The sequence below is a fragment of the Actinocrispum wychmicini genome, assembly GCF_004345645.1.
Taxonomy (GTDB): domain Bacteria; phylum Actinomycetota; class Actinomycetes; order Mycobacteriales; family Pseudonocardiaceae; genus Kibdelosporangium; species Kibdelosporangium wychmicini.
This window is the reverse complement of the sequence record NZ_SLWS01000009.1, coordinates 286,594-344,264: the sequence shown is the minus strand read 5'-3', so window position 1 is coordinate 344,264 and position 57,671 is coordinate 286,594. Positions and strand designations below refer to the sequence as shown.

The window sequence follows — 57,671 nt, the reverse complement described above, 5'->3', positions numbered from 1 at the left end:
GACGTCGTTGGCGGGGCTGATGATGTTCGTGTGGCCGCTGCTTGTGCGCGTGGAACCGCAGAGCATGCAGCACGGACCGGACGCGCCGTTCATCTTCGTCGGCATACTCCCGTTGCTGATCGTGATCGTGCTCGCCGAACTGTCCGAAGGGGGCATGGACTCCAAAGCCCTGGCGATGCTCGGCGTGCTGTCCGCGGTCAACGCCGCGCTGCGGCCGCTCGGCGCGGGAACCGCGGGCATCGAGACAGTGTTCTTCATGCTCGTGCTGGCCGGGCGGGTGTTCGGTGCCGGGTTCGGGTTCGTCCTCGGGTGCACGTCGTTGTTCGCCTCCGCGCTGCTCACCGCGGGAGTCGGCCCCTGGTTGCCGTTCCAGATGCTGTGTTCGGCGTGGATCGGCATGGGCGCGGGCTTGTTGCCGCGCAAGGTGACCGGCAAGGCCGAGATCGCCATGCTCGTGGGGTACGGCATCGTTGTGGCCTACGTCTTCGGGTTCCTGATGAACCTGTGGTTCTGGCCGTTCATCGCCGGTGTCGAAGTCCCGTACTACAACGGCCACATCTCGTACGTCCCCGGCGCGTCGTTCCTGGACAACCTGCACCGCTTCGCGATCTTCACCCTGCTGACGTCCACCGCGGGCTGGGACACCGGCCGCGCCATCACCAACACCATCGCCATCCTCGTCCTCGGCCCGGCGATCCTCGCCACCCTCCGCCGCGCGGCCCGCAAAGCCTCCTATGGAACAGTTCCGCAGTTCTCGTCTGTTCAGGGGATCTCCGATACGCTGGCGACTGCTGGTGGTTCGCCGCATCCCCGGGTGCGGCGAGGCAAGAGGGAACCCGGTGTGAGTCCGGGACTGCCCCGCAGCGGTGAGTGGGAACGACCGCCGTCATGAAGCACTGGGCGTGAGCCTGGGAAGCGACGGCCAGTAGGTCCGGCTGTTCAGTCGGGTGCCCGCGAGTCCGAAGACCTGCCACCGGTGCACGGGCCGACCTCGGCCCGTGCCCGTCCGTAGCCTCTCGGGAGGGCAGGGCCGCTTCTCCGCGGGCTTTCCTGGGTGGCTCGGTGCTCGCGAGGAGAGAGCTGTGGTCGATTCATCCGCCCGAGGCATCGGGTCGACAGTGTTGGGCTACCCGCGGATCGGTCCGCGCCGGGAGCTCAAACGCGCGCTGGAACAGTACTGGTCGGGTGCGCTGGACGCGCCGGGCCTGCGGAAGGTGGCCCGGCAGCTGCGCCTGGACACTTGGTCCGACCTGGCCGGTCGCGGCCTGGATTCGGTGCCGTCGAACACGTTTTCGTACTATGACCAGGTTCTGGACACCGCCCTGCTGTTCGACGCGATCCCGCAGCGGTATCGCGACCTGGGGCTGACGGGTCTGGACACGTACTTCGCGATGGCGCGTGGCCACGCCGAGGTCGGCGCGCTGGAACTGACCAAGTGGTTCGACACGAACTACCACTACCTGGTTCCCGAAATCGGCGCGGACACCAAGTTCACGCTCGTCGGGGACAAGCCCATCGCCGAGTACCAGGAGGCGCGTTCGGCGGGTGTTGAGACCCGGCCGGTGCTGCTCGGTCCGGTGACGTTCCTGTTGCTCAGCAAGGGAGTCGACGGGTTCGTCCCACTGGATGCCCTGGACTCCCTTGTGGACTGTTACGCCTCGCTGCTCGGCCAGTTGGCGGCCGCGGGCGTGGCGTGGGTGCAGTTGGACGAACCGGCGTTCGTCGCTGACCGTTCCGACGCCGAGCTGGCCGCGTTGGGCCGTGTGTACTCCCGTCTGGCGGGCTTGTCACGGCGGCCTCAGCTGCTGGTGGCGGGGTATTTCGGTGAGTTCGGCCCGGCGTTGCCGGTGTTGGCGGAGACGGCCGTCGAAGGCATCGCGGTGGACCTGGTCGCCGGCGCCGGGGCGGTCTCGCAAATCCCGTTGATTCCAGGTCTGCGGTCGAAGACCTTGGTAGCCGGTGTGGTGGACGGCCGCAACATCTGGCGTACCGACCTTCGTACCGCCGCGTCGACGTGTGCGCGGCTGCGTGACGCGGTCGGCGACATCGCGGTGTCGACGTCGTGTTCGCTCCAGCACGTACCTTACGACCTGGCTGCGGAGACCTCATTGGACCCTTCGGTCGCGGCCAGGTTGGCGTTCGCGCGGCAGAAGGTCGACGAGGTGGTGTCGCTGGGCAAGGACGCGTCGATCGTGGCCCCCGAGGGCGTCGGTCGCGTGCGTCGTGATTTGGACGTCCGCGCGCGTATCGCAGCGCTGCGCCCCGAAGACCGCAGGCGTGTCGCGTATCCAGATCGAGCCGCCGCCCAAGCTGCCCGGCTGGGGTTGCCGCCGTTGGCCACGACGACAATCGGGTCGTTCCCACAGACGTCCGACATCCGCAAGGCACGTGCCGACCTACGAACCGGGCAGTTGGGCGAGGCGGACTACGAGGGGCGGATGCGTGCCGAGATCGAACGGGTGATCCGGCTCCAGGAGGATCTCGGCCTGGACGTGTTGGTGCACGGTGAACCCGAGCGCAACGACATGGTCCAGTACTTCGGCGAACTGCTCGCCGGCTTCGCGTTCACCGACAACGGATGGGTGCAGTCGTACGGCTCCCGATGCGTGCGCCCACCGATCCTGCACGGCGACGTGTCCCGGCCCGCGCCCATGACAGTGCCCTGGGCGACGTACGCCCAATCACTGACGTCCAGGCCGGTCAAGGGCATGCTCACCGGCCCGGTGACAATCCTGGCGTGGTCCTTCGTCCGCGACGACCAACCCCTGGGAGTGACAGCGGACCAGGTCGCGTTGGCGTTGCGTGACGAGATCCGAGACCTCGAAGCCGCCGGAATCGGAATCATCCAGGTCGACGAACCGGCACTGCGCGAACTGCTGCCGCTGCGCGCGGAGGACCGCCAGGCATACCTGGACTGGGCAGTGAACGCGTTCCGTCTGGCCACCGCAGGAGCCGCGCCGAGTACCCAAATCCACACCCACCTCTGCTACTCGGAATTCGGCGACGTGATCAAAGCCATCGACGGCCTGGACGCGGACGTCACAACAATCGAAGCAGCCCGTTCAAAAATGGAAGTCCTCGCCGACCTCGCCACCATCGGCTACCACCGCGGCGTCGGCCCAGGCGTCTACGACATCCACTCGCCACGAATCCCCAACACGGACGAGATGGCCGACCTGCTGCGCGCGGCAGTCGAAGCAGTCCCCGCCTCTCGCGTCTGGGCAAACCCCGACTGCGGCTTGAAAACCCGCAACTACACCGAGGTAGAACCCGCCCTCCGCCACCTCGTCAAGGCTGCCCAACGGGTCCGCGCTTCGTTGTGACAATCCGCCGGGGGGCGATGAACAATCGCCCCTCGGCGATGGCGGCTTTGAAAAAACGAATGGTGCTGGGCGCGAAACGTTGTTTGGTCACCTTGGAGTGCGTCTTCCAGTCTCGGGTTCCTGTTCCGGCGCTGGTTACCCTTCTGTGGTTCCATTCCAGCCAAAGAAAAATGATCCTCACGCGACGAGCGCTGGAGGTGTGGTCTGGTACCGGCGACCTTCAGGGCTGGTAAACACCAACACACCCTCACTGGGCTGATAAATGTCCCAGTCGCTGCGCTCGCGGAGCAGGTTGTGATATTTGCACAATGCGGCGAGGTTGTCTGTGCTGCTGAGTCCCTGATCGCAATGACGAACGGTGTGGTCGATCTCCGACCGGTGGGCGGTGGTGGTGCAGCCGGGCATGCGGCAGTGCTGGTCGCGTAGCCGGACGTGCTCGGCCATCGCCGGTGAGGGGAATCGGCGTGGGCTGGCTTCCAGCAGGTGCCCGGCTGGGTCGGTGAGGATCCGCCGCCAGGTGCCGTTGTGGGCCAATTCCCGGGCATGCTCGGCCGTGATGGGCCCATATCCGGCCAGCACGCCGGGCTGCTCAGTGAGGCCCATCAGGGTGGTGGCCGGGATGGTGACATTCACCTGGACCTTCACCCGGTCCCGTTGCTCACCCATGATCAGGGCCATCAGTACGTCGGCCCGGCATTGGCCCAAGGTCCGGTTGGGGGTCTTGGCCTTTCGGGCGAGTTTGTCGATCTGTTGGTGGGCGGTCAGTGCTTCTTCGGCAGTGAGGGCGGCGCTGAAGTGTCCGATGCCGTCTTCTCCGGCCATATATGTGACGTCGCGGTCTTGTCGGGCGGCTACCCGACGCCGTTCGGCGGAAGCCGGGTCGACTTTGATCATGTGATATCGGATGGAGTCGCGGAATCGGCTGGGGTTGGTGCGGCGTCCGTAGGCCAGGACTCGTCGTTCCACTCGCCCGGCATCTTTCGCTGACAGCACGTCGGTTAGGTCGTCCATCGCAAGTGCGCGTTTGAGGTCGATGTTGCCGGCGGCTAGCGCGTCCATGGTGGCGGGTAGTCGGGTGGCGAGGCGCTGTGCTCGCAGTATGTGTGTGGCGGCGGCTTGTGGGCTGATGCCGATCTCGATGGCGACTTCTTCGCGTGCGCCATCGGCCAGTTCGGTGTGCCGTCGGGTCGGTGGCCGCAGCACGGCGAACCGAGCCAGCGCGCGAACCTTCGCGGCCTCTGCCTCAGCGATAACCCGTTCGGCAGCGGTCAGGACGTCCAGGCATTCCGAGGCGGACATCTCCTCAACGGGAATGTCGCCCGGCGGAAGCGGTGTACGAAAGAGAGTTAGTTCCCCACCCATGCCTCAATGATACCGAAGAATGGCAGTGGTGGCCATTCGAAAATGGGCGCGAGAGAGAGGGCTAGTGAGAGAGAGGGGGCTAATGGGAAAGGGGGAGCTAGTGGGAAAGGGTGGGAAAGAGTGGGAATCTAATGGCCAATAGAGGATCTTTGGCTGGAATGGAACCACAGAAGGGTAACCAGCGCCGGAACCGGAACCCGAGGCTGGAAGCCGAACTCCAAGGTGACCAAACAACGTTTCGCGCCCAGCACTATTCGTCTTTCCGGCGGGCGCTGAAAGGCCTCGCGAATGGAAACGACCTATCCGGCAGCGGGCAGCGGCCGGTGAGCAGCAGCAGCGGGGGACAGTGGGCAGTGGGCGGCGGCAGTAAGCGGCGGGCGGCGGCGGACAGTGGGCGGCGGGCGGCAGCGGCGGGCAGCGGGCGGCAGTGGGCGGCGGCGGGCAGTGAGCGGTGGGCGGCAAGCAGCGGGGCCCGACCGAGCTGTCCTCCGCGCGGGCTGCCGGCAACAGCAAGGTCCTCAGGGCGTAGCTGACTGGTGCAGACCATGTACCCTCCGCTACCATCCGACCGAGCTCTGCGCGAAGTTGATTGAAACTAGGCATTTGGTTGCAACTATCGACACGACAGCCTCGGGAGCCGCCATGAAGTTGCGAAGCAGTACGTTGACCCGAGTAGGGCTCGCGGCGCTGGTCGTCGCCGGGTTGGTGCAGGGAGGCGCTACCGTGAACGCCGCTGCCGTGAACACCGCACCGCAGACCGTTCCGGCGCTGCGTGAATGGACCGGCGGCACGGGCAGTTACAAGTTCAGCAGCGCCACCCGGATTGTGCGCGGTACGGCCGCGCTCGCAGGGGACAGCCAGACCCTGGCCGATGATCTCCAGAAGCTCAGTGGGTACACCATCACCCAGGTCAGTGGAACTGCCGCCGACCTGCGAGCGGGCGACGTGTTCCTCGGGTTGGGCAACAGCGACGGCCAGTTGGGCGCTGAGGGCTACGCGTTGTCCATCACCGACCGGATCACCATCTCCGCCGGGAAGGAAGCCGGTGTCTTCGCGGGCACACGGACCGTGCTCCAGTTGCTGCACCAGAGTTTCACCGTGCCGCAGGGCAGCGCACGGGACTGGGCCACGTATCCCGAGCGTGGGCTCATGGTCGACGACGGCCGCAAGTTCTTCACCGCCAGCTGGTTGGCCGACCATGTCAAGGAGTTGGCGTACCTCAAGCTCAACGTGCTGCACCTGCATCTTTCCGACAACCTGGGGTTCCGGATCGAGAGTACGAAGCATCCCGAGTTCGTCTCCGCCGACCACCTCACCAAACAGCAGGTGACGGACCTGGTCGCGCTCGCCGCCCGCTACCACGTCACGGTCGTGCCGGAGATCGACATGCCCGGCCACATGGACACGATCCTCGCCGCCCATCCCGACCTGAAGCTCACCGGGCGGGACGGCACGGTCAACAACGGGTTCATCGACCTGTCCAAGGACGCCGCGTACCCGTTGATGCAGGACCTCATCACCGAGTACCTCCCGTTGTTCCCGGCGCCGTACTGGCACATCGGCGCCGACGAGTACGTCCGCGACTACGCCAACTACCCGCAGCTGCTGACCTACGCGCGCGCCCACTACGGGGCGAACGCCACCGCCAAGGACACCTACTACGGGTTCGTCAACTGGGCGGACGGGCTGGTGCGCGCCGGTGGCAAGACCACCCGGATGTGGAACGACGGCATCGCGTCGGGCGACGGCACGGTCGCCCCGAACAAGGACATCACGGTCGAGTTCTGGATCAACTCCGGCCTCTCGCCGCAGCAACTCGTTGACGCCGGGCACACTGTGGCCAACGAGAGCTGGGATCCGACCTACTACGTGCTCGGCGGTGCCAAACCGAACACCACCTGGGGTTACGAGACCTGGACGCCGAACGTGTTCCAGGGCAGCCAGACGCTCACCGACCCGGCTCGCAACCGCGGCTCGCTGATCCACGTCTGGTGTGACAACCCCAACGCGGAGACCGAGGCCCAGGTCGCCGCCGGCATCCGGGAGCCGCTGAGGATGCTCGCCCAGCAGCTGTGGGGCTCGCCCAAGCCGGTGCCGACGTGGTCGGCATTCACAGGCGTCATCAACGCGGTCGGGCACAACCCGGCGTGGCCGGTCACCGCGCAGCCGGGCAATCTCGCGTTCGGCAAGCCCGCCAGCGCGTCCAGTGTGGAGACTGCCGCGTTCCCGGCCCGCAACGCCACCGACGGCGACTACGGCACCCGCTGGTCCAGTGGGTACACCGACCGCGAGTGGTTGCAGGTCGACCTGGGCGCGAGCACCGCGATCGGGCGGGTCAAACTGACCTGGGAGACCGCGTACGGCAAGGGCTACCAGATCCAGACGTCCGCCGACGGCACCACCTGGACCACGATCTACAGCACCACCACCGGCCGTGGTGGCACCGAAGACCTGAGTGGGTTGTCCGGCACGGGCCGGTATGTGCGCATGCAGGGCACGCAACGCGCCACCGCGTGGGGATTCTCCTTGTTCGAGTTCGAGGTGTACGCGCCGAGCCCGGTGAATTCCGGCGGCACGTACGAAATCGTCGGCGCGGTGTCCGGGAAGGCCATGGACAACCCCGCGTCCAGCACCGCCACCGGCACCCAACTCATCGTGTGGGGCGTGCACGGCGGCACCAACCAGCGGTGGACGTTCACCGCCAACGGCGACGGCACCTACAGCGTGCGCAACGCGGCCAGCCAACTGTGTGTGGACGTCAACGGCGGGTCGCAGTCGGCTGGCGCCGCGATCATCCAGTGGACGTGCACCGGCACCAGCAACCAGCGGTGGACCCCGGTGGCCGTCGCGGCCGGTGGATACGCCCTGGTGGCCCAGTCCAGCGGGCTCGCCATCACCGCTGCCAGCGGCGCGGACGGCGCGTTGCTCACCCAGCAGCCCAACACCGGCGCCGACAACCAGCGCTGGACGATGATCAGTACGCAGTAGACGCGCGGACCACGAGCTCGGGCGTGAACATGACCTGCTGGTGTTCGTGGTGCAGGTCCATGGTCTCCTGCAGCAGCAGTTCGGCCGCGGTGCGGCCGAGCCTGTGGCGGGGCTGGTGGACGGAGGTGAGTGGCACCATCGCCGCGGCCGCGAACTCGATGTCGTCGTAGCCGACGATGGCCAGGTCGTCCGGCACTCGGACGCGCAGCGTGGCGCAGCTCTGCAGCAGGCCGAGGGCGAGCAGGTCGTTGGCGCAGAAGGCCGCGGTCGGCCGGATCGAGGCGGGCAGGCCGGCCAGGCGTTGGCCGGCGTTGCTCCCCTCGGCGACGGTCAGCTGGGAGGTGCGCAGCTCGACGAGCCGGTCCGGTCCGAGGCCCGCGTCGCGCAACGCCCGCAGGGCGCCTTCCCGGCGATCCCGCACCTGGCCGAGAGTGAGCTGGTCGCCGACGAACGCGATCCGCTCGTGGCCCTGCTCGATGAGGTGCCGGACGGCGATCTCCCCGCCGTAGACGTCGTCGACGGCCACCGAGCAGTGGGTCGCGGTGTCGCCGGTGCGGTCGACGATGACGACCGGGGTGCCGCGCCGGGCGAGTTCGTCGAGCATGGGGGAGTGCGGGTCGGTCGGCGTGATCAGGATGCCCTGCACCCGCTGCTGCTCAAGGCGACTGAGGTACGCGGTCTCCCGCTCGGCCAGGTTGGCGCTGTTGCACACGAACAGGGAGAGGTCGTCCGCGGCGACCGCGTCCTCCATCCCGGCCGCCACGTCGGTGAAGAACGGGTTCCTGCCGTCGAGCATCACGTACGCGACCACCCGGCTTCGCCCGGCCCGCAGTTGCCGCGCCGACTCGTTGCGCACGAACCGCAGCTCGGCCATGGCGGCCTCCACTTTCGCGCGGGTGTGCGGGCTGACCCGATCCGGCCGGTTGAGCACATTGGACACCGTGCCCAGCGAGACGCCGGCGGCGGCCGCGACGTCCTTGATGCCCGCCGCGCGGACCTCGGCGACGCCAGTATCGTCCGACCCTTGCGTCGCCATCGGGGACTCCCTGCTTTGAAACGTACTGTTGAAACGTCGTGGTGTTGAAACGTCACAGTCCAGCTGGACCGGCTCTTCATTGACTTCAACTTCCGGCCCAGGGTAGCGTCGCCGGACCAGGTTGTGAAACCTTTCAATCCGGAGGTCGCGATGGGGCGGCAAGAGCCGGGCCGCGGCCCGCTCCTGGAGGTCCGCGGCGTCAGCAAGTCGTTCGGCGCGGTCGCCGCGGTCGCCGGAGTGTCGTTCCCGTTGTACGCCGGCGAGGCACACGCGGTGGTGGGGGAGAACGGCGCCGGCAAGTCGACCATCGTCAAGGTGCTCGCCGGTGTGCACCGGCCGGACAGCGGAACGCTCGTGCTGGCCGGCGAACCGGTCGAGTTCGGCTCGCCGGCCGAGGCGAAGGCCGCCGGGATCGCGGTGATCTACCAGGAACCCACGCTGTTCCCCGATCTGTCGGTGGCCGAGAACATCGTGATGGGCCGGCATCCGCGGCGCGGACTGGGCATGATCGACCGGGCCGCGATCCGCGCGGAGGCCGAGCGGCTGTTCGCCCGGCTGGGCGTGCGGATCGACCCGGCCCGGCCGGCCCGGGGGCTGTCCATCGCGGACCAGCAGATCGTCGAGATCGCCAAGGCGTTGGGCGCCGACGCGCGGGTGCTGGTCATGGACGAGCCCACCGCCGCGCTGACCGTGGTCGAGGTCGAGCGGTTGTTCGCGGTGGCTCGCGCGCTGCGCGACGAAGGCGCGGCGATCATGTTCATCTCGCACCGCTTCGAGGAGGTCACCGAACTCTGCCAGCGCGTCACGATCATGCGCGACGGCAGGCATGTGTCCACCGACCCGCTGACTGATGTGACAGTCGACGAAATGGTGCGCCGCATGGTCGGCCGGGACCTGGACGCGTTGTTCCCCAAGCAGGACGTCGAACCCGGCGCGGTCGTCCTGGAGGTCGACGGCCTGTCCCGCGAAGGGGTGTTCCGCGACATCTCCTTCTCGGTGCGGGCCGGCGAGATCGTCGCGTTCGCCGGGCTGGTCGGCTCCGGCCGGTCCGAAGTGGTGCAGGCGGTCTTCGGCGTCGACGAACGGGACGCGGGCGTGGTGCGGGTCAACGGCCGGAAACTGCGGCCGCATTCGGCGCGGGCGGCGATGGCGGCAGGGATGGCACTGGTCCCGGAGGACCGCCGTCAGCAGGGCCTGGTCATGGACTTGTCGATCGAACGGAACGTGACGTTGCCGCGTTCGCGTGCGTTGTCGAAGTTCGGCCTGCTCGTCGGCCGGGGTGAGCGGCGCGAGGCACTGGACTGGACCCAACGCCTGCGGACGAAGTACGGCCGGCTCAGCGACGCGGTCGGCACACTCTCCGGCGGCAACCAGCAGAAAGTGGTGCTCGCCAAGTGGCTGGCGATGGCGCCGAAGGTCCTGATCGTCGACGAGCCGACCCGGGGCATCGACGTGGGCACGAAAGCCGAGGTGCACCGGCTGATGTCCGCGCTCGCCGCGGAGGGGGTGGCGGTGCTGATGGTGTCGTCCGAGCTGCCGGAAGTGCTGGGCATGGCCGACCGGGTTTTGGTGATGCGGGAAGGCCGGATCGTGGCGGAGATTCCAAGAGCGAGGGCAACTGAGGACTCGGTGATGTTCGCGGCGATGGGTCAGGGGGCTGTCGCGTGAATGTGATCGAGGTGGCCGTGACGCCCGGTCAGGCAAAGGGGGGTGGCCGGGCGCACGGTGTAAACGGCGGCGGGGTGGCAAGGAAATGGGCGGTGGGGCCGGCGGAGATGGCCGGGGTGGCAAGGCGGTCGGTGGGCGCGGCGATGGGGCGGGTGGCTGTGATCGAGGTGGCGGCGCCTCCGCAGGAGGCGGTGGTGGCGGTGGGGCGGGTGGCTTTGATCGAGGTGGCGGGGGTGGCCGGGCAGGTGGCGAGGTGGCGGGTGGCTGTGACCGACCTGGTGGTGGTGCCTGGCTGGGTGCCGATGGGTGAGGGAGTTATGGCGTGAGCGTGACCAAGGTGGCAGCGCCGCCGCAGGAGACCACCAGGGCGGTGGGGCGGTCGGTGTTGGGCACGGTCTTCAAAGCGCGTGAGTCGGGCATCGCGCTCGCGCTTGTGGTGCTCGTTGTGTTCACCGCCACGCAGAACTCACGGTTCCTGTCCGGGCAGAGCATCCGGGACATTCTCCTGGGCACGTCGATCCTCGCGGTGTTGGCCGTTGGACAGGCGATCGTGGTGATCACGCGCAACATCGACCTGTCCGTCGGTTCGGTGCTCGGGCTCGCCGCGTTCGCGGTCGGTTCGCTGATGCGGGACAACCCTGGGCTGCCGGTGATCGTCGCGCTGCTGGCCGGGCTTGCTCTTGGTGTGGTGTGCGGGTTGTTGAACGGAGCGCTCGTTCGGTTCGGTCAGGTGCCGGCACTCGTGGTCACGCTCGGCACGTTGTACGCCTTCCGGGGGGTCAGCTATCTGTGGGCCGGTGGGCAGCAGATCAACGCTGACAAGTTGCCCGCGTCGTTCCTCCAGTTCGGGACCGCGTCGGTGCTGGGTGTGCCGTGGCTGGTGGTGATCGCGGTGGTGGTGATGGTCGTCGCCGGGGTGGTGCTGCGTAACTATCCGGTGGGGCGGGAGTTGTACGCGATGGGGTCGAGTCCGCAGGCCGCGCGGCTCGCCGGGATCAAGGTCGGCCGCAACACCACCATCGCGTTCGCGGTCAGCGGCGCGTTGGCCGGCCTCGCCGGGGTGCTGTTCGCGGCCAGGTTCGGCACGGTCGACGCCGCCGCGGGGACTGGGTACGAACTCAACGTCGTCGCCGCGGCGGTGGTCGGTGGGGTCGCGGTGTTCGGGGGCAGTGGTTCGGTGTGGGGCGCGAGCCTGGGTGCCTTGCTGTTGACCGTCATCGGCAGCGCGCTGGCTGTGCTGGACATCAACCAGTTCTGGCAGCAGGCGATTGTCGGCGGGTTGATCCTGTTGGCCATCGGGGCCGACCGGCTGGTCGCCGTGCGGGTCGCGAAGGCGTTGAAGAAGAGGGATTCCCATGTTTGACAAAGCGTGGCACCGGCTGGCGAGCTGGGACGCCGCCGTCATCGTGGTGACCGTCCTCGTCGTGGTGATCGCCTCCGGTGCCGTCGACAACTTCGGCACCGGCCGCAACTTCACGTTCCTGATGCTCGACCTGCTGCCGATCGCCCTGGTCGCGCTGCCGATGACGTTCATCATCGTGACCGGCGAGATCGACCTGTCGGTGGCCAGCACGCTCGGGCTCACGTCGGCGGTGATGGGCTCGATGTGGAACACGGGCATGTCGATCGAGTCGATCATCCCGCTGTGCATTGTCCTGGGTGGCGTACTCGGCGCGTTGAACGGTTTCTTCGTGACCGTGCTGAAACTGCCCTCACTCGCGGTCACGATCGGCACCCTGGCGCTCTACCGTGGGCTGGCGTTCGTCGTTCTGGGGGACAACGCGGTGGCGGACTTCCCGCGCTCCTACACCTCCTGGGTGACAGGGACGATAGGCGTGATCCCCAACGTGCTCGTGCCACTGCTCGTGCTGGCGCTCGTTTTCGGCGTTGTACTGCACGCGACTCCGATTGGGCGTGCGGTGTTCGCCGCCGGTGCCAGCGAACAAGCAGCGAGGTTCGCTGGTGTCCGCACCGGCCGGCTCAAGTTCTGGCTCTACGTGGTCAGCGGCGCGGTCGCCGGGCTGGCCGGCGTGCTGTGGACGCTGCGGTACTCCAGTGCCCGCGCGGACAACGGCTTCGGACTCGAACTCGCCGTGGTGGCCGCCGTGCTGCTCGGCGGGGTGTCGATCTTCGGCGGCAAGGGCACCCTGCCCGGTGTGCTCGCCGGGGTGGTTCTGCTGGCGACCCTGCAGAACGCGCTGCGTCTGCAGGACGTTTCGAACGAGGCGCTGAACGTCGTGACCGGCGTGCTGCTCATCGTCTCCGTGCTCCTGCCCAACATCGTGACCCGGTCCCGCGCCGCACTGCGGCGCCGCAGAAAGGTGACATCATGAACCGATTCCTCACCGGCGTCCTCGCGGCCGGGCTGGCGGTGACGTTGGCCGCCTGCGGCGGCACGACCAAGGACAACAGCGGCGGCGGCACCAACACCGGGCAGTCCAACGCGGCCGCGGACCCGAACGCCCCGACCAAACAGGGCGTGAAGATGGCCTACCTGCCCAAGCAGCTCAACAACCCGTACAGCGACATCGAGGTCAGCGGCGGCAAGGCCGCGCTGGCCGAGCTGAAGGGCGAGTACAAGCTGGTTGGCCCGAACGACGCGAGCGCGTCCTCCCAGGTCAGCTACATCAACACGCTGATCCAGCAGCAGCAGGACGTGATCGGGATCGCCGCGAACGACCCGAACGCGGTCTGCCCGTCGCTGAATCAGGCCCGCTCGGCCGGGATCAAGATCGTCGCGTTCGACTCGGACGCGGCCAAGGACTGCCGGGACGTGTTCATCAACCAGGCCACCACCCAGGGCATCGGCGAAGGGCTGGTGAAGATGGCGAGCGACCTGGCCGGTGGGTCCGGGGAGATCGCGATCCTGTCGGCGACCCCGAACGCCACCAACCAGAACGCCTGGATCGAGGTCGCCAAGACCACCCTTGCCAAGCCGGAGTACGCCAACCTGAAGCTGGTGAAGATCGCGTACGGCAACGACGACGACCAGAAGTCGTTCCAGGAGGCGCAGGGGCTGCTGCAGTCGTTCCCGAACCTGAAGGTCATCGTCGCGCCGACCACGGTCGGGATCGCCGCCGCGGCGCGGTACGTCAGCTCGTCGAGCTACAAAGGCAAGATCGCGGTCACCGGCCTGGGCACGCCGAACCAGATGCGCGCCTACGTCAAGGACGGCACGGTCAAGCAGTTCGCGTTGTGGAACCCGGCCGACATCGGATACCTCGCCGCGTACGCCGGTGTCGCGCTGAAGTCGGGCCAGATCACCGGGGCGGAGGGCCAGAAGTTCAAGGCCGGCAAGCTCGGTGACTACACCATCGGCGCGAACGGCGAGATCGTGCTCGGCCCGCCGACTGTCTTCGACAGCAACAACATCGACAAGTTCGACTTCTGACGAGGAAAGGCGTGATGGTCTTGTCCGACCGCACGGCCGTGAAGTCCGCTCTGCGGGGGCAGCGGATCGAGACACCTTCGTGGGCGTTCGCCAACTCAGGCACCCGCTTCAAGGTGTTTCCCCAGGCCGGGGTCCCCCGCACGGCGCAGGAGAAGATCGCGGACGCGGCGACGGTGCACCGGTTCACCGGCGCCGCGCCGAGTGTCGCCCTGCACATCCCGTGGGACTGGGTCGACGACTTCGCCGCACTCGGCCGCTACGCCGAGGACCTCGGGATCCGGATCGGCGCCATCAACACCAACGTGTTCCAGGACGAGGACTACAAGCTCGGCTCGGTGACCAACCCGGACCCGGGGGTGCGCCGCAAGGCGACGGACCACTTGCTGGAAGCGATCGCCATCATGGACACCACCGGGTCGCGCGACCTGAAGCTGTGGTTCTCCGACGGCATCAACTATCCCGGTCAGGACGACATCCGCGACCGGCAGGACCGGCTGGCCGAGGCGCTGCACGAGACGTACGACCGGCTCGGCGCGGACCAGCGGATGTTGTTGGAGTACAAGCTGTTCGAGCCGGCGTTCTACGCCACCGACATCCCGGACTGGGGCACGTCGTACGCGCATTGCCTGGAATTGGGCGAGAAAGCGACAGTGTGCATCGACACCGGGCACCACGCGCCGGGCACGAACATCGAGTTCATCGTCGCGTTCCTGTTGCGGGCCGGGAAGTTGGGCGCGTTCGACTTCAACTCCCGGTTCTACGCCGACGACGACCTGATGGTCGGCGCGGCCGACCCGTTCCAGCTGTTCCGGATCATGTACGAGATCGTCCGCGGCGGCGCGCTGGACCCGGCGTACGGCATCAACTTCATGCTCGACCAGTGCCACAACATCGAGGCGAAGATCCCGGCGATCATCCGTTCGGTGATGAACGTGCAAGAGGCCACCGCGAAGGCGCTGCTGGTGGATCGGGACGCGTTGCGGGCGGCCCAGCGCGCGGGCAACGTCCTGGAGGCCAACGCGGTCCTGATGGACGCCTACAACACCGACGTCCGACCGCTGCTGGCCGAGGTACGGGCCGAGGCGGGCCTGGACCCGGACCCGATCGCCGCCTACCACCGCAGTGGTTACCAGGAGAAGATCGTCGCCGACCGAGCCGGCGGCCAGCAGGCCGGATGGGGAGCCTGAGCATGAGCGTGCCCGCCGAACTCATCGCCCGCAGCAACGCGTTGGGCGCCGACCCGCGTAACACGAACTACGCGGGCGGCAACACCTCCGCGAAGGGCGAGGTGCTCGACCCGGTCACCGCGAAGCCGACGGAACTGTTGTGGGTCAAGGGCTCCGGTGGTGACCTCGGCACTCTCACCGAGGCCGGGCTGGCGGTGCTCCGGCTCGACCGGCTGCGTGCGTTGGTCGACGTCTACCCCGGTGTCGACCGCGAGGACGAGATGGTCGCCGCGTTCGACTACTGCCTGCACGGGCGAGGCGGGGCGGCGCCGTCGATCGACACGGCGATGCATGGGCTGCTTGACGCCCAGCACGTCGACCACCTCCACCCGGACTCGGGCATCGCGCTGGCCACCGCGGCTGACGGCGCCGCGCTGACCAAGGAGTGCTTCGGCGACCGGGTGGCGTGGGTCGACTGGCGGCGTCCCGGTTTCCAGCTGGGCCTGGACATCGCGGCGGTCAAGGCGGCGAACCCGAGGGCGATCGGCGTGATCCTCGGCGGCCACGGCATCACCGCGTGGGGCGACACTTCGGAAGAGTGCCAACGGAATTCGCTGGAGATCATCCACACCGCGGAGAAGTTCCTGGCCGAACGCGGCATCGCAGAGCCGTTCGGCGCGGAAGTAACGGGATTCCAGGCGCTGCCCGAGGCGGAACGGCACGCCCGCGCCGCCGCACTCGCGCCGGTGATCCGCGGCTTGGCGTCGACCGATCAGCGTCAGGTCGGACATTACACCGACAGCGAAGTCGTGCTTGACTTCCTGGCGCGGGAGAAGCTCGCGCCGCTCGCGGCCCTCGGCACGTCGTGCCCGGATCACTTCCTGCGGACCAAAGTTCGCCCGCTGGTCGTCGACCTGCCGGCGACAGCGTCCATTGAGGACACCGTGGTCCGGTTGAAGGAGCTGCACGAGGCATACCGTGTCGAGTACGCCGCCTACTATCAACGGCACGCGACACCGGACAGCCCGGCGATGCGCGGCGCCGACCCGGCGATCGTGCTCGTGCCGGGCGTCGGGATGTTCTCGTTCGGCAAGGACAAGCAGACCGCCCGGGTCGCCGGGGAGTTCTACGTCAACGCCATCAACGTCATGCGGGGCGCCGAGGCGGTGTCGTCGTACGCGCCGATCCCGGAGAGCGAGAAGTTCCGGATCGAGTACTGGTCGCTGGAGGAGGCGAAGCTGCGGCGGATGCCGAAGCCAAAGCCGCTTGCGGGCCGGATCGCGCTCGTCACCGGCGCCGGGTCGGGCATCGGCAAGGCGATCGCCGAACGACTGGCCGCCGAAGGCGCGTGTGTCGCCGTCGCCGACCTCAACACCGACACGGCCGTCCAGGTCGCCGAAGGTATTGGCAGCACAGCCCTCGCGGTCACCGCGGACGTCACCGACGCGGACACCGTCCAGGCGGCGGTTGACGCCACCGTGCTGGCGTTCGGCGGTGTCGATCTCGTGGTGAACAACGCGGGCCTGTCGATCTCGAAGCCGTTGCTGGAGACCACCGAGCGGGACTGGGACGTGCAGCACGACGTGATGGCCAAGGGCTCGTTCCTGGTGTCGCGGGCGGCCGCGAAAGCCATGGTCGCGCAGGGCATCGGCGGTGACATCGTCTACATCTCCTCGAAGAACTCGGTGTTCGCCGGACCGAACAACATCGCCTACAGCGCGGCCAAGGCCGACCAGGCACACCAGGTGCGGCTGCTCGCGGCCGAGTTGGGCGAGCACGGGATCCGCGTGAACGGCGTCAACCCGGACGGCGTGGTGCGCGGCTCCGGCATCTTCGCCGGCGGCTGGGGCGCCCAGCGCGCGGCGGTCTACGGCGTGCCGGAGGAGGAGTTGGGGGCGTTCTACGCGAAGCGCACTATCCTCAAACGCGAGGTACTGCCCGAACATGTGGCCGCCGCAGTGTTCGCGCTCACTGCGGGCGACCTGACGCACACCACCGGACTGCACGTGCCCGTCGACGCCGGCGTGGCCGCCGCGTTTCTTCGCTGACGCACGGAGAGGACAGTAACGCCATGACCGACACGCTCGCGCGGCCCGCGTTCGACGACCTGGACCGCATCACTCCGCGCAGAACCCGGATCGGCCTGGTGGCCGGCGGACTCGGGGCGTACTGGCCGCAGTTCCCGGGGCTGCTGCCGCAGTTGCGGGCCTCGGCCCGGCGGGTCACCGAACGACTGTCCGCTTTGGACTGTGAGGTGGTCGACGCCGGCTTCATCGCCGACCCGCACGAAGGCGCGGCGGCGGCCGAGAAGCTGCGGGCCGCCGACTGCGACCTGATCATCGGGTTCCTCACCACGTATCTGACGTCCAACATGCTGGTGCCGATCGCGCAGCGCAGTGGTTCGCCGGTGCTGCTGCTGAACTTGCAGCCCACTGAGGCGATGGATCACGAGACGTTCGACACGGGCGCGTGGCTGGCGTACTGCGGCGCTTGCCCGTTGCCGGAGATGGCCAACGCGTTCCGTCGCGTCGGCGTCGAGTTCCGGTCGGTCTCGGGCTACCTGGAGGACGAACGGGCCTGGACGAAGATCGGACGGTGGATCAAGGCGGCCGGGGTGCGCGCGGCGTTCCGGCACGGCCGGCACGGCCTGCTCGGGCACCTCTACCCGGGCATGATGGACGTCTCGTCCGACCCGACGCTGGTGTCCGCCCAGCTCGGCGGGCACGTCGAGATCCTGGAGATCGACGACCTGCGGGTGCGCGTCGAGCAGGTCACCGAAGCCGAGACCCAGGCCCGGATGGCGCTCGCCCGGGAGATCTTCAGCATGGACGAGTCCGTGGTGGAAGAGGATTTCGCTTGGGGTGCAAAGGTGTCCGTCGGGCTGGACCGGCTGGTGGCGGACTTCGAGCTGGACTCGTTGGCCTACTACCACCGCGGCCTGGACGGCGAGACGCACGAGCGGGTCGGCGCCGGGTTCATCCTGGGCGCGTCGCTGCTCACCGCGCGTGGCATCCCTGCCGCCGGCGAGTACGAGCTGCGCACCTCGCTGGCCATGCTGTTGATGGACCGCCTCGGCGCTGGCGGTTCGTTCACCGAGCTGCAGGCGTTGAACTTCCGCGACAACGTGGTCGAGATGGGCCACGACGGTCCAGCGCACCTGGCGATCAGCGCGCGCAAGCCGTTGTTGCGCGGGCTGGGCGTCTATCACGGCAAGCGTGGGTGGGGCGTGTCGGTCGAGTTCGACGTCCGGCACGGGCCGGTGACCCTGCTCGGCATCGGGCAGCGCCGCGACGGGACATTCACCCTGGTCGCCTCCGAGGGCGAGGTCGTGCCGGGGCCGTTGCTGCGGATCGGGAACACCACCTCGCGGGTCGACTTCGGCTGCGACCCGGGGGAGTGGACCGACGCGTGGTCGGCGTCCGGCGTCGCGCACCACTGGGCGCTCGGCACCGGGCACCGGGTCGGCGAGTTGACCGCCGTGGCGGACCTGCTCGGGCTTGAGCTGACCGTGGTGCGGGTGTGATGCGGCTGGCGGCCGTCGATCTCGGGGCGTCCAGCGGGCGCGTGATGGCCGGCACGGTCGGCCCGGGGCGGCTGGACATCGAAGAGGTGCGGCGGTTCCCGAACGAGCCCGTCCGGCTGGGATCGACGCTGCACTGGGACGTGCTCGGCCTCTACCGGGAGACCCTCGCGGGCATCCAGGCGGCGCACCGGCAAGGACCGTTGGCGGGGATCGGCGTCGACTCCTGGGCCGTCGACTACGGGCTGCTCGACGCGTCGGGCATGTTGCTGGGAAATCCGGTCCACTACCGCGACTCGCGCACCGACGGAGTGATGGAGTGGGTCTCGAAGAAGATCTCGGCGCGCGAGCTGTACGACGTCACGGGACTGCAGCAGCTGCCGATCAACACCCTCTACCAACTGGTGTCCGAAGTGGACACACTGGGCGCCGCGGCCACCCTGCTGATGATCCCGGACCTGGTGGCGTACTGGCTGACCGGTGAGATCGGCGTGGAACGGACCAACGCGTCGACCACCCAGCTCTACGACGTCCAAGCCAAGCAGTGGGCCACCGGGCTCGCCGAACGGGTCGGCATTCCGCCGCGCCTGCTGCCGCGGTTGCGCGACCCCGGTGAGTGGATCGGCACCCTGCTCCCAGGACTGGCCGAAGAACTGGCGTTGCCCGAATTGCCGGTGCTCGCGGTGGGCTCGCACGACACGGCGTCGGCTGTGGTCGCGGTGCCGGCCGAGTCGGGCGCCAACTTCGCGTACATCTCCTCGGGCACCTGGTCACTCGTGGGGGTAGAGCTGGCGGAGCCGGAGCTGAGTGACGCCGCGCTGGCCGCGAACTTCACCAACGAAGGTGGCGTGGACGGCACAATCCGGTTCCTGCGCAACGTGATGGGCCTGTGGGTGCTGACCGAGACCCTGCGTACCTGGGCGGCGCACGGCGACCCGGTGGACCTGGCCGGGGTGCTCGCCAGTGCGGCCGACGCGCCCGCACTGGCGGCGGTCGTGGACATCGACGCGCCGGCGTTCCTGACCCCTGGTGACATGCCCGCGCGGATCGCCCAGGTCTGCCGGGAGACGGGCCAGCGGCCGCCCGGCACCCGGGCCGAGGTCGTCCGGTGCATTGTGGACAGTCTCGCGTTGGCCTACCGGCGCACGGTTCGTCTGGCCGCGAACTTGGCTGGGAAGACCGTCGACGTCGTCCATGTGGTCGGCGGTGGCACCCGGAACCACCTGTTGTGCCAGCTGACCGCGGACGCGTGTGGGGTGCCGGTGCTGGCCGGTCCGGTCGAGGCGGCCGCGTTGGGCAACGTGCTTGTGCAAGCCCGTGCGCTGGGCGCTGATCTGCCTGACTTGGCGGCCATGCGTGGGCTCGTGCGACGGACCCAGCCGATGCGGGAGTATCGTCCGTCCGGCCGTGAGGCTGAATGGGTGGCGGCCGAAGCACGCCTTGACCTGGCCGCTCGCGTCACGTAGCGTGATCATTTCATGACCTGCGGTGTCGGAGGTTCTCTTGGTCGCTCCAGGTTCTGAAGAGGGCTTCGTGGCGGAGCTTTTCGCCACTCCGCGCGCGGACAGCCGGCCCACCATCCTGTGGTTCTGGAACGGCACCGTCACCAACGATCTGGTCACCGCCGAGCTCGCCGACATCCGCGCCCGCGGCATCCATGAGGTGCTGATCTTCCCGTTCGACACCCTCGCGTTGCAGCCACGGTTCTTCACCGAGGAATGGTTCGCGCTCATCGAATTCACCCTCCGTGAGGCGCAGCGCAACGACATGCACCTGTGGCTGTTCAACGACGACTTCTTCCCCAGCGGCCGCGGCGGCGGGTTCGTGGTCAACGGTGGGCAAGTGGGTGACCGGGTCTACCAGCCGCGCCCGGAGTTGCGGCCGCACGGCGTCGGTAAGGTGACTTTGGCCGTGTCCGGCGGCGACTCGGTCACGTTGGTGAACCACGGACTGGTCGTAACGGCCGGGCGGCTGTTGGTGGACGCGAGCATCCGCGACGGCATCACCCTGCTGCGCGCGGGCGCCGACTGGCGGGACTACGACGTGCAGGCGACCGTCCGAGTGGAACGCGCGACCGCAGGTCTGATGGTGCGCAGTCCGGACGCGTCCAACGGCTATCTCGCCGACATGCGCATCGACGGCGGCGTGGACATCTGGCGGCAACAGAACGGCGGGTTCTCGTTGCTGTACAACGCGCCTGGGGTGCCGGGATTCAATCCGGCCGTCGACCACGTGCTGAAGGTCGCGGTCCGCGGCACGCACATCCTGGCGTCGGTGGACGGGGTCAGCCAACGTACAGTCGTCGACGCCACGTTCCCCACCGGACGGGTCGGTATGCGGGCGGTCGCGACCCAGCGGTCGTCGTGGGACAGTGTCACTGTCATCGATGCCGGCGGCCAGGTGTTGTACTCCGACCAGTTCGACACCGACGCGTCCATCGACGCCTTCGACCTGCCCGACGCGCTGCCGTCGGTCGCGGCCACGGCCCGGCCGGAGGGCTCGGCCGACATCGCCGGGATCGTCGACCTGACCGACATCGCCCGCCGTGCCGGCGAATGGACGGCACCGCCCGGGAAGTGGCAGCTGGACTTGTTCACCGTGCGTCCGCTCGGCCTGAACGACGACAGCCGGCACACGTATCTTGATCTGCTCGACGACGAGGCGGTGAATCTCTTCCTCGACATCGTGCCCGGCGAGTACCTGCGCCGGTTCCCTTGGGCCGTCGGCGGTGTCCTGCGCGGATTCGCCGACGACGAACCGTTCATCGCGTCAGCCGTGGCGCATTTCAACGCCGTGCCGTGGTCTGGGTCGTTGGACGACGAACTGTCCCGGCTCGGCGTGGCACCTGGGCTCGCGCTGACCGCGGTACATGACGACTTTGGGCCACCCGGCCTGCGGCTGCGCGGGGTGTTCTGGCGTGCGGTCGCCAACCGGTTCGCCGCCGCGTACTTCCGCACCCAGGGCCAGTGGATGGCCGACCACGGCATGAAGTTCATCTCCAACCCGCTGTGGGACGAGTACGGGCCAGCCGAACAGGTGAAGAGCACCGGCGACCTGCACACCGACAACCAGTGGGCGCAGGTGCCGGGCACCGACCTGGTCTTCGACCACTACCAGCGCGGCTACCACCGAACGCTGTCCAGGTATCCGGCCAGCACCGCGCATCAGCTCGGGCTGGAACGCGTCTACCTGGAGGCGATGGGCGGAACAGGCTGGGCTGTCACCCCCGCGTTCACGCGGGAGGTCGTCGGCGCGTTCGCCGTCCGCGGGGTGAACCACACCCTGCTGCACGCCAGGTTCAGCGACTCCGGCGACATCGTCTACCCACCCCCGTTCCAGCCGGTCAACCCGTGGTGGAGCCTGTCCGCGCCACTGAACGACTGGATCGGCCGCCTGATGGAAGCCGGCCGCGCGCCCGCCCGTGCCCGAACCGTGCTGCTCCAGCCGCAACGCGCCGCCGAGTCCTTTCAGGACACAGACGCGAAGCAGAGCATCGACGACTCGTTCACGAACGCGGTGCACGCCCTCGAAGACGTGCAGGTCGACTTCGACCTGGTCGACGAAGGAGCGCTCGACAACGATCCCGCACTGGTCACCCACGCCCTGGCCAGAGGGCCCAGACTCGTGCTGGGACAACAGGCTTACCAGATCATGGTGGTGCCGCAGACGCCGATGCTGGCCCTCGGCACCGCGCAGGTCCTCGTCCGGTTCGTCCACGGGGGCGGAACAGTGATCGTCACCGGCGACCTGCCCACCCAGGAGTCCGGAGGAGACAACACAGGACTACGCCAGGCCGTGGACCGACTGTTCCTCGGCGCACACCAGGCGATCCACGCGCCCGACCCAACGGCCGCCGCCGCGGCAGCCGTGTCCGCGGGTGGTGCTGCGGTCTCGCTCACCCCGCCGATGGCTTCGGTTCGTGCACTCCGGCTGGAGAGCGGCCGCGAGCGTGCCTTCGTGCTCACGAACGAGCTCGCCACCGCGGTTGACGTCACCGCCACGTTTCCCGCGACCGGCGTGCCGGAGATCTGGGACCCCGAAACGGGCACGACGGACATGGCAGGCGTGTGGCGATCGTTCACCGACGAACAAGACGACACCGAGATCCCACTGCGGCTCGAACCGAAGGCAACCCTGCTGGTGGTGTTCCGGGCAAGGCAGGAGCCGGCACACGCCGTGTCGTCGACCGCGCCGGTGGAGCGGATCCACGGACAGAACGCCACTGTACGGGTGACCGCGCCTGGCCCGGTCACGGTTGTCGTGACCGCGGACGGTCAGCTGTATCAAGGCACGGCGAACGTGACCGACGCGCTCGCCGCCGTCCCGCTCGACGGCGACTGGCGGTTCCACTTCGACCGGGCGGACTCACCGACGGTCACGCGTCCGCTGGGTTCGTGGACCGACCTGGACGGTGGCTTCTCGGGTTCGGCCTGGTACGAAAAGGACATCTCACTCGACGACGCGACACTGACCGGACACCGTTGGATCCTGGATCTCGGTGAAGTACACGACGTGGCCGAGATCGAGATCAACGGCGCACCTCTCGGCTCCCGCCTCTGGCCGCCATACCGGCTCGACGTCACCCCCGCGCTGCGGCCTGGCGACAACCTCGTGCGTGTCCGTGTCACCAACACCGGCGCCAACGCGCACGGCGAGCAACTCCCGTCCGGCCTGTTCGGCCCGGTGTCGCTGCGTCCCGAATTGCTGGTCGACATCCCGCTGGCCCTGACGAGTTAGCAGGTCGGCAAGATCAGGTTGTCGGTGATCTGGAAGCTCTTGTCGAGCTTGGCGATCACCCTGGTGGCCGCGTGCGGAGCACGATCTTGGACCCACCGGCTGACGGCGTGCAGGAAGCCGCGGAGATCCTGATGTGCCCTGCGCAGTTGCCCTGTGACGCTGTCCAGTGATGCGGTGATCGTGCGGTCGACCCGGGGGAGATCTTCGCCCATGCCGCCGTCAGGCCAAATACGGAGGGCGCCGTCGAGGTGTTCGATCCACGGTGCGGGGCTGTGACCGAGCCATGGCTTGCCTCCGTCCAGCGCGCCGGCCCACTCGCGCCAGCCCTCCAGGCCGCAACAGCAACTCGGTGGAATGGTCACTCCGGTTCGAGTGTCCCGGGCCAGCAGACCACCGCTGACGATCAGGCATTCAGCCTGTACCAGCTCATCGAGCACATCAGTGACCGCGTGCGCATCATCGAGGTGATGGGCCGCCAACGCAGCCATTGCTGTGCCGACTTCTTGAGTCGAGAGGTTCGCCGATACGTGCAGCACGCGGTCGGCCGGCGGCGTGGCTACCGGCCAGAGGGCGAAGCCGGTCGTGGTGGACGTGTCGACCACGGGTTCCAGGATGAACACGGTTCAGTGTCCACGGGTGACACATCGACCCGCAACGGCAATACCTGGCTCAGACGTCCGTCAGTTAAGGAGGGACTCAGCAAGCGACGGGAAGGACCCTGGACGTGTTCGGATCGCTGCCGCCCACACTCGCCGCCGTGGTCACCGAGGCGATCACTCAGCGTCAGCAGGTGGGGGCATTGGACACATTGAGAGCGGCGCTGCAGAAGGATCCGTCGAGCGCACGCTCTCTCGCGTACCACGATGTGGCGAAGTTGAAGGTCGCACTGGACGAGTTCGACGCGTTGCCCGCGGATACGCCGCACCGGACGAAGATAGCCGCCGCTCTGGCGTGGGTGTGCGTCGGCAGTTCGATCGGCGACCTCGACCATGAACACCTGGACCGGGCGGCTGTTCTCGCGGAGATCGCCGAGCCGGATCCGGACGTTCCCCCGGAGTGGCGCGTGTTCTTCGGGTTGCTTCGCGGCAACAAGAGCATGGGTGACGTGCGGAAGGGGTCCACGACTGCCAGCTCCAGGGCGCTGCGAGCGGAGTTCGAAGGCTATCGGAAGCTCGTCGACGCCGTTCCGGGTTCGGTGAGACGGGAGGTGTCCGCCGGCGTCGACGCGATTCTGGCCGCTTTCGACACCCGCGTCGCGTATTTGGAGGCGGATCCGGGCAGAGAGTCCGAACTGCTGCGGGAAACCGACGGAATGGTGGACAGCGCCGCTCCAGCCTCGCACGAACGCGTGCGGGCCGAGATTTTGTTGCTGTTGAAGAAGACGAGCGGTGCTGGCGCGCGAGGGGAACACCAAGAAGGGCGGCGTCTTCTGCGGTCGGCGCTGGATCTGGCCGAGGAGTTGCCCGCTACCGATCCGATTCGCCAGGCGTTGGCGGCAGCAGCGCCGAACGTCATGGTCTACCTGAACATGCCTGCGGGCGACGGAACCGGTCGCTGGGCGACGTCCGAGGCGGATCGGGCCGAGCTTGACCGTCTCTGCCGGAGCCCCGACATACCCGATGACGAGCGTGCGACGCACATGTTCGCCCTGGCGATGATTCGAATGCGTGAGCAGACGCCCGCCTCGATGGACGAAGCCGTTGACTTGTGCGAGCGTGCACTCCCCATGTCACCGCCTGGTGGCGTCCTTCATTCACGGCACCTCGCCACGATGGGGATCGTCCGTGCGGCTCGGTGGCAGATGTTCGGCGATCCCGACGACCACGGCGAGTTGGCCGCCGGGATCGCCTGTTTGGAGCAGGCGCGGGCCAATGCGGTCGAGACCGGGAACGTGGACGTCCTCGTCAGCATCGGGAGGGACTTGTCCCAGATGTACTTGATGGACGGATGTACGGACTCGGCGCGTGAAACAGCGATCACTGGGCTGCGGGGGCGCGTGTGGAGCGCTGTGTTGCAGTCCCGCGCGGCCGATGTGCATCTGGCCATCGGCGACGCCGCTGACGACGCCTACTGGGCCGCCCAGCTTTTCCTCAAGAGCAATCGGTTCGACTTGGCCGCGTGGGCGCTGGAGATGGGCCGCGGCCTCATCATCCACGCCGCCACGGAAACCCGGGACATCCCGACCCGGCTGGCGGAACACGGCAAGGCCGAACTGGCGAGGGAATGGCTTGCAGCGCCCGCCGATCAGATCCCGAGTGAGTTGCGCCGGCGGGTGATGAGCGCGCTCGCCGGGGTCGAACTGGCCGCGGACGGGTCGCTGGCGGCCGACTTCGACACCGCGATGCGACTGGTGCCGGACCCGCCATCACCGGACGAGATCAGAGCCGCGCTGATGGCCCTCGACATGGACGCGCTCGTCTACCTGGTGCCCGGAAAGCGTGATGGCACGGGACTTGCCGCTGTCATCCCGGTGTCCGACCATCCACATTGGATCACTCTGCCGAAGCTGATGACGGAGCAGGCCGCGGGGTTCGAGCACGACCTGTCGGCAGCGGCACGGGAGGTGCAGCCCATCCCCGGCAGGCGCACCGACACTGTGGACACGATGTGCGAATGGGCCTGGGAGTCGGCGATCGGTCCGCTGCTCGCGGACGTCGAGACATCGAAAGACGTCCCGCGTATCGTTCTCATTCCGGTACGCGAACTCTCCCGCATTCCTTGGCACGCGGCCTGGCGAACCGTCGACGGTCGCGTCCGGTATGCCGTGGAGGACGCTGTTTTCTCGTACGCGGCGTCCGCGCGAATGTTCTGCACTGCCGCCTGGAGCGGCGATGTGGCGCTCACAGACGGTATGATCGTCAGCGATCCGGACACCGCCGGTGCGGCTCAGCCACTGCCTGGTGCCCGCGCGGAGGCCGCGGCGATCCGTGAGCGCTTTTATCCGAACGCCCGGCTCGTCGGCAGAGCCGCCGACGGTACCGAAGCGGCCGACGGGCGCGGCCTTTCTGAAGACGTGCGATCCTGGCTCGCGGATCCGCAGGGCGGCACGCTGCTGCACCTGGCCTGCCACGCCACGGTCAACGCCGGCAGAGGCAAGGACGACACCTCATACCTCCTGCTGTGCGACGCGGAACGACTGTCGGCCGAAGAGTTCGTCGACGCGTCGAGCAGCCGCGACCTTGCCGTGGCCGTCATCGCCGCGTGCCGGAGCAACGAGTCAGGACGCGGCTACGACGAGGCGTTCAGCCTGGCTACCGCGTTCCTGGCGCACAACACCCGTTCGGTGATCAGCGCGCGCTGGAACGTGCCGGACAACGAGACATCGGTTCTGATGTACATGTTCCACCACTTCCTGCGCGAGGAGGGCCTGCGACCGGCGGACGCCCTCCGCGCGGCGCAGCTGTGGATGATCCGAGCCGGTGAGCTCCCCGCCGGGACCCCGGCCATTCTGAACCCCCTGGCGTCACCGGATGTCAGGACCTGGGCCGCCTTCGTCCACTCCGGCCGCTGAGAGGTCGTCGAGTTGCCGCTGGACGCGGTGAACGTCCTCATGGCGCCCCAGTTGCCGGTACAGCTCGGACGCTTCCCGCCACACCGTACGGGCCTGCTCGTGCTCGCCGAGGGCGGCGTGCGGATGGCCGATACGGTCCAAGGTGTTGGCGGCTTCGGAGGTGTTGCCGAGGTCGCGGAGCAGGGTGAGGGCCTGCTGGTAGTGGCCGACGGCCTGCTGGTGTCGCCCGGTGTGGTGGGCGATGTAGCCGAGGCTGTCCAGCGTGTTCGCCTCACCTTCCGGGTCACGGTGCTGCCGGTGCAGGGTGAGGGCGGCCTCGCAGTGGGTACGGGCGGTGTCGTATTCGCCCAGCCGCGCCGCGTACCACCCCACCACGTTGCGCGCGTCGGCCTCCCACTCGGGTTGGTCCAGCGCGTCCAGGAGGTCCAGGGCTTGGGTGGCGTGCCGGAGGGCTTCCCGGTCGTTGCCCCGCCGGCCCCAGGTCGACGCGAGCACCCGGTGGGTGCGGGCCTGTTGGTCGGGGTCTTGGTGGTGCTCGGCCAAGGCGAGGGCCTGGTGCAGGTGCTCGGTCGCCTGGTCGTAACACCCGAGGTCGGCGTGGGCGCGGCCGAGGTGCCTGCGGGCGTGGATGCCGGGGGCCGGGTCGGGCAGGTGGGCGGTGGCGTCCAGCGCGGACTGCCATACGGCCACCCGGTCATGGCGGTGCCCCCGCCAGTACAGGAAGGTGTCCAGGGGCCACGCCAGCTGCCACACGCTGTCCGGCCAGTCGTGGTCGGCGGCGGTCCGCTGAGCGGCCAGCAGGGCCGGGTGTTCGGCGTCCAGCCAGGCCAGCGCCGCCGGGACGTCCGGGATTGGCCGGAGGTACACGTCGGCGGCGGGCGGGTCGACCGGGATCGACGGGCCGTGCGGGTCCAGCAGGCGGTCGGCGGAGTGGGCGCTGTGGGTGTAGAAGTCCAGCACCCGTCGCAGCGCCGCGTCCCGTACGTCCTCGGTGAGGTGTTCCTGCGCGGTGTCGGTGGCGCCGAGGCGGATCAGGTCGTGCATCCGGTACCGGCCGGGTGTGTGCTGCTGCACCAGTGACCCGCGCTCCAACTCACGCAGCAAGGCCCGCGTGGACCCCGGTGGCAGCGCGGCCAGGGAAGCGGCGGCGAAGAGGCTGATGTCCGCGCCGGGTGCGATGCCCAGCAGCCCGAACAAGGTGGCGGCCGGCGGGCTGAGCGTCCGGACCGACCAGGACATCACGGCCCGCAGGTCACCGCGCTGGTCCCCGGCGTCCAACCCGTCCAACCGGGCCGTGGCGTCCCGGAGTTCCTCGGCCAGGACGGCCAGGGGGAACGTGCGATGGTGCACGGCGCGGGCGGCCACGATGCCCAACGCCAGGGGCAGACCGGCGCAGTAGGCCAGCAGGTCGCTGACGGCTTGGGGTTCGGCGGCGACCCGGTCCGGGCCGAGGTGGCTGGCCAGCAGGGAGCGGGCCTCGGGTTCGGGCAGGACGTCCAGGTCCAGGATCCGGGCGCCGTGCGCGGTGATCAGGCCGCCGAGGTGGTACCGGCTGGTGACCAGCACAGTGCAGGTCGGGCTGCCCGGCAGCAGCGGCGTGACCTGGCCGGTGTCGCTGGCGTTGTCCAGCACGACCAGCATCCGCTTGCCGGCCACCAGACTGCGGTACAACCCGACCTGCGCGTCCAGCTCCACCGGGATCGCGCCCGGGGCCACACCGAGGGCGGCCAGGAACGCGCGCACCGCGGTGGCGGGGGACATCGGCTCGCCGGAGGGGTCGAAACCGCGCAGGTCGACGTGCAACTGGCCGTCCGGGAAGCGGTCGAGACGCTGATGCGCCCAGTGGGACGCCAACCACGTCTTGCCGATCCCGCCGGTGCCACCGATCGCCGAGATCACCACCGTGCCCGCCGGCTCGTCGAGCGCCTCGTCCAGGGCGGCGAGTTCGGTGGTGCGGCCGGTGAACAAGCGAGGCGGGGCCGGGAGTTGCCGTGGCGTCGGCACCGGGGACGGTTCGGTGACCGGTGTGGGGGTCGCGAGGGTGGGGTCGGCGGTCAGGATCTGCTGGTGCAGCCGGCGCAACGGCGGGCTGGGGTCGGTCCCCAGCTCCTCGGCCAGCAGCTGCCGCAGACGGTCGTAGTGCTCCAGCGCCTGCGCGGGCCGGCCGCCGCGGTACAGGGCGAGCAGATACTGGCCGGCCAGGCGCTCGTCCAACGGGAGCTGCTGGGTCAGTTCGAACAGCTCCGGGATCAGCGCGCCGTGCTGGCCGTTGCGCAGGCGTAGATCGGTCAGTTCGTGCTGGGCCGCTTGACGTTGACCGACGAGCATCGCGCGGACGGTCTCGAACCACGGTGTGCTGGCGCCGGTGAACGGCTCGCCACGCCATTGCCGCAGCGCCTCGGTGAACAGCGTCATCGCCCGCTCGTCGGATTCCGTGGCCCGTGCCTCGTCAAGGAGCCGATGGAACTCGTGCAGGTCGACCGTGGTGGGATCGGCGGTGAGCCGGTAACCCGGCGCTTCCCAGGTGATCACGGTCTCCGGAACGGCGGCCAGCGCGGTGCGCAGCAGTGTGACGCTGTGCTGGACCCCGCCGCGGGGGCTTCTGGGCAAGGGGCGGCTTCCCCAGACCCGATCCACCAGTTGGTCGACCGGAACAATGCGGTTGACCTCCACCAGCAGGACCGCGAGAACGGCCCGCAGCTGGGCGTACCCGATGATGACGGGCTGGCCGTCGACCTCTGCCTCGATCTGTCCAAGCAAGCGGAACTGCGTCCCCATGGAGGTGTCCCCGTCACCGATGATTCGGACACCAGTCCTAACGGCTGGGGATCGGCCACTCAACCGCTACCGCCGGGTCACACCCGTTCGGCGTGGCTCGCTACCGCCGAACGGCACGGGCACATGACAGAAGTCATCCGTCGAAAGAATGGTGAAGGCAGTGTCCCGCAATGGTTTCCGAATTCATTTCAGAGCGGCGCCATACTGTTCTCGTCCGCGGCCAGCCACTGCGTGGTGACGCGCCGGTATGGTTCGGCATCGGCCCTTTCGAGGTCGCGCCACAGGCCGGCGAGGCGGTTGCGGGCCTGCGTGCAGTAGACGTCGACCACGGACTGCTGGTCGCGGTCCTCGGTGGCCGCGCGGGCGAGGACGACGGACATCGCGAGCAGTTCGTGCATGATCATGCCGAGCGGGATCATGATCAGTTCTTGCTGGAACAGCTCGGTTCGGTCGGGATGGCGGCGGGTCAGTTCCCGGCACGTCACGGCGAGGTTCCGGCTGGCGACCGTGGTGGCCGTGAGGTGCGCCTGATTGCGGGCTGACAGTCGTGCGGCGATGGGAGCCGGGACCGCGTCGGACGGTTCGGCGCGCCGGGGGACGTCCGTGTAACAGCGGTCCAATGCCAGCCGCGCGCCCCGGAACGCGACATTGAAGTCGACACCGCCGGTGATGCGCAGGACACGGGCGTCGCGGAACAGTTGTTCCATCGGCAGTGTGCTCGCCTGGCGGCGGCGTTTGCTGGTCGCCGTCTCCGCGCCCTCGGCCGCCAGCAACGACATCGTCCGGTCCACGACCCGCCAGCAGGCGAGCGAGTTGATGTTCTTGGCAGCGTGCCGGTCCAGGAAACGTCCGTCCAGGTTGGTCCCGTCGTCGGAGCCGAGCAGGCACCAGCGGGTCACCGTGTCGATCGCGTACACGTCCGCGACCGACGTCGCGACGAGGTGCTGGATCGCTGGGTAGTCGGCCAGCCCGACGTGGTCGACGGACCGCCGGGTGACGAAGTTCCGCTGGAACTTCAGGCAGCGCCGGGCCATCGCCAACGCGGCCGACGAGATCAGATACACCCGGCCGCGGGCGCTCGTGGGCTCCAACAGCGGCAGATCCCGCCAGTGCCGCCCGGGGCCGACGATCACCCGGTCGGCGGAGACCCGAACGGCCTCCAGCGTGAGCGCGCCCAACGGCAGTCCGCGTAACCCCAGCACCTCTTGTCTGGCCCGCACGCGGAAGCCCGGCGACCGGGTGTTGACCACGAACAGCCCGGCGTCCTCCGCACCCGGCGTGGACGCGCCCACGATCAGTTCGTCGGCGACAGGACCGTTGCTGATGAAGATCTTGTCGCCGGAGAGCACGTAGCCGCTGTCGACGGGGATCGCCGTGGTGGTCATCCTCCGGTTCGCCGCGCCGATGGACTCGGTGTCGGCCCACCCCGACAGCACGCCGTCGGCGATCCGACGGCTGATCAGGTCGCGCTGCGGGCCCGGTGGCAGGACCGGCAGCAGCATGGGCAGGCCGATGCCGTTGTGGGTGGCCACCACGAAGCCCGCGGCCACCGACTCGGCCATGAACGCCGAGATCGCGCGGAACGTGCTGAAGTCGGACAACCCCAGGCCGCCGTCGGCGGTGGGCAGCTGCATCCGCAGGTAGTCACTGCCCCGCAGGTCGGTCAGGAACTGTGGCGGCAGCAGACGGTTCTCGTCCACCGCCAGTGGGTCCAACCGGCCGGCGAGGAACGCGCGGACTTCGGCCACGACCTTGTCGCCGGCCCGCTGGTCGTCCGGCGGCGGCGTCGGGAAGGGGGCCATCAGGTCCCACCTCGGCCGGCCGACGACGAGGTCGGCGAGGAAGCCGGTGCGGTCGGTCATGAGAGTCCTCTCAGGACGGTGCCGATGATCTCGACGGCCTTGGTCGCCTGGTGCCTGAGATAGAAGTGGTCGCCCGGGATCAGGTGCACCGCGACCGCCGCCGACGTGTGGCCGCGCCAGGCGCTCAGTTCGTCGGCCGTCCACGCGTCGTCGACACCGCTCAGGACGACGAGTGGGCAGGGCAGCGGCGGCCCCGGCACGTGCCTGTACGTCTCGAACACGGCGAGGTCCGCACGGAAGGTGTCGATCACGTGGCCGTAGAGCTCGTCGTCGGCGACCAGTTCGGCGGGGGCGGCCGGGTAGCGCCGGGTGATCTCCGACCGGAACTCGTCCGGCGGCAGGCCGTGGATGGGAACGTCGCCCTGCGGCAGTTGCGGTGGCCGGTGGCCGGACACGAACAGGCACGCCGGTGGCCGTCCCGCCGCCGTCAGCACCCGTGCGGTCTGGAATGCGACGAGCGCGCCGAGGCTGTGGCCGAACAGGGCGAACGGCGGCCGGAACGGCACAGCCGCGACGATCGCGTCGACCAACGGGTCAAGCCGGTCGATGGCGGGTTCGAACAGGCGCTCGCCCCGGCCGGGCGGCACGACGCCGCACACCTCGACGTCGGTCAGCCGCTCGTCCCAGCGCAGGTACTCGCCGGGCAGGCCGCCGACGTACGGGAAGCAGTACAGCCGGAACGGCGCGTCCGGCCTGCTGTGCCGGCGGCTCACCCACGGATTGTCAGTCACTGTCAGTCACCGGTCGCTCCCGTCGCCTCGGGCAGCGGTGCGGGCATGGTCCGCATCCGGCCCACCTTGGACAGCAGCAGCGGCACCGCCGGCAACATGTTCCCGACGGTGGCGATCCACAGCACCGCGTGCAGGCCCAGTTCCTGACCGGCCAGGCCGCCGAGGAACGCGCCCACCGGGATGGGTCCCCAGTTCACGAACCGGACGGTCGCGTTCATCCGGCCCTGCATGTCCAACGGTGTCACGGCCTGGCGCAGGCTGATCTGGCCGATGTTGTACACCATCACGCCGATTTCGCCGACCAGGATGCCGATCGCCAGGACCACCATGGCATTGGCGGGTGTGGCCACCGCCATCAGCGCGGTGGCGGCAGCACCGGCCGACACGGTGGTGACCATCACCGGCCCGAACCGCCAGCGGCGCAACAGGCGGCCACCGATCAGCGACCCGGCGATCGCGCCGACGTTGCCGACCAGGAGCACGACGCCGAGCTGCGCGGGCGTCAGGCTCAACTCCCGCACGGCGTAGAGGGTGAAGATCGCGCCGGTCATGCCGAACAGGTAGAAGAAGTTCGAGATGCCGGTGGCGAACGCGAGTGGCCGGATCTGTGCGTGCCGGAAGACGTATCGCAGGCCTTCGCGCGTCTGGCTTACGAGTTCGCGCGGGTCGACGATCTTGCCGCGCGGTTCGTCGGCCGTCCGGACATCACGGTGTCGGATCAGGCGCAGCAGGCCGGCCGAGCTGACGTAGCTGACCGCGTCGACCAGGATGGCGACCGGCGCGGTGAACGCCTGGACCAGCACGCCGCCCAGGCCCGGCCCGGCGAGCTGGGCGACCGAGTAGGTCAGGTTGAGCTTGGTGTTGCCGTCGACCAGCTGGTCACCGGCCACAATGGACGGTAGGTACGACTGGTGGCCGACGTCGAAGAACACGGTCAGCCCGCCGACCAGGAAGGCGATCGGGTACAGGACGGCCAGGCTCAGGCCGCCGAGCCAGCCGAACACCGGCACGGCGATCAGCAGGACGGCCCGGCAGAGGTCGGTGACGACCAGCAGCGGGATGCGCGGCAGCCGGTCGACGATGGCACCGGCGGGCAGGCAGAACAGCAGGAACGGCAGGTACTGCATGGTCGCGAGCACGCCCACTTCGATGGGGGTCGCGTGCAGCAGCAGGATGGCCGTCAACGGCAGTGCCAGCGCGGTGATCTGCGTCCCGATCAGGCTGATCGACTGGGCCGCCCACAGCTTCATGAAGTCGCCGTGTCGCCACAGGCTGGTGGTCATCGCTGTCCTCCTTCGCCGGCCCGGAGTTCGTCGATGTGCCGGGCGAGACCGGCGACCGTCGGATACTGGAAGACGCCGCGTAGTCTGACCGGCAGGTCGAAGCTGTGCTGGACCGCGCGAACCAGTTGGGACGCGGTGATCGAGTCGCCGCCGAGCGCGAAGAAGCTGTCGGTGAGGTCAACCTGGGCCACCCCGAGGACCAGGCGGAACACCTCGGCCACTCGTTCCTGGGTCGCGTCGAACCTGGTGCCGGTCGCCGGCACGGGCTTCGCGGGCGTCGTTTCCGGCAGCGGGCCTTCTTCCCGGTCGACCCGGAACCGCCGGCGCTGGAAGGGATACGTCGGCAGCGGTATCCGCCTCGGTGCCCGTTCGCGGTGCGGCGCGGCCCAGTCGACCGTGCCGCCCGCGGCCCAGAACCGCCCGATCGCCGACAGGAGGACCGCCGGTTCCGGTGTGACATCCCGCGGATGCGGCATGGTGGGCAGCGCGAGGGTGCCGTCGGGTCGATGGGGGTGCCTGCGCAGCACCGTGGTCAGCGCCTGACCCGGGCCGACCTCGAACACGGCGGTGTCGGGACGGCCGAAGACCGTGTCGAGCGCGTCGGTGAACCGGACAGTGCGCCGGAGGTGGCCGGACCAGTAGGCCGGATCGGTGATCTCGTTGTGCGACAACACCTTTCCGGTCAGCTCGGACAGCACAGGCAGCGTCGGCGTCCGTCGGGGGACGGCCCGGACGATCTCCTCGAACCGCCCCACGATCGGTGTCACGTAAGGGGAATGCGCCGGTACGGGCACCTGCAGCCGGCGGGTGTCCACGGCCATCTCGTCGAGTCGTGCCTGAAGTCGCGCGATCGGCTCGGCGGCGCCGGCGACCACGCATTGGTTGGGGCTGTTCACCACGGCGACGGTGAGGTCACCGGTCAGCAACGGGGTGACTTCCGCTTCGGGCAAGGGGATGGCCACCATGGCGCCAGGCTGGACGGTGCCAAGGAGCGCGCCGCGGGCGATCACCAGAGCCAGCGCGTCCTCCAGGGTGAAGACGTCCGCGACGCATGCGGCGGCGTACGCGCCAAGGCTGTGCCCGACAACCATGTCCGGCCGGACATCCCACGCCAGCAGCAGCCTGGCCATCGCGTACTCCGTCGCGAACACGGCCGGCTGGCTGACTGCCGTGTTTGTCAACCCGTGCTCGTTGTCGAACATCACCGCACGCAGGTCGACGCCCAGCCGTGGCTCGGCGAGCTCCGCACAACGGTCGATCCACCTGCGGAACTCCGGTTCGTGCGCGTAGAGTTCCCGCCCCATGCCCGGGTGCTGGCCGCCGAGCCCGGGAAACGCGAAGGCCACGCGTCGAGGGATGGCGTGGTTCGGGCCCGTCCGCCCCAGGGCCTCGATGACCGACGCGTGGTCGGTGCCGACGACGTAGTGCCGGCAGGACTGCGCGCACCGACCGACCTGAAGCGTCCACTCGACGTCGGCGAGGTCGACTTCGGTTTGGTCACGCAGGTGCCCGGCCAGCAGCGTCGACGCCTCGGCCAGGGCGGTCTCTTCACGGGCGGACTGGACGATCAGGCGCCACGGCCTGGTCCGGTCGACCTGGGCACGTTCGACCGGCGGCGGCTCCTCGATGATGACATGCGCGTTCGTGCCGCCCATGCCGAACGCGCTCACCCCGGCACGGCGTGGCTTCGGCCACGGTGTCAGGCGGGTGGCGACGAAGAACGGGCTGGTGTCGAAGTCGATCTCCGGGTTGGGCGATTCGAAGTTGAGGCTGGGCGGGATCAGACCGTGCTCGACGGCGAGCACGGTCTTGATCACGCCAGCGACCCCGGCCGCGGCGTCGGTGTGGCCGATGTTGGTCTTGACAGTCCCTATTGGACAGTAGCCGACCTTGGCCGTGCCGGCGCGGAAGGCCTCGGTGAGGGCGGCCAGCTCGATCGGATCGCCCAACGGCGTGCCGGTGCCGTGGGTCTCGACGTAGCCGATGGAGTCCGGGCCGACACCCGCGACCAGCTGCGCGTCCCGGATCACCCTGGCCTGGCCCTCGATGCCGGGCGCGAAGAACCCCGCCTTCGCCGAGCCGTCGTTGTTGACGGCGGATCCCCGGATCACGGCGCGGACCGTGTCCCGGTGCGCGTCGGCCAGCCGTTTGAGCACCACGACACCCGCGCCGTCGGCGAACACGGTGCCCGCCGCCTTGGCGTCGAACGCCCGGCAGTGGCCGTCCGGGGCGATCAGGCCCTCGTCGTCCGGTTCGGCGTGCCGCCACAGGTGGGCGGTGACCCCGCCGGCCAGCGCCATGTCGCATTCGCCGGCGAGCAAGGCGTTGCTCGCGGTGTGGATCGCGACCAACGAGGTGGAGCACGCCGTCATGATCGTCATGGCCGGCCCGCGCAGGCCGAGTTTGTAGGCGACCCGGGTGGTCAGGAAGTCGATGTCGGTGGCCAGCCTGATCTGCCGGTCGCTGGTGAACGCGAGCCGGTGGCGTCGCTCCCGCAACACCTCGGCGTACGCCGTCATGCTGCAACCCGCGTAAACACCGATCATGCCAGGGAATCCGGCCGGATCATGGCCGGCGTCCTCCAACGCGGCCCAGCACGTCTCCAGCAGGATCCGCTGCTGTGGATCCAGCAGCACCGCGTCGTTGTCCGAGTAGCCGAAGAAACCGGCGTCGAACTCGTCGATGGCGGGCAGCGGCTCGTGTGATTCGACGCCGGCCGCGAGGTTCGCCCAGAACTCCTGTGCGTCGGACGCGCCGGGGAACCGGCACGACAGGCCGACGATGGCGATGAGGTCGTCGTCGTCCGGGTGACTCATCGCCCGCCCGCCTCGCGGCTGACCAGTTCCGCCTGCAGCAGCGCGACGATCCCGCCGAGATCAGGCTGGCGCAGCACCGCCGCCGCCCGCAGCCGGACGCCCGTGGCGGTCTCGATCGAGGCGAGCAACCGGGTGGTCCTCAGCGAGTTGCCGCCGACGTCCACGAAGCGATCGGTCAGCACGGTCTGCGGCCGGTCGAGCAGGCGGCGGCACAGCTGGAGGACCAGGGCCTCGTGCTCGGACAGCGTGGTGTCGGCGATGTCCACCTCGACCGGCCGGATCACGGTCGCCACCAGCGCGGCGCGGTCGATCTTGCCGTTGGCGGTGAGCGGGATGGCCGACACCAGGGACAGGCTCGCCGGGATCGCCTGTTCCGGCAGCCAGGCCCGGATCCCGCCGAGCAGCCGCGCCTCGGTCGGGGCGCACCCTGGATTCGGTTGGACGAACGCGGTCAGCTGGGTCCATCCGTCCTCAGTGGACTGTGCGACCACGACGGCCCGGCGGACCTGGGGGTCACGTTCGAGGGCCTGTTCGACCTCGGCCGGCTCGACCCGTGCCCCGCTCACCTTCACCTGGTCGTCCAGGCGGCCGAGAAACTCAAGGACACCGTCCGCCCGCATCACCACCCGGTCGCCGGAGCGGTAGATAGTGTCCACTGTGGTCAGTCCGGCCGGCGGCGACGCGAAACGCGCGGCCGCGTTGTCGTCGTTGACGCAGCCGAGCGTCAGGCTCGGCCCGCCGATGACCAGTTCGCCCGGCTCGTCGCGGGGGAGCAGGCGGCCGGCCGGATCGGTGACGCCCACTGTGACGCCGGGCAGGGGTCGGCCGATCGGCGGTCCGGCCGGCCCGGACGACTTTGTGTACAGCGTACACACGGTCGTGACCACGGTGGCCTCCGCCGGGCCGTACATGTTGTGCACCTCGGCGGTGACGTCCGCGGCCGGCCAGCGGCGCAACCGGTCGCCGCCGATGCTCAAGTGGCGCAGGCGAAGCCGATCCGGCCATGGCCGCTCCAGGACCGCCTCGGCGAGTGGCGTGGGCAGGAAACCCACGGTGACACCGGCCTGGTCCCACCATTCGACCAGCGCCTGCGGATCCCACGCGGACTCCGCCGGGGCCACGCACAAAGCCGCGCCCGAGCCGAGGGCGGACCACAGTTCCAGCAGGTGCGGATCAAAGGCCGGATTGAACAACAAGCTGTGCCGTTCGCCGCCGCGTAGCCCGACGAACGCGCTGTACCAGCGCACCAGGTTGGCCAGAGACGACCCGCCGATCGTGACGATCTTCGGGCCGCCTGTGGTCCCGGAGGTCAGCACCGCGTACCAGGTTCCGTCCGGAGCGGACACCGCTGTCTCCGGCGGGGTGACGCGTGCGGCGGCCGCGTCCCCGAAAGGTAGGAGCAACCGGTTCCGGGACAGCCGCTCAGGGCGATCGATCAGGCAGGTCACGCGCAGCGAACGCAGGGCGGTGTCCAGCCGTCGCGCTCCTGGCGCGGACCCCAAAGGCAGGTAGACGGCGCCCAGCTTGGCGATGGCCAGCGCCACGGTCACCAAGGCGACCGAGCGGTCCAGGCACACCGCGACGACGTCACCCGGGTGGACGCGGACACTCAGCCGGTCCGCCGTCTCCTCGGCGAGGGCGTCCAGGTCCGCGAACGTCCACACCGAGTCGCGGTCCACGAGGGCGAGCGCCGCCGGGCTTCGCGCACACCACCAGCCGTACCACTCGAGCATGGTCCCGCCCGGAGCCGGCGCGGGTGGCAACTCGCTTCCGCGAGCCACACTGAGTGTGTCGTCCGGTGTCATGACCTGCCTGCCCCGGTGGACATACCACTGCTCCTCTCGAGGTCACCGCCGAGGCCCATGGCCCGGGCGATGATGACTTTCTGGATCTCCGTGGTGCCTTCGATGATCGTCATCATCCGAACGTGCCGGTACAGGAACTCCAACGGATGTCCCTTCACCCACGCCGCCGCACCGTGGATCTGCACCGCCCGGTCGACGACGCGGACCGCGGTCGTGGACGCCGTCAGCTTGGCCAGTGCGGCGTTCTCCGGCGCGGCGACACCTTCGTCGACCAGGCGGGCGGCGGCGAAGGTGAGCAGTGCGGCCGCTTCCACCTCGGCGCGGCTGCGCACCAGGTGATCCTGCACGTGCTGGTAGTCGCCGATGGGCCGGCCAAAACTGTGGCGGTGCCTCGCGTGGCGCAGCCCGAGCGCGAGGGCGTGCTCGGCGATGCCGACACAGATCGCCGCCACCACCAGCCGCCCGCGGGACAGGCTGGCGATGCCGTGCTCCAGCACGGCCGCGTCACCGATGCCGATCACGGCGTCATCCGCGACCCGGACGTCGTCCAGCACGATCTCGGACAGCGGTTCGCCGGACATACCCGTGAACCGTTGTCCCACAACCAGACCCGGCTCGTCGATGGCCAGGACGAACACCGCGGGCACCGCGCGCTCGCCAGCTTCCCGCACCGCGGCCACGATCACCGCGAAGTCGGCGTGCTCGGCGTTGCTGACAAATATCTTGCGGCCGGTCAGTGCCCAGCGGTCGCCGACTCGTCGGGCCGTGGTGGTGAGGGTGAAGGCGTCCGAACCCGCCTGCGGTTCGGTCAAGCCGAAGCAGCGGGTTTTCTGGCCTCGGACAAGGGGTTCCAGGTACTGCTTGCGCTGGTGTGGCGTGCCGTGCAACAACAGCGGGCTCGGACCGTCCGAACCGGCCAGAGCGTACGGCGCCAGTCGGCAGCCGGACCGGTTGGCGGCGGCGTAGAGCGCCACCATGGCGGCGAACGGCAGGGCGCCGCCGCCCACCTCCTCGGGATAGTCAGCGGCGTAGAAGCCGAGCGCGGCGGAGCGCCGCCGCACGTAGTCCGTCAGTTCGCGCGGCGGGATGTCGCTCTCCGCGTCCAACTCTCCGGCGAGCGGCTCCAGTTCGCGGCTGACGAACGTCGCGAACGAGTCGACCAGTTCGCGGTGGTCCGCCGCCAGCACCGACGAAGGCGTGGTCACTGGTCCCGCCGATCCCGCCTGGATCGGACGCGCGACAGCCGGGTCCGATCCACCACCCGTGTGTGGTCGGGCGGCGCTGGATCAGCACCGTTCGACAGCCGGCGGGCGAGCGCTTCGACAGTCGGGAACCGGAACAGGGTGGTGACCGGGATGTCCATCTTGAGCTCGTCCGAGATCCGGGCGTGTGCCAGCAGCAGGAGCAGCGAATGCCCACCCAGGTCGAAGAAGTTGTCGGTGCGGCCGACCTGGTCGAGGCCGAGGACCTCGGCCCAGATCCTGGCGACGCGTCGCTCCAGGTCCGACGACGGGGACACGTCGCCCGCGCGTGGCGGAGGCGGAGTCGGGTCGGGCAACGCCGTCCGGTCGATCTTGCCGACAGGGGTCCGGGGCAGCTCCGGCATCAGCACGAACGCGGTGGGGATCATCGCGTTGGGGAGCCGATCGGCCAGGTGTGCGCGCAGTTCTCGACTGTCCAGGTCAAGCTGTGGCTCGACGTAGGCGACCAACTGTCCGTGGTCCGCGGTCATGGTCACGTACGCGTCCCGGACACCGGGACAGGTCAGCAGCTGCCACCTGATCTCGCCGGGTTCGATCCGGTATCCCCGGAACTTGATCTGGTCATCGGTCCGGCCGAGGAAGTGCAGCCGCCCTTCGGCGTCCCGGTAGCCGCGGTCGCCGGTGAGGAGAACGCGTTGGCCGCCCAAGGGCACGGCCGACACGAACCGCGCCGCCGTAGTCGCCTCGTCGTCCAGATAGCCGTCCGCGAGCGTCGGTCCCGCGATCGCGATCTCCCCGACAGCGCCTGCCGGCAACGGATTCCCGCCCACGTCCACTACGTGGGTCCGCACCCCACGCAGGTCGAGACCGAGCGGCACAGCCCTGTCGTCGCGAGTCAACGTGTGTACGGTCGAAGTGATCGTCGCTTCGGCGACCCCGTACGCGTTCATGACGGTCGTGCCCACCTCGGTGGCGGCGTCCACCAACCCACGGATCTGCTCCACGGGCAGCCGTTCGCCACCCAGGATGATCAGCCGCGGTGACCAGCGGCCGTCGCTCAGCGCGGCGATGATCTCGTCGCGCACGGTCAGGACGTAGCTGGTCGGCAGGTTCGCCACGGTCACCCCACGGGCCGCCGCCACGGCGACCAGGTCCCGTCCGCTCAGCAGCCCGTCCTTCGGCACGACCAAGCCGGCGCCGGCCGCCAATGTGGGCAGCACTTCCTCAAGCATGACGTCGAAGTGCGGCTGGGCGAACGCCAGCACCCGGTCGTTCGGTCCGAGCCGGTAGGCCTCGATCAGCGCGGTGATCTGGTGGGCCAGCGCGGCCCGGCCCACCACGACCGGCTTCGGCAGCCCGGTCGAACCGGAGGTGTGCATGATGTACGAGGCAGTCCCCTTGACCCGTGGGACATCCGCGGCACGTGGCCATTCGGACGCGGCCAGGTCGACCACGGGTGGCAGGCCGTCGGCGGTCAGCCGGCGACGCAGTTCCTCGGTGCTCACCACCAGTGCCGGGGCGAGTCGGCGCAGCAGGGCCTCCAGGCGACTGGGTGGATCGGCCGCGGGCAGCGGGCAGTAGACCGCGCCGATGCGCAGGCAGGCGAGCAGCGTGACCACGCTGTCCAAGCCACGGCAGAACAGCACCGCCACTGGTTGCCCTTCGACCACTCCAGCGCCCTGCAATGCGGCAGCCACCCGCTCGACGTGCCCGGCCAGACCGCCGAACGTCCATCGGGTTGCTCCGCTGACGATCGCCAGCGACGTCTCGTCCCTGCCGTCGGTCGCCCGGGGCACCGACGTTGTGCCGTCCAGCAGTGTCGGGTTGTCGGTGGGTGCGAGTTGTTGGTGCTGTGCCGTTGCGAGCGCGGCTAGTGCGGTGGTCGGCTCAGCGTCGACGTAGGCGCGCAACAGGTCGGCGAAACGGTCGGCCAGCAGACGCACGGTCTGCTCGGTGAAGCGGTCCGTGTCGTAGTCCCACGTGAGGTCCATGCCGGCCGGTCCGGACCGGCGGCCGACCACCCGGCGGGAGTCCGGGCGCAGCACCAGATCCAGGTCGTTGCGGGTGGTGCTGGTGGTGAACCCTTCGAACATGCGCACGTCGAGTCCTGGGACGTCGACGTCGGGCATGGTGTCGTCGGCCTGGTTGAACACGATGTTGAACAGGGGGTTGTCGGCGCCTGTGGTGTGCTGGCCGAGGAAACTGGTGATCTGCTGGATCGGGACGTCCTGGTGCGCCAGTACCCGCATGACGACGTCGGTCACCTCGTCCAGCAACGCGGCGGCCGGCGCGTGCGGATCGATCCTCAGTCGGAGCGGCAAGGTGTTGACGAACATCCCGACCACGTCCTCGAACCCGTCCGGACGGTTGCCCACGGCAGTGCCGATGACCAGGTCGGCGAGTCCGCTGTGCCGACGCATCACCTCGGCGAACAGCCCCAGCATGGTGGTGAACACGGTGTGTCCGCCGGCCGCTCCGGCGGCCCGCAACCGGTCGGCGAGCGCCGGCTCGATTCGTTGCATCAGCTGGGCGCCATGGTTGCGCCGCTCCGGGGTGCCCCGCATCAGGCCGGGCAACGGCGTCTCGAAGGTCGCCCCGTCGAGTTCCGCCCGCCAGAACTCCAACCCTCGCGCCCGCTCCGCCGAGTTCCCCTCGGCCAGCCGCATCGCCACATAGTCCACATAGGACCCTGGGTCGGGCTGTGCCAACGGTTCGTGGGACACGATCGACCGGTACGCGCTGAACAGGTCCCGCATCAGGACCAGGAACGACCGGCCGTCGTGGATCAGGTGGTGTTCGGAGTGGACCAGCCGGTGCTCGTCCGCGGCGACGCGCACCAGGCACCATCGCACCAGCGGCGCCTGGTAGGTGTCGAACTCCCGATCCGCCTCGTCACGCAGCAGTCGGTCGAACGACGTGTCGGGGTCCGATTCGGCGGAAAGGTCCACCGAGTGGTAGCGGAGCCGGCAGTCCGACACGACCCGCTGCCGAGGCCGGCCGGTCCCGCCGGCCACCAGTTCGAGCCGAAGCCCGGGATGCCGCCGCAGGATCGCCGTCATCCCCAGCCGCAACGCGTCCTCGTCCAGCACACCGCGCATAGTCAGGACCGCGACGAAGTTGTAGGCCCGGCTCCCGGGCGACAGCCGTTCGTGCAACCAGACAAGTTCCTGCGCCGGGGAAAGATCGAACAAGACCTGCTGACTCAAGTTTCCCATCGCACCAACGCTCGCTCGAGCGGATCACCGAAGTGCCCCCAGGCTGCCCCACCAGCCCTTGGCAACTCTTTGGCACCGCTTGAGTGCGCTGGTCAGCCGCTATCCCTCGGCTTCGTCCAGGTTGATGGTGGTGTCGCGGCCCATCGCCTTGCGGACGAGCAGCAGGATCACGCCGATCGCCAACCAGATGAGGCCGCCGACCTTCGCCGGTGTGTCGGCGTTGTAGAGCACGTACGCGATGATCACGAAACCGACCGCGGGGACCACGAGGTGCATGCCGTAGGTGCGTTCGCGTCGCTTGATCAAGTAGTACACCGCGACGGACAGGTGCAGCAGCAGGAACGCGACCAGGGCGCCGAAGTTGACCAACGTCGAGAGGAACGCGATCTGGCCCACGAAGACCAGGCCGAGGAACAGGCTCAGCACCGCGACCAGCAGGACGGCCCGGTCCGGCACCTTGCGGCGCGGGCTGATGTGCGAGAGGAACCTGGGCAGGGCGCCGTCCCGGGCCATCGAGTACAGCAGGCGTGACGTCGCCGCCTGAGCGACCAGGCTGTTCGCGACGGCGGCGGCCAGGGCGGCGGTCACCGCGGTCACCACCAGCATCCAGTGGCCCGCGGCGCGCCCGCTGATGTCGTAGAAGGCGTTGTTGGCGGCGTCCTCGGTGGCGAACTCGGTCTGGCCGGGCACCAGGAGGGCGGCCAGGTAGGTCTGGATCACGAACAGCGTGGCGACCATGCACAGCGACAGCACGGTGGCGCGGCCGACCAGTTTCGACTCGCCGGCGACCTCCTCGGACATCGTGGAGATCGCGTCGAATCCCAGGAACGACAGGACAGCGATCGACAGGGCGCCGAACATCAGGCTGAGCGAGAACTGGCCGGAGTTGAAGAACGGGGTGAGCGACCAGTGCGCGCCGCCTTTCCCTTGGGCGACGGCGATCACCGCGATCACCACGAACAAAGCGAGGATCACCATCTCGCCGATCAGAAAGGCGCGGTTCGCCAGGGCGGTGATCTTGATGCCGGCCAGGTTCACCACGGTGTTGAAGACCACGAAGATGACCACCCACACCGACTGCGGGATCGCGGGCACCACGGCGGCGAGGGCGACCGCGCCGGTCACGTACAGCAACGTGGGCACCAGCAGGTAGTCCAGCAGGATCGCCCAGCCCGCGATGAAGCCGGCGGAGTTCCCGATGCCGCGGCCGGCGTAGGAGTACACCGACCCGGCGACCGGGAAGGCCCGGCTCATCGCGCGATAACTGAGCGCGGTGAACAACATCGCCACCAGGCCGATCAGATATGTCAACGGCACCATGCCGTGCGAGGCGTTGAACACGATGCCGAAGATCGCGAACGGCGCGATCGGCACCATGAACACCAGCCCGTAGACGATCAGGTCCCGCAGGCTGAGCCCGCGCTGTAACTCCTGTTTGTAGCCGAACTTCCGAAGTTGTTCCTCGGCCGACCGGTCGGCGTCGACCGGGCTGGGCGTGGCTTTCTCGGTGTGCTCGCTCATGTCGTTCCCCCAGAGTGGTCGCACGAGTCGAGGAAGTCGGCGACCAGGGTGTTGAACCGTTCGGTGTCCTCGAGCTGCGGGAGGTGGCTGCAGTTCGCCAGGATCTCCCAGCGGGAGTCGGCGATGTTGTCCTGATAGGGCTGTACGGTCGCCGGGGTGGCCTCGTCGAACTCGCCGCTGATGATCAGGGTGGGCACGTCGATCGCGCCCAGTCTGTCTATAATGGACCAGTCGCGGAGGCTGCCGGTGACGTGGAACTCGCTCGGGCCGTTCATCGCGGAGTACACGGTGGGGTCCTCGTCGATCGCCGCGAGCGTGCGTTCGAACTCGTCCGGCCACGGCACCACCCGGCAGACGTGCCGCTCGTAGAAAACCCGCATGGCGGCGCGGTATTCCTCGCTGTCGGTGGTGCCCGCCTCCTCATGGGCGCGCAGCGTGTCGTCCACTCCCGGTGGCAGCGCCGCTCTCAGTTCGGCGGCCGCGGCCGACCACAGTCGCATGTCCGCGGGCGAGTCCGAGATCACCAGGCCGCGCAGGCCGGCGGGACGCAACGTGGCGTGCTCGGCGGCCAGCATGCCGCCCCAGGACTGGCCGAGGACCAGGTACTCCTCGGCGATCCGCAGAGTGTCCACAAGGGACTGCAATTCGTCCAGAAACAGCTGGACTGTCCAGAAATCCGACGGTTTGTCCGGTAGGTGCGTCGACCGGCCGTTGCCGAGCTGGTCGTAGTGGATCACCGGCCGGCCGGTCTCCGCGATGGCCGCCACCGGCAGCAGGTAGTCGTGCACACAGCCGGGGCCGCCGTGCAGGACCACCAGTGGCGCCTGGTCCGACGAGAGCTCACCGGTGATCCGATACCAGGTCTGATGGTCACCGAACTTCGCGGTGCCCTCGGTCACGGCCGCCGCCATGTGGACCTCCCATCGAAGCCCCCCGAATCATGAAGCTGCTCACAATCCGGTCCCGACACAAGAGCCGAACGTCGGTCCGCGTATGTCACTGTGGCCGGATCGGTCCGATCCGGCCACAGTGAGAACTACTCAGGTGATCAGGCGAGCGTCAGGCCGTACATCGACAGCTCGCGGGTGAGCGGGTAGAAGAAACTGGTGCGGGTGTCGCCGCCGGACAACGTGCCCAGGCCGATCGAGCCGTCGTAGGCCGGGCCGCCGGAGTCGCCGTGGTCGGTGTGCGCGGTGGTGCCGAACTCGTGGTTGAGCACACCCACGTCGAAGTTCACCGACTGGTCGACCGAGGTGACCGTGCCGCTGCCGCCACCGGTGGTGGAGCCCATCTTCTGGATCCGCTCGCCGACGAACGGAGCGCGCGCGGACGTGATCCGCTGGCCGGTGTTGATCTGGCCGGGACCGGTGCCGTTGGGCCGGGTCAGCAGGCCGGAGTCGGCGCCAGGACAGTCACTGCGGACAATTCGGGCGCCGGACACGTTGCCGCCGCGCCAGGTGCCGCCGAGGTTGGTGCAGTGCCCAGCGGTCAGCATCATCGGCGTCGAGCCCTGCTTGACGTTGAACCCGAGCGAGCAGCGGCCTGAGTTGTTCTGGATCGCGTCGCCGTCGGCGATGTGCGTTTCCAGCTTGCCGGTCAGGTGTTCGACCCGCACGGTGTCGCCGAACTTCGCGGCCGCGGCGGTCACGGTGTCCGAAACGGACGGTGACGCGGCCGAGTAGATCGTCACCACGACCTGGTTCGTGCTGGTGTCGATGCCCCACGACGTCTGGGGGACGTTGTGGACCGCGTCCAGCGCGTCCTTCACGACGGCCAGCTGGGTGAAGCTGTGCGTGACCTTCTTCGCCGTCAGTCCGGCCGCCACCACTCGTCGCGCCGTACTGTCGTCGAGCACGTTCACCACGGTCTTGCCGTTCGCGACATGGAACCCGCCCGTGGCGGTGCCGAGCTGGGTCACCAGCTGGGTGGCCTGGTCCACGGCGGCCTGGTCGGTGAGCGGCGCGGCGGCTGCCTGGGTGCACAGTCCGGTGACCAGCACAGTCGCGGACGCCGCGGTGAGCACAGCGAGATTCTTCCGGAGAGTCATCAGCAAACCTCACGTTCACGCAGGGGGGTGAAGCCGTCCGTGTTGACACGGACACCTTCAGTGAACAAGGACACTGTGATTTCTCGGCGAACCGTCGCGCCACCCACGAAAGTAGGGTGAGTCCTGTCCGGTGAGAACGGGAAAGAGGAGTACCCACTCCCTCCCACTTCAACATATAGCGCATAGTGGGGCTTGCGGCAAGACCCGGGTGATGCCGCAGAATCGCCGATCGAAGGCGGAGAACCTGCGGAAATGGGGAATGTGTCAACTCCAGGGTACGAAGAGGAACTGCGGTCCGAGCGGAGCTACGTGGCCGAGCTCTACGCGCGGCTCGATGCCGAGCGCGCGCGGGTGAAGGGCGAGTTCGAGGGGGCGTTGCGGGGAACCGGTGGGACACGGATGGAACGGGACGTCCGGGTGCGCGCGCTGGCCAAAGACATGAAGCGCCTGAATGTCGCGGACAACGGGCTGTGTTTCGGTCGGTTGGACGCATTGTCCGGCGAATCCTCGTATGTCGGCCGGATCGGTATTTTCGACGAGGAGAACGAGTTCGAGCCGGTGCTGCTGGATTGGCGGGCGCCCGCGGCGCGCGCGTTCTACGTCGCCACCGCCGCGAGCCCGGAGAGCATGCGCCGGCGCAGACAGTTCCACACCCGTGGGCGGCACGTGGTCGATTTCACCGATGAGATGTTCGGCCGTCCCGACCGTGGCGCGCGCGGGGGCCGAGGAGACACAGCCCTGCTCGCGGCGGTCAACGCGCCGCGCGGTGTGGGGATGCGCGACATCGTGGCGACCATCCAGGCCGAGCAGGACGGGATCATCCGGCTGGACCACCCGGGCGTCCTGGTGATCGAGGGCGGTCCGGGCACCGGGAAGACCGTGGTGGCGCTGCACCGCGTCGCGTACCTGATGTACACCCATCGGGAGCGGATGGAACGTCACGGTGCGCTCGTGGTCGGGCCCAACCCGGCGTTCCTGGACCACATCCACCGGGTGCTGCCGTCGCTGGGTGAGTCCGACGTGGTGTTCATGACCCCCGGCGACCTCGTGCCCGGCCTGCGTGTCTCCGCCGAGGACGCCCCGGCGGCGGCGCGGCTCAAGGGCTCGCTGAAGATCCTGGACGTGCTCACGGCGGCGGTCGCCGACCGGCAACGGGTGCCCAAGCAGCCGATCCCGATCGACCTGCGGGACGTCACGGTACGAATCGACGCCGAGACCGCGGAGTGGGCGCGGGACGAGGCGCGCGCGAGCGGACTGCCGCACAACGAGGCCCGCGCGGTGTTCACGGAGATCGTCACGTACGTGCTCACCGAACGGGCGACCGCCCGGATCGGCCGGGGCTGGCTGACCCGGGCCGACCGCGAAGGGTGGGAGCAGATGCGGACGGACCTGCTCAAGGAGCTCGCGGAGGACGAGACGTTCACCGCCGCACTTGACGAGCTCTGGCCGGTCCTGACGCCGGAAACGCTGCTCGCGGCGCTGTTCACGTCCCCGGAACGGCTGCGAGCGGCAGGCGCCGACCCGACGTTGTCGCGCGCCGACGGCGACGCCTGGACGGTGTCGGACGTGCCCCTGCTCGACGAACTCGTCGATCTGCTGGGCAGCGGCAAGGCGGACAAAACGGCCGAGGAGGTCGCTGAGCGGGAACGGCGGGCCGAGGCCGAGTACGCGGCCGGTGTGCTGGACATCATCAAACTGGACCCGGAGGACCTGGACGACGAGTTCCAACTGGTCGCCCAGGACGTGCTCAACGCACGCGGCCTGGCCGACCGCTTCGTCGAGAGCGACACCCGGGAGCTAGCCGAACGCGCCGCCGCGGACCGGGACTGGACCTACCGGCACGTCGTGGTGGACGAGGCCCAAGAATTGTCCGAAATGGACTGGCGGGTGTTGATGCGGCGCTGTCCGGGCCGATCCTTCACGGTGGTCGGCGACCTGGCCCAGCGCCGCTCGGCGGCCGGCGCGACATCCTGGGACGCCATGCTCCAGCCGTACGTGCCCGATCGCTGGGTCTACCGCTCGCTGTCGGTGAACTACCGCACGCCCGCGGAGATCATGACCGTCGCCGCAGCGTTGCTCGCCGAGTTCGCGCCCGGCGTCCAGCCACCGGAGTCGGTCCGCGCGTCCGGCGTCCCACCATGGTCCAGGCGGGTCACCGAAGACGAACTTCCCGCCGCCATCGAGGAGTTCGTCCGGGACGAAGCCGGTCGCGAAGGCACCAGCGTCGTGATCGGACCGCCGGATGTGCCGGGCGCGGTGGCGCCCTCGGAGACGAAGGGCCTGGAGTTCGATGCCGTCCTGGTGGTGGCACCGGAACGGATCCTCGCCGACGGCCCGCGCGGCGCGGCCGAACTCTACGTCGCCCTCACCCGCGCCACCCAACGCCTCGGCGTCCTGCACCACGGTCCACTGCCGCCGGCCTTGGCAGGACTCAAGGTGGTCAGTCGGCTATGACCGACCGGCCTCGGTCACCCGGTGCGGATAGTCGGGTGACCGGTGCTGGAAGGAGAGGATGTCCGGGTTCTGGATGACCCCGTCGCGGATCTCGATGGCCCGCCGGATGGTGTCCTCGGTGTCCCAGGCGCTGGGACCTGCCAGCACGGTCCGCAAATGGGGGAGAACCGCTTGGCTGATCTCCCACGTCGCGGAGTTCCACAGGTGCGACGGGCTGTGGTCGACGCCGTAGTAGTGGATGTTGTTCCCGACCGTGAACATCGGTTCGGTGAACGTCGTGGGACGGGCCCAGCTGAACCCCATGCCCTCGTCGCAGGACACGTCGACGATGAGGCTGCCTGGAGTGAACGCGCTCAGGTCGGCTTCGACCAGGAAGGTCAGCGGTGCCTCGGTGTTCTGCAGCACGCAGTTGACGACGATGTCATGCTCGGCCAGGAACTCGGCGAGCGGCACCCGGCCGCGGTCGCTCAGCACGTGGCTGTGCCGTGGGTCGACGTCGCCGTGTTCCAAGTGGACGATGCGGGCCGAGTGGATCGGCGCGCTGACCGCGGTGACGCCTCGATTGGTGAGGACGTGAACGTCGTGGACGCCGTGCGCGTTGAGGGCCGTCACAGCGCCTCGTGCGGTCGCGCCGAATCCGATGACCACTGCGCTCAGCCGACGTCCGTAGTCGCCGGTGCTTCCGGTGAGCTGCATGGCGTGCAGTACCGAGCAGTAGCCGGCCAGTTCGTTGTTCTTGTGGAACACGTGCAGGCTGAAGCCGCCGTCGGCGGTCCAGTGGTTCATCGCCTCGAACGCGATCAACGTCAACCGGTGGTCCACGGCCAGCTGGGTGATCTCCTCATTCTGCACACAGTGCGGCCAGCCCCACAGCATCTGCCCCTCACGCAGCTGCGCGACATCTCGCGCGAGCGGCTTCAGGTACAGGATTCCGTCGCACTCGGCGAAGAGTTGCTCGCGCGGGAACAGCCCGGCGACGTACGGAGCCAGCTGCTCGTCGGCCACGCCGAACCGTTCGCCGTAGCCGCGTTCCAGATAGATGTGTTCCCGCAAGTCGGGGTCGATCCGGCTGACGTGCGCCGGGTGGATGGCCAGCCGCCGCTCGTTCTCCTTGTGTGACAGCGAAGTTATGCCGAGGTTGAGCTGACCCACGGACGCTCCCTGGTGGTTGGTCGCAGCGGGACTATTTGTTCGTACAGACGCAACTTCGGCTGTGGCCACCGGTGGCGGTGGCGGTGCAGTAACGCGCGGCGATCTGATCGTGGCTGTTCCACGGGTGCGGGCACGTGGCGCAGACGGGTTCGTGTCCAGTGTCGACGGTCGGCTTCGGATCGGTGGCGGGCAGCGGAATTCCGTGCTGCGACACGGCCTTGCCGTTGCTCTCCTGCGGCTGGGTCGCCGTCAGCCGAGGGAAACGCCGTTGTCGGGTGTCGAGCAGATCCGAGTTCATCTCGGCGCTCCCGCCTCTGACCGAACTCGCCGGCCGGGTCGTTGGTACGCCCAAGGCGGCGACGGCTTGACTGCCGGCACTCGACGGACCCTCGGTGACCCGACTGTACTCCACGGCCGGAAAGCCACCCATCAGGACCACTGGGGTGTACTGTCAGGGGTGTCGGAAGCATTTCGTATGTGAGCGGTCAAGCTCGCGTCGTTTCCGGCGATACCCACACGACCGGGTGTGATGGTCGTTGACGGGAGTACCGGCATGATGTCGGGACCGCGCACGCGCCTCGCCACCCCCTTGGCCACACTGGCCACCGAGCTGTCTCGGCACACCTTGCGGTTGAGGTTGAAGCCGAAGGCGCCCGCCACGGGGCACGTCGACGGCGCGTGGTGGCCCCGATCGAGGGACTTGTCCGTCGAGTTGCCGGAACTGCTCGTGGTGTTGGCTGTCCGGCTCGGCCATGTCGTGCGGGTGACGTACAACTTGGACGCGTGGCATCCGACGGCGCGGCACCTCATCGCCCAGGGCGGTGTCGTCCGGCTGGAGGGATTCCGTTCCCAGCCCGCCGATATCGTGACTGTGATCGGCACGGACCGGCAGCGACTGACCCTTTTGGTCGTACCACCGAACACTTCCCCGGCGAACGCCCATCACACGATGATGACCGCGTCATCGCGGGGAAACCGCGACAGCCTCGAAGGACTTCTCGCCGCCGCGCCAACGGGTTCCGCGGCGGACACGCAACGCTGGGAAGCAGACGGGGGCTGGACTTCGACATGAGTCCTGCCCGCACGGCACGCCGACTCGGGCGGGCCGTTCGCCTGTGATGGTGTTGGCGATCGGCGCCGCGTTGGCGGGTGCCGTGTGTTGTGCCGTCGCGGCCGCGCTGCAGCATCGTGAGGCCGTGTCGATCCGATCGGCGGAGGCCGTCGGCTTGCGGCTGCTGTGGGCACTGGCTCGGCGTCCTTACTGGCTGGCGGGGGTGGTCGCGCTTCTGGTGGCGGCCGTTCTGCACGCGGTCGCGCTGCTGAACGGTCCGTTGACGCTGGTGCAGCCATTGGGCGTATGCGCGGTGGTGTTCGCGGTTCCCGTCGCGGCGTTGTTCCGTCGATACCGGATGCGGTTGTGGGAACTCCTTGCGGCGGCCACGGTGGTGGCTGGTCTGTGCGGTCTGCTCACGGCAGTGCCCAGCGACCCCATGTCGAACGGAGGCTCGACGCCGGTTCCGACGTGGACGCTGGTGGTCGCCACTGTGTTGGCGATCGGTGTGTTGACGGTTGTGGCCGCGCGGCGCCGAATGGTTCTGCGAGGTCTGTTGTTGGCCGCGGGTGCTGGAATCACTTTCGGCGTAGCCGCCGTGCTGCTGCAGATGGTTCTCTTCGACGTGCGGCGTACCGGCCTGCCAGGGGTGCTGAGTGTCGCGGGTGCCGCTGTGGTTCTGTTCGCCGTGGCGGGGGTTTGGCTCAATCAGCGGGCGTACCGCGCGGGGAACGTCGCGGTGGTGCTGGCCGTGGTGACGGTGGCCGATCCAGCCGCGAGCGCTGTCACCGCCGTCGTGCTGGGGGAGCGGTTTCCCACCGACGTTCTCAGCTTGTCCCTGCTGGTGATCTCGGCGGCCGTCGTCGCGGGCGGTATCGCCTGGCTGGCGCGATCGCCGGCGCAGTTGGCCGCGGCCTGAACCGGCCACGTTCCGATGTGAACGGACACAATGGACTGATCGTTTTGCGCTCACTTGGCGAGTGCGGTAGACTACACACGGTACAGGACGGTCGTCAGTTTTGTGTTCGTGTCACCACGCTCGCGGAATCGATGGTGTGACCAGGCAGTCGTATCGTGCGGCGCCTATCGAGCCTGTCAGAGGAGCTAACGTGGCACAGGGAACCGTGAAGTGGTTCAACTCGGAGAAGGGCTTCGGCTTCATCTCCAACGGCGACGGCCCGGACGTCTTCGTGCACCACTCCGAGATCGACGGCGGCGGCTACCGCAGCCTCGAGGAGAACCAGCGGGTGGAGTACGAGATCAACCAGGGCCCCAAGGGTCCGCAGGCAGTCCAGGTCCGAGTGATCTGACGCCAGGAGCGCGCGAAAGCCGGCCGGGGATCCCGGCCGGCTACTGCTGTCTGGTCAGTCGGCGATCAGGCGCCATGGCTGGCCGGCGGTGTCGGTGCTGATGGCCACCACCATCCGGCCGGACACCAGAATGGACAGTCCGTTGCTTTCCGGATCCCGTTGACGCAGCCGGGCGGTGACCTCCAGACCGCGTTCCCGGGACAGCGGTCGGTTGAGCACGCCCAGGACGAACGACCCGGTGGACGGGCCGAGCAGGTCGAGCGCGGCCCAGCTGCCGCGAACGTCCTGCTCCCCGACGCGAATCGGCGGGTCGGGCCGCGGCGCGGACTGGTACAGCTGGTCCGCGATGTCACCGACCCGGCGGCTGATCGCGGTCGCGAGCTCACGTGGGGAGCTGCGGTCGAAGTCCCGGGCTCGGACATCCCGGCGCGGCCGGTGGTCGGCGCCGGGCCGGGCCGGCGCGGTGAGCTGGTCCTCGTCGAACAGTTCGGGCTGGATCGCGACCGGGGCCGACACCGCCTGGCCGACCGGCCCGGTCATCCCGGGCAGCCGGCCGGACCTGGTGAACAGGTCGACCGTCGCACCGAGGCCGGTGGTGTACGCCCATGTCATGGCCAGCGGGTGCGTGCCATGGTGCCGGGACCACGGAATCAGGCTGTTGAGCCGGTCCCGCTGTTGCGTGGACGCCCGGGTCGGCGGCGTTTCGAAGCGTCCCCGAGCCTCGCCGGCCAGGATCTGTCCGGGCAGGTCGAACAGCAGGTCAGGCCGGGTCTTGGCGGGGTTGTACTGGCCGGCCAGAGCGGTCGGCAGCGCGTCGACGTGGGCGATGGCGGTCGTCTGCGACTGGTACGCGGCCTGGACGGCGGCGGTCAGCATGCCGAGCCCGATGGACTCACTGACGAACCGGCGGATGTGCGACGCACTGGCCCGGAACGGTTCGTCGCGCAGGCGGATCGGGCCGTCCGGGTCACTGTTCAGGTAGCACAGCACCAGCCGTAGCTCGTGCTGGCGCGTCTCGTACCTGACTGGGCCGCTCGCCGGCACGGCCAGCGCGTTCACGCTGACCGCGTAGCTGAGGTCGACCGGCAGCAGACGGTCCACGGCCACCCGGTGGATGTCGTCGACCTCGGGGTACGGATCGACGCGGCCGGGCCGTTCGGTCCAGGCGAACTGCCGCAAGGTGATCCATGCCACCACCGAAGGCTAACGTGTCAGCGGGCGACCTAAGTGGTCATCCGGCCCACCACGAGCGGGGTGTAGCCGGCGGACTGGCCGGTCTGGTTGGGGTGGTAGGACTCCGAGGTCGGGTTGGACAGGCCGTTGATCCACTCCGGGTTGTCGCACACCGCGTGGCCGGTGAACGCCTGCCTCGGGTCGACGAAGCCGAAGCCGTGCGCGGCCGCCCTGGCCGCGATGGTGGTGGCCAGCAGGTCCGCGGTCTTGTTCAGCTCGGTCTGCTCGCCGGAGCTGATCCGGGCGAGCAGGTTGCACTCCTGGCCGTCGAAGATCCTCGGGTAGCCGACCACGATCACGGTCGCGGTCGGCGCGCGGCCGCGAATGTCGTTGTACAGGCCGTCAAGCCGGCCCGGGAGAGTGTTGGTGATGAACGAGTTCGCGTTGTTGATCTCGGTCCAACACGTGTAGGGCCACGGGCGGGCACACGCCGAGATCACGGACCCGAACCCCGCGTCGTTGCCGCCGGCCGAGACGGTCACGTACCTGGTGGCGGCGCTCAGGCTGCCGAGTTGACCGTTCTGCACGTCGGCCACCCGAGCCCCGGAGCACGCCACGAAGGTCAGTTGGGTACCGGTGCGTTGGGCCGCGAGCACCGGGTACGCGTACGGCGAACGCTGGCAGGAACCGCTGTCGGCGTAGTAGGTCCGGGAGCCGACGCCGGACGAGTACGAGTCGCCGAGGGCGGTGTACGCGCCGCTGGCGGCCTGTGCGGTCTGGATCCCGACCAGGCCGAGCGCCAGGGTCAGGACCAACGGGATCGCGATGCGGCGGGAGAAGGACCGGCCCATGGTGTGCCCCTTCACCAGAGTTGGGGCTTTCAGCGTGCGGTCGGCGACCCGCCTGATCAATGGGCCGAACCGGTGAATTTTTCGACAACCAGGGGTCGGTTCCGTGAGTTTTTCATGTCATGCGGGGGAGTGGCTCAGCCGCGACCAGCGCAGCGACCGGTCGAAGACGGTCACCACCAGGAACAATGCGGCGACGACCAGAACGAACAGCGCCAGGTCATGCAGGCCGCTTGTGCTGGCGCTGCGGCTGAGGAACGCGCCGTTGGCGGCGGCCGCGACCATCGCGCCGAGGTACGTGGACGTGCGCAGCAGCCCGGCGGACGCCCCCATCCGGGCCGGATCCGCCTGGTAGTACAGGGCGTTCTGGTTGGCGAGGCTGTTCAGGCCCTGCGGCACGCCGACGATCACCCCGATCAGCACCAGCAGCCAGATCCCGCTGTCCGCGTGGACCGTCAACAGCAGGGCGCAGCCGAGGATCTGGCCGACGCCGCCGACGATGAGCTTGCCGCGGACTCCCTTGTGGCGCCCGGTGATGCCGGAGACGACGATCGCGGTGAGGAACATCGGCAACAGTGCCGCCCCGGCCTGCGCCGCGGTCAGCCCATGGCCTTCCTCCAGCCATTGGGTGTATCCGTAGAGGAAGGTGTAGGACACCACGAACGTGAGCAGGTTGCGGGCGTACGTGGCCACTAGCGGCCGGTTTCCGACCAGCACCCCCAGGTCGATCAAATCCCGAACGGCCAGGCTTCCCTTGCGGGTGGGCTGTGTCGGCAGTCGGAGCGCGCCGAGGACAAGGCACGCCACCGCGAGCGGGACGTTGACGACGAAGATCGTGCGCCAGCCACCCAAACCGATCAGCAACCCGCCGAGTGTGGGTCCGACCACGGCGACCGTCTGGGTGGAGACCGCGAGCGCGGTCAGCACCCCGCTGGGGCTGTCCCGGCCGGTGCGGTGGGATTCCTGGCGGATCAGGAACATCGCGGCCGGGTAGCCGGCGCACGTGCCCAGCCCAAGCAGCGCCCGTGCGCCGATCAGGACACCGAGCGACGGCGCCAGAGCACCGAGGATCCCGGCGACACCCAGCAGCGCGGAGCCAGCCAGGTAGAGCCGGCGCGGCCCGTACATGTCGACCAGGCGGCCGACCACGGGCTGGCCGATCGCCGTCGCCACGTAGAGCGAGGACACCAGCCACGCCGTCTCGGCCGGTGGCGCCCCGAACGCCACCCCGATCGGGATCAGCGCCACCGCGATCATCGACGAGTTCACCGGGTTGAGGACCGCGCCGAGGATCATCGGCGCGATCAGCCGCCGGTCGAACGCCAGGACTGTCATGATGCCGCCTCCGCTGGGAAAAGCACGTCGGCGGTCACGCCTGCTCCAACCGGTCCAGCAAAGCCATGGCCTCGATGACGGTCCGCCGTTCGGCCTCGGTGAAACCGTCCTGGAAGGCACGAGCCAGCCACTCCTCACCGACGCGCCGCCGGTCGTCGAGGAATTCGCGACCGGCCCGGCTGAGTGAGATCAGCTGGCGCCGGCCGTCGTCCGGGTCGGGACGTCGGACAATGAGCTTGCGCTCCTCAAGCGCCGCGAGCGTGGCGGCCACGGACTGCGGTCGGACCCTCTCGGCGGCCGCGAGGTCGCTGGCCGACGCGGGCCCGTACCGGTCGAGACGGCTCATCACCGACGTCTGGGACGGCGTGAGCTCGCTCGCGTCGTAGACCTCTCTCAGGCGGCGGCGCAGACGTCCCACCATGACCCGCACATCCTGGGCCGCCCGCGCGGCCGACTTCGAGATCTCCACCCCTCGACGGTAAACTCTTCAGTTGAAACTGTCCAGTCTGAACTGAAGATCTTGTTCGTAAGCCGGTCGTAACGTTGTGTTCGGCGGCGGGTGGCAGCCTGCCGATCATGATCATGCGCAAACTCGCGGCCGTGTCGGTCGCTGTGCTCGCCGCCCTCGGTGGGCTGAGTCCGGCCGCTCAGGCCGTCGACTCGCATTGGGCCGGTGCCCCGGTGGTCGTGACCGACCAGGCGTCCCGTCGGGTGCTGGTGCTGGACTCGGGGGTGAGCAAGTGGGACGCCCGTTCGGTGCGGTGGTCGTTCAGTCCGGACAAGGATCCCCGCTACGCCGACCTGAACCCGGCCAAGTCGTGGACGAACGTCAGCGACGCCAAAGAGCGTTGGCTGTGGGGCCGCACATACCTGTTGACCACCACGTCGGCCGGTTTCGCCGCGGTGGTGCGGTATCCGTCCGGTGAGCCGTACTGGGCGGCCTACACCGGCCCGACGAACCTGCACAGCATCGAGCTGCTGCCGGACGGCAACGTGGCGGTGACCGCCAGCACCGCGGGCTTCGTGCGGCTGTACGCGGCCTCGCAGGGTGTCCGGTCGACCAAGTACGCCGAGGTGAAACTCAAGGGCGGGCACGGCTTGCAGTGGGACCCGTTCCGCCGGGTGCTGTGGGCGTTGGGCGATGACGAACTGCTCGCGTTGCGGATCGGCGGCAGCAGGGCGGTTCCGGAACTGACGGTGGCCGACCGGATCGCGTTGCCCTCCCAGGGCGGCCACGATCTGACCCAGGTGGTGTGGAACCCGGACCGGCTGTGGGTCACCACCAACTCCCAGGTGTACCAGTTCTCGAAGGCACAGAAGAAGTTCCTACAGGACTATCCGAGCGAGATCAACCGGGGCGGGGTGAAGAGCATCGGTGAGGAGCCGCTCACCGGCCAGGTCCTCAGCGCGGCGCCGGAGCCCGGCCATCCGTGCACCTGGTGCTCGACCAAGGTGCAGACCTACCGGCCCGCCGGTGAGTACACATTGGACGGCGGCGGCATCTACAAGGCCCGCTGGTGGTGGCCGTCGATCGTGTTCTGATTACGCAGCAGTCCCTGTCTCTCCGCTCGCATGCCTGCCTGGAAACGGGTGCGTGCGCCCAGCGACTCCGACAGCTCACTCGTGCGGCGATGCACAGTGCGGAGGCTGACGCCGAGTTGTCGCGCGATCGCCTCGTCTTTCAGGCCGGCTGCGAGCAGGGACAGCAGCCGGTCGTCCAGGCAACCTGCTGACCAGACCGTGGGACTCCAGCGCGTTCGCCGACGTGCGCGTCCACCGGATGCTCCGGCCGGCCAGGTCGGCGAGTTCGGCCACTGTGCTGCGCGGATTGTGCAGCAGGATCCGGTAGACGCTCTCCGCCTCCGGGGCACGCCGAGGGGTCTGGCATCGCCCACCGCCCTCGCGGACACCGAGGCCGTGGGCCACTGGCGGGCGCCGCGGTGCGCCGTGGTCGACGGTGACGGGTCGATCAGCTACACCCGCGACGAGGGGCGCACGATCACCCCGACCGCGGTCCGTCAGCGGCCCGTCCAGTACATCTTCACCGTGGTGCCGCTGCCCAGGGCGAACACCATGCGCGGCGTCGACAGCTGCGGCTCGCTGCAGGTCTCTGCCGACGCCGGTTGTTCGTGGACCGCCTTCGGCCAGGTCAAGGGGCTCGACGCGCCGCGCCTCACGGGCGGGCACGACGATCAGGCCTACCTGTGGGACCAGAACGGGCTCGCGCTGTACCGGGTCGACGGACGGCAGGTGACGCCGCTGCCCGCGATCGCCAAGGACGACACCAGCAGCATCGGGGTCGCCGCGCTCGCGGTGAACCGCTACCTGCCGTGGCACGTCCGGGCCGTGCTCAGTGACGGCACGATCCGTGACTCCTACGACACTG

39 protein-coding genes, 1 pseudogene and 1 riboswitch (2 of these 41 only partly in view) are annotated in these 57,671 nt (G+C 68.9%); of the genes and pseudogenes, 20 read left to right on the top strand and 20 right to left on the bottom strand.

The window, feature by feature from the left end; genetic code table 11:
* Together EV192_RS36925 and metE are read left to right on the top strand one after the other, a co-directional pair.
* Nucleotides 1-754: pseudogene (locus EV192_RS36925) on the top strand (ECF transporter S component family protein); its annotated part reaches 53 nt to the left of the window's first position; the annotation flags it as partial.
* A 24-nt stretch (nucleotides 755-778) separates the two neighbouring features.
* A riboswitch (cobalamin riboswitch) is annotated at nucleotides 779-989 on the top strand.
* A gap of 93 nt (nucleotides 990-1,082) precedes the next feature.
* Entirely contained in the window at nucleotides 1,083-3,323 is a 2,241-nt protein-coding gene (gene metE, locus EV192_RS36920; RefSeq protein ID WP_243727310.1) for a 5-methyltetrahydropteroyltriglutamate--homocysteine S-methyltransferase, read from the top strand.
* A 177-nt stretch (nucleotides 3,324-3,500) separates the two neighbouring features.
* Here the strand turns inward: metE and EV192_RS36915 are convergent, their stop codons facing one another.
* A complete protein-coding gene (locus tag EV192_RS36915; RefSeq protein WP_132123261.1) occupies nucleotides 3,501-4,685 on the bottom strand; it encodes an HNH endonuclease signature motif containing protein in 1,185 nt (394 codons plus the stop codon).
* 642 nt (nucleotides 4,686-5,327) lie between these two features.
* Between EV192_RS36915 and EV192_RS36910 the strand changes: the two genes are divergently transcribed.
* Complete coding sequence (locus tag EV192_RS36910; protein WP_132123260.1) at nucleotides 5,328-7,673, top strand: family 20 glycosylhydrolase; 2,346 nt, start codon at nucleotides 5,328-5,330, stop codon at nucleotides 7,671-7,673.
* Here the strand turns inward: EV192_RS36910 and EV192_RS36905 are convergent.
* Entirely contained in the window at nucleotides 7,660-8,709 is a 1,050-nt protein-coding gene (locus tag EV192_RS36905) for a LacI family DNA-binding transcriptional regulator (RefSeq protein ID WP_132123259.1), read from the bottom strand. The genes EV192_RS36910 and EV192_RS36905 overlap by 14 nt on opposite strands.
* Nucleotides 8,710-8,859: 150 nt before the next feature.
* On the opposite strand from EV192_RS36905, the gene EV192_RS36900 reads away from it, so the two are divergent.
* From EV192_RS36900 to EV192_RS36855, 10 genes are all read left to right on the top strand, one after another.
* The gene (locus EV192_RS36900) at nucleotides 8,860-10,377 is read left to right on the top strand and encodes a sugar ABC transporter ATP-binding protein (RefSeq protein WP_132123258.1); all 1,518 of its coding nucleotides are present in this window, start codon (nucleotides 8,860-8,862) and stop codon (nucleotides 10,375-10,377) included.
* Complete coding sequence (locus EV192_RS36895; RefSeq protein ID WP_132123257.1) at nucleotides 10,374-10,703, top strand: hypothetical protein; 330 nt, start codon at nucleotides 10,374-10,376, stop codon at nucleotides 10,701-10,703. Before EV192_RS36900 ends, EV192_RS36895 begins: the two co-directional genes overlap by 4 nt.
* Complete coding sequence (locus EV192_RS36890) at nucleotides 10,700-11,740, top strand: ABC transporter permease (RefSeq protein WP_132123256.1); 1,041 nt, start codon at nucleotides 10,700-10,702, stop codon at nucleotides 11,738-11,740. Before EV192_RS36895 ends, EV192_RS36890 begins: the two co-directional genes overlap by 4 nt.
* Entirely contained in the window at nucleotides 11,733-12,710 is a 978-nt protein-coding gene (locus tag EV192_RS36885; RefSeq protein ID WP_132123255.1) for an ABC transporter permease, read from the top strand. The genes EV192_RS36890 and EV192_RS36885 overlap by 8 nt, the downstream gene beginning before the upstream one ends.
* A complete protein-coding gene (gene rhaS / locus EV192_RS36880; protein ID WP_165960828.1) occupies nucleotides 12,707-13,768 on the top strand; it encodes a rhamnose ABC transporter substrate-binding protein in 1,062 nt (353 codons plus the stop codon). Before EV192_RS36885 ends, rhaS begins: the two co-directional genes overlap by 4 nt.
* A 14-nt stretch (nucleotides 13,769-13,782) precedes the next feature.
* On the top strand, nucleotides 13,783-14,955 hold the full coding sequence (gene rhaI / locus EV192_RS36875; protein WP_207926478.1) for an L-rhamnose isomerase: 1,173 nt from the start codon (nucleotides 13,783-13,785) through the stop codon (nucleotides 14,953-14,955).
* Between the two features lie 2 nt (nucleotides 14,956-14,957).
* Nucleotides 14,958-16,982: a bifunctional aldolase/short-chain dehydrogenase gene (locus tag EV192_RS36870; RefSeq protein WP_132123253.1), complete on the top strand. Its 2,025-nt coding sequence runs from the start codon at nucleotides 14,958-14,960 to the stop codon at nucleotides 16,980-16,982.
* Between the two features lie 23 nt (nucleotides 16,983-17,005).
* A complete protein-coding gene (locus EV192_RS36865) occupies nucleotides 17,006-18,457 on the top strand; it encodes an L-fucose/L-arabinose isomerase family protein (protein WP_132123252.1) in 1,452 nt (483 codons plus the stop codon).
* Complete coding sequence (locus EV192_RS36860) at nucleotides 18,457-19,920, top strand: rhamnulokinase (RefSeq protein ID WP_207926477.1); 1,464 nt, start codon at nucleotides 18,457-18,459, stop codon at nucleotides 19,918-19,920. Before EV192_RS36865 ends, EV192_RS36860 begins: the two co-directional genes overlap by 1 nt.
* Nucleotides 19,921-19,987: 67 nt before the next feature.
* Complete coding sequence (locus tag EV192_RS36855) at nucleotides 19,988-23,191, top strand: glycosylhydrolase-like jelly roll fold domain-containing protein (protein ID WP_243727309.1); 3,204 nt, start codon at nucleotides 19,988-19,990, stop codon at nucleotides 23,189-23,191.
* On the opposite strand, the gene EV192_RS36850 is transcribed toward EV192_RS36855, so the two are convergent.
* The gene (locus EV192_RS36850) at nucleotides 23,188-23,811 is read right to left on the bottom strand and encodes a hypothetical protein (protein ID WP_132123250.1); all 624 of its coding nucleotides are present in this window, start codon (nucleotides 23,809-23,811) and stop codon (nucleotides 23,188-23,190) included. The two genes, EV192_RS36855 and EV192_RS36850, sit on opposite strands and share 4 nt — an antisense overlap.
* Before the next feature lie 104 nt (nucleotides 23,812-23,915).
* Between EV192_RS36850 and EV192_RS36845 the strand changes: the two genes are divergently transcribed.
* Nucleotides 23,916-26,702, top strand: a complete 2,787-nt coding sequence (locus tag EV192_RS36845) for a CHAT domain-containing protein (RefSeq protein WP_132123249.1) — start codon at nucleotides 23,916-23,918, stop codon at nucleotides 26,700-26,702.
* Here EV192_RS36845 and EV192_RS36840 read toward each other — a convergent pair.
* The 11 genes from EV192_RS36840 to EV192_RS36790 form a co-directional block, all read right to left on the bottom strand.
* Complete coding sequence (locus EV192_RS36840) at nucleotides 26,655-29,480, bottom strand: AfsR/SARP family transcriptional regulator (RefSeq protein ID WP_132123248.1); 2,826 nt, start codon at nucleotides 29,478-29,480, stop codon at nucleotides 26,655-26,657. The genes EV192_RS36845 and EV192_RS36840 overlap by 48 nt on opposite strands.
* 188 nt (nucleotides 29,481-29,668) lie before the next feature.
* Nucleotides 29,669-31,342 (bottom strand): acyl-CoA dehydrogenase family protein, encoded by a 1,674-nt coding sequence (locus tag EV192_RS36835; protein ID WP_132123247.1) that lies wholly within the window; start codon nucleotides 31,340-31,342, stop codon nucleotides 29,669-29,671.
* Complete coding sequence (locus EV192_RS36830; RefSeq protein WP_165960827.1) at nucleotides 31,339-32,055, bottom strand: thioesterase II family protein; 717 nt, start codon at nucleotides 32,053-32,055, stop codon at nucleotides 31,339-31,341. The genes EV192_RS36835 and EV192_RS36830 overlap by 4 nt, the downstream gene beginning before the upstream one ends.
* 20 nt (nucleotides 32,056-32,075) lie before the next feature.
* The gene (locus tag EV192_RS36825) at nucleotides 32,076-33,356 is read right to left on the bottom strand and encodes an MFS transporter (protein WP_132123245.1); all 1,281 of its coding nucleotides are present in this window, start codon (nucleotides 33,354-33,356) and stop codon (nucleotides 32,076-32,078) included.
* Complete coding sequence (locus tag EV192_RS36820) at nucleotides 33,353-36,172, bottom strand: type I polyketide synthase (protein WP_132123244.1); 2,820 nt, start codon at nucleotides 36,170-36,172, stop codon at nucleotides 33,353-33,355. The genes EV192_RS36825 and EV192_RS36820 overlap by 4 nt, the downstream gene beginning before the upstream one ends.
* On the bottom strand, nucleotides 36,169-37,977 hold the full coding sequence (locus tag EV192_RS36815; protein WP_132123243.1) for a non-ribosomal peptide synthetase: 1,809 nt from the start codon (nucleotides 37,975-37,977) through the stop codon (nucleotides 36,169-36,171). The genes EV192_RS36820 and EV192_RS36815 overlap by 4 nt, the downstream gene beginning before the upstream one ends.
* Nucleotides 37,974-39,182, bottom strand: coding sequence for an acyl-CoA dehydrogenase family protein (locus tag EV192_RS36810; protein ID WP_132123242.1), 1,209 nt, complete (start codon nucleotides 39,180-39,182; stop codon nucleotides 37,974-37,976). The genes EV192_RS36815 and EV192_RS36810 overlap by 4 nt, the downstream gene beginning before the upstream one ends.
* Nucleotides 39,179-42,394 (bottom strand): non-ribosomal peptide synthetase, encoded by a 3,216-nt coding sequence (locus tag EV192_RS36805; RefSeq protein ID WP_132123241.1) that lies wholly within the window; start codon nucleotides 42,392-42,394, stop codon nucleotides 39,179-39,181. The genes EV192_RS36810 and EV192_RS36805 overlap by 4 nt, the downstream gene beginning before the upstream one ends.
* 99 nt (nucleotides 42,395-42,493) lie before the next feature.
* Nucleotides 42,494-43,915, bottom strand: a complete 1,422-nt coding sequence (locus EV192_RS36800; RefSeq protein ID WP_132123240.1) for an APC family permease — start codon at nucleotides 43,913-43,915, stop codon at nucleotides 42,494-42,496.
* Nucleotides 43,912-44,826, bottom strand: a complete 915-nt coding sequence (locus EV192_RS36795; protein ID WP_132123239.1) for a proline iminopeptidase-family hydrolase — start codon at nucleotides 44,824-44,826, stop codon at nucleotides 43,912-43,914. Before EV192_RS36795 ends, EV192_RS36800 begins: the two co-directional genes overlap by 4 nt.
* Nucleotides 44,827-44,963: 137 nt before the next feature.
* Nucleotides 44,964-45,962, bottom strand: coding sequence for a S1 family peptidase (locus EV192_RS36790; protein ID WP_132123238.1), 999 nt, complete (start codon nucleotides 45,960-45,962; stop codon nucleotides 44,964-44,966).
* A gap of 261 nt (nucleotides 45,963-46,223) precedes the next feature.
* On the opposite strand from EV192_RS36790, the gene helR reads away from it, so the two are divergent.
* Nucleotides 46,224-48,416, top strand: a complete 2,193-nt coding sequence (gene helR, locus EV192_RS36785; protein WP_207926509.1) for an RNA polymerase recycling motor ATPase HelR — start codon at nucleotides 46,224-46,226, stop codon at nucleotides 48,414-48,416.
* On the opposite strand, the gene EV192_RS36780 is transcribed toward helR, so the two are convergent.
* A complete protein-coding gene (locus EV192_RS36780; RefSeq protein WP_132123237.1) occupies nucleotides 48,411-49,568 on the bottom strand; it encodes a N(5)-(carboxyethyl)ornithine synthase in 1,158 nt (385 codons plus the stop codon). The two genes, helR and EV192_RS36780, sit on opposite strands and share 6 nt — an antisense overlap.
* Nucleotides 49,569-49,599: 31 nt before the next feature.
* On the bottom strand, nucleotides 49,600-49,866 hold the full coding sequence (locus EV192_RS36775) for an RGCVC family protein (protein WP_132123236.1): 267 nt from the start codon (nucleotides 49,864-49,866) through the stop codon (nucleotides 49,600-49,602).
* A 255-nt stretch (nucleotides 49,867-50,121) separates the two neighbouring features.
* Between EV192_RS36775 and EV192_RS36770 the strand changes: the two genes are divergently transcribed.
* The 3 genes from EV192_RS36770 (at nucleotide 50,122) to EV192_RS36760 (ending at nucleotide 51,929) form a co-directional block, all read left to right on the top strand.
* A complete protein-coding gene (locus tag EV192_RS36770; protein ID WP_243727308.1) occupies nucleotides 50,122-50,640 on the top strand; it encodes a DUF5994 family protein in 519 nt (172 codons plus the stop codon).
* Nucleotides 50,641-50,686: 46 nt separating this feature from the next.
* Nucleotides 50,687-51,538: a DMT family transporter gene (locus EV192_RS36765; protein ID WP_279495060.1), complete on the top strand. Its 852-nt coding sequence runs from the start codon at nucleotides 50,687-50,689 to the stop codon at nucleotides 51,536-51,538.
* Nucleotides 51,539-51,728: 190 nt separating this feature from the next.
* Nucleotides 51,729-51,929, top strand: a complete 201-nt coding sequence (locus tag EV192_RS36760) for a cold-shock protein (protein WP_132123234.1) — start codon at nucleotides 51,729-51,731, stop codon at nucleotides 51,927-51,929.
* Nucleotides 51,930-51,983: 54 nt separating this feature from the next.
* Here the strand turns inward: EV192_RS36760 and EV192_RS36755 are convergent, their stop codons facing one another.
* The 4 genes from EV192_RS36755 to EV192_RS36740 all read right to left on the bottom strand — a co-directional run bounded on the left by EV192_RS36755 (nucleotide 51,984) and on the right by EV192_RS36740 (nucleotide 55,754).
* Nucleotides 51,984-53,123 carry a hypothetical protein gene (locus EV192_RS36755; RefSeq protein ID WP_132123233.1) on the bottom strand — a complete coding sequence of 380 codons (1,140 nt, stop codon included), beginning with the start codon at nucleotides 53,121-53,123 and terminating at the stop codon, nucleotides 51,984-51,986.
* 29 nt (nucleotides 53,124-53,152) lie between these two features.
* On the bottom strand, nucleotides 53,153-53,953 hold the full coding sequence (locus EV192_RS36750) for an SGNH/GDSL hydrolase family protein (protein WP_132123232.1): 801 nt from the start codon (nucleotides 53,951-53,953) through the stop codon (nucleotides 53,153-53,155).
* Between the two features lie 117 nt (nucleotides 53,954-54,070).
* The gene (locus EV192_RS36745; protein ID WP_132123231.1) at nucleotides 54,071-55,285 is read right to left on the bottom strand and encodes an MFS transporter; all 1,215 of its coding nucleotides are present in this window, start codon (nucleotides 55,283-55,285) and stop codon (nucleotides 54,071-54,073) included.
* Nucleotides 55,286-55,319: 34 nt separating this feature from the next.
* The gene (locus EV192_RS36740; protein ID WP_243727307.1) at nucleotides 55,320-55,754 is read right to left on the bottom strand and encodes a MarR family winged helix-turn-helix transcriptional regulator; all 435 of its coding nucleotides are present in this window, start codon (nucleotides 55,752-55,754) and stop codon (nucleotides 55,320-55,322) included.
* A 107-nt stretch (nucleotides 55,755-55,861) separates the two neighbouring features.
* Here EV192_RS36740 and EV192_RS36735 point away from each other — a divergent pair, with 107 nt between their 5' ends.
* Both EV192_RS36735 and EV192_RS36725 read left to right on the top strand, forming a co-directional pair.
* On the top strand, nucleotides 55,862-56,827 hold the full coding sequence (locus EV192_RS36735; protein WP_132123230.1) for a DUF6528 family protein: 966 nt from the start codon (nucleotides 55,862-55,864) through the stop codon (nucleotides 56,825-56,827).
* Nucleotides 56,828-57,232: 405 nt separating this feature from the next.
* Nucleotides 57,233-57,671, top strand: the beginning of a protein-coding gene (locus tag EV192_RS36725; protein ID WP_132123229.1) for a beta propeller repeat protein. It continues 449 nt past the right edge of the window; 439 of the gene's 888 nt are visible here — the first part of the coding sequence; its start codon is at nucleotides 57,233-57,235; its stop codon lies off the right edge, out of view.

Coding starts and splice junctions, on each gene's coding strand:
- EV192_RS36815 (WP_132123243.1), bottom strand. CDS start 37,977: ATGACACCGGACGACACACTCAGTGTGGCTCGCGGAAGCGAGTTGCCA.
- EV192_RS36860 (WP_207926477.1), top strand. CDS start 18,457: ATGCGGCTGGCGGCCGTCGATCTCGGGGCGTCCAGCGGGCGCGTGATG.
- rhaS (WP_165960828.1), top strand. CDS start 12,707: ATGAACCGATTCCTCACCGGCGTCCTCGCGGCCGGGCTGGCGGTGACG.
- EV192_RS36775 (WP_132123236.1), bottom strand. CDS start 49,866: ATGAACTCGGATCTGCTCGACACCCGACAACGGCGTTTCCCTCGGCTG.
- EV192_RS36870 (WP_132123253.1), top strand. CDS start 14,958: ATGAGCGTGCCCGCCGAACTCATCGCCCGCAGCAACGCGTTGGGCGCC.
- EV192_RS36795 (WP_132123239.1), bottom strand. CDS start 44,826: ATGGCGGCGGCCGTGACCGAGGGCACCGCGAAGTTCGGTGACCATCAG.
- EV192_RS36765 (WP_279495060.1), top strand. CDS start 50,687: ATGGTGTTGGCGATCGGCGCCGCGTTGGCGGGTGCCGTGTGTTGTGCC.
- EV192_RS36735 (WP_132123230.1), top strand. CDS start 55,862: ATGATCATGCGCAAACTCGCGGCCGTGTCGGTCGCTGTGCTCGCCGCC.
- EV192_RS36825 (WP_132123245.1), bottom strand. CDS start 33,356: ATGACCACCAGCCTGTGGCGACACGGCGACTTCATGAAGCTGTGGGCG.
- rhaI (WP_207926478.1), top strand. CDS start 13,783: ATGGTCTTGTCCGACCGCACGGCCGTGAAGTCCGCTCTGCGGGGGCAG.
- EV192_RS36800 (WP_132123240.1), bottom strand. CDS start 43,915: ATGAGCGAGCACACCGAGAAAGCCACGCCCAGCCCGGTCGACGCCGAC.
- EV192_RS36790 (WP_132123238.1), bottom strand. CDS start 45,962: ATGACTCTCCGGAAGAATCTCGCTGTGCTCACCGCGGCGTCCGCGACT.
- EV192_RS36840 (WP_132123248.1), bottom strand. CDS start 29,480: ATGGGGACGCAGTTCCGCTTGCTTGGACAGATCGAGGCAGAGGTCGAC.
- EV192_RS36865 (WP_132123252.1), top strand. CDS start 17,006: ATGACCGACACGCTCGCGCGGCCCGCGTTCGACGACCTGGACCGCATC.
- EV192_RS36900 (WP_132123258.1), top strand. CDS start 8,860: ATGGGGCGGCAAGAGCCGGGCCGCGGCCCGCTCCTGGAGGTCCGCGGC.
- EV192_RS36905 (WP_132123259.1), bottom strand. CDS start 8,709: ATGGCGACGCAAGGGTCGGACGATACTGGCGTCGCCGAGGTCCGCGCG.
- EV192_RS36835 (WP_132123247.1), bottom strand. CDS start 31,342: ATGACCGACCGCACCGGCTTCCTCGCCGACCTCGTCGTCGGCCGGCCG.
- EV192_RS36910 (WP_132123260.1), top strand. CDS start 5,328: ATGAAGTTGCGAAGCAGTACGTTGACCCGAGTAGGGCTCGCGGCGCTG.
- EV192_RS36770 (WP_243727308.1), top strand. CDS start 50,122: ATGATGTCGGGACCGCGCACGCGCCTCGCCACCCCCTTGGCCACACTG.
- EV192_RS36820 (WP_132123244.1), bottom strand. CDS start 36,172: ATGAGTCACCCGGACGACGACGACCTCATCGCCATCGTCGGCCTGTCG.
- EV192_RS36915 (WP_132123261.1), bottom strand. CDS start 4,685: ATGGGTGGGGAACTAACTCTCTTTCGTACACCGCTTCCGCCGGGCGAC.
- EV192_RS36885 (WP_132123255.1), top strand. CDS start 11,733: ATGTTTGACAAAGCGTGGCACCGGCTGGCGAGCTGGGACGCCGCCGTC.
- EV192_RS36805 (WP_132123241.1), bottom strand. CDS start 42,394: ATGGGAAACTTGAGTCAGCAGGTCTTGTTCGATCTTTCCCCGGCGCAG.
- EV192_RS36745 (WP_132123231.1), bottom strand. CDS start 55,285: ATGACAGTCCTGGCGTTCGACCGGCGGCTGATCGCGCCGATGATCCTC.
- EV192_RS36750 (WP_132123232.1), bottom strand. CDS start 53,953: ATGGGCCGGTCCTTCTCCCGCCGCATCGCGATCCCGTTGGTCCTGACC.